The 51,044-nt window shown below is 67.8% G+C and carries 55 protein-coding genes; 34 read left to right on the top strand and 21 right to left on the bottom strand.

What is annotated here, in order from left to right; genetic code table 11:
* Positions 1-16: 16 nt before the first annotated feature.
* The 4 genes from FFS23_RS13135 (at position 17) to FFS23_RS13115 (ending at position 8,556) form a co-directional block, all read left to right on the top strand.
* Positions 17-2,563, top strand: coding sequence for a glycoside hydrolase family 3 C-terminal domain-containing protein (locus tag FFS23_RS13135; protein WP_137898951.1), 2,547 nt, complete (start codon positions 17-19; stop codon positions 2,561-2,563).
* A gap of 149 nt (positions 2,564-2,712) precedes the next feature.
* A complete protein-coding gene (locus FFS23_RS13125; RefSeq protein ID WP_137898950.1) occupies positions 2,713-4,146 on the top strand; it encodes a glycoside hydrolase family 125 protein in 1,434 nt (477 codons plus the stop codon).
* On the top strand, positions 4,143-6,464 hold the full coding sequence (locus tag FFS23_RS13120; RefSeq protein WP_137898949.1) for a GH92 family glycosyl hydrolase: 2,322 nt from the start codon (positions 4,143-4,145) through the stop codon (positions 6,462-6,464). Before FFS23_RS13125 ends, FFS23_RS13120 begins: the two co-directional genes overlap by 4 nt.
* Before the next feature lie 175 nt (positions 6,465-6,639).
* Positions 6,640-8,556, top strand: a complete 1,917-nt coding sequence (locus FFS23_RS13115; protein ID WP_137898948.1) for an alpha-L-fucosidase — start codon at positions 6,640-6,642, stop codon at positions 8,554-8,556.
* 128 nt (positions 8,557-8,684) lie between these two features.
* On the opposite strand, the gene FFS23_RS13110 is transcribed toward FFS23_RS13115, so the two are convergent.
* Complete coding sequence (locus FFS23_RS13110; protein WP_137898947.1) at positions 8,685-9,443, bottom strand: competence/damage-inducible protein A; 759 nt, start codon at positions 9,441-9,443, stop codon at positions 8,685-8,687.
* A gap of 50 nt (positions 9,444-9,493) precedes the next feature.
* Here FFS23_RS13110 and map point away from each other — a divergent pair, with 50 nt between their 5' ends.
* From map to FFS23_RS13090, 4 genes are all read left to right on the top strand, one after another.
* Entirely contained in the window at positions 9,494-10,321 is an 828-nt protein-coding gene (gene map / locus FFS23_RS13105) for a type I methionyl aminopeptidase (RefSeq protein WP_137898946.1), read from the top strand.
* Positions 10,318-10,995: a GNAT family N-acetyltransferase gene (locus tag FFS23_RS13100; RefSeq protein WP_137898945.1), complete on the top strand. Its 678-nt coding sequence runs from the start codon at positions 10,318-10,320 to the stop codon at positions 10,993-10,995. Before map ends, FFS23_RS13100 begins: the two co-directional genes overlap by 4 nt.
* 66 nt (positions 10,996-11,061) lie before the next feature.
* Positions 11,062-12,129, top strand: coding sequence for an SDR family oxidoreductase (locus tag FFS23_RS13095; RefSeq protein WP_137898944.1), 1,068 nt, complete (start codon positions 11,062-11,064; stop codon positions 12,127-12,129).
* On the top strand, positions 12,126-13,445 hold the full coding sequence (locus tag FFS23_RS13090; protein ID WP_137898943.1) for an ABC1 kinase family protein: 1,320 nt from the start codon (positions 12,126-12,128) through the stop codon (positions 13,443-13,445). The genes FFS23_RS13095 and FFS23_RS13090 overlap by 4 nt, the downstream gene beginning before the upstream one ends.
* 166 nt (positions 13,446-13,611) lie before the next feature.
* Here FFS23_RS13090 and FFS23_RS13085 read toward each other — a convergent pair whose 3' ends face one another.
* Positions 13,612-15,183 (bottom strand): alpha-N-arabinofuranosidase, encoded by a 1,572-nt coding sequence (locus FFS23_RS13085; RefSeq protein ID WP_137898942.1) that lies wholly within the window; start codon positions 15,181-15,183, stop codon positions 13,612-13,614.
* 234 nt (positions 15,184-15,417) lie between these two features.
* Between FFS23_RS13085 and FFS23_RS13080 the strand changes: the two genes are divergently transcribed.
* Complete coding sequence (locus tag FFS23_RS13080; protein WP_137898941.1) at positions 15,418-15,798, top strand: response regulator; 381 nt, start codon at positions 15,418-15,420, stop codon at positions 15,796-15,798.
* Positions 15,799-16,046: 248 nt separating this feature from the next.
* On the opposite strand, the gene FFS23_RS13075 is transcribed toward FFS23_RS13080, so the two are convergent.
* Positions 16,047-16,484, bottom strand: coding sequence for a hypothetical protein (locus FFS23_RS13075; protein WP_038660845.1), 438 nt, complete (start codon positions 16,482-16,484; stop codon positions 16,047-16,049).
* A 280-nt stretch (positions 16,485-16,764) separates the two neighbouring features.
* Between FFS23_RS13075 and FFS23_RS13070 the strand changes: the two genes are divergently transcribed.
* Positions 16,765-17,157: a hypothetical protein gene (locus FFS23_RS13070; protein WP_038660848.1), complete on the top strand. Its 393-nt coding sequence runs from the start codon at positions 16,765-16,767 to the stop codon at positions 17,155-17,157.
* A gap of 222 nt (positions 17,158-17,379) precedes the next feature.
* Here FFS23_RS13070 and FFS23_RS13065 read toward each other — a convergent pair whose 3' ends face one another.
* Both FFS23_RS13065 and eno read right to left on the bottom strand, forming a co-directional pair.
* Entirely contained in the window at positions 17,380-17,661 is a 282-nt protein-coding gene (locus FFS23_RS13065) for an FtsB family cell division protein (protein WP_038660851.1), read from the bottom strand.
* Between the two features lie 74 nt (positions 17,662-17,735).
* Positions 17,736-19,013 (bottom strand): phosphopyruvate hydratase, encoded by a 1,278-nt coding sequence (gene eno, locus FFS23_RS13060; protein WP_137898940.1) that lies wholly within the window; start codon positions 19,011-19,013, stop codon positions 17,736-17,738.
* Positions 19,014-19,149: 136 nt separating this feature from the next.
* Between eno and FFS23_RS13055 the strand changes: the two genes are divergently transcribed.
* The 5 genes from FFS23_RS13055 (at position 19,150) to FFS23_RS13035 (ending at position 21,058) form a co-directional block, all read left to right on the top strand.
* Positions 19,150-19,605, top strand: coding sequence for a hypothetical protein (locus FFS23_RS13055; RefSeq protein WP_137898939.1), 456 nt, complete (start codon positions 19,150-19,152; stop codon positions 19,603-19,605).
* Positions 19,606-19,631: 26 nt separating this feature from the next.
* Positions 19,632-19,955, top strand: a complete 324-nt coding sequence (locus tag FFS23_RS13050) for a phage holin family protein (RefSeq protein ID WP_245640857.1) — start codon at positions 19,632-19,634, stop codon at positions 19,953-19,955.
* Positions 19,952-20,287: a DUF3618 domain-containing protein gene (locus FFS23_RS13045; protein ID WP_137898938.1), complete on the top strand. Its 336-nt coding sequence runs from the start codon at positions 19,952-19,954 to the stop codon at positions 20,285-20,287. The genes FFS23_RS13050 and FFS23_RS13045 overlap by 4 nt, the downstream gene beginning before the upstream one ends.
* A gap of 44 nt (positions 20,288-20,331) precedes the next feature.
* Entirely contained in the window at positions 20,332-20,715 is a 384-nt protein-coding gene (locus tag FFS23_RS13040) for a hypothetical protein (RefSeq protein ID WP_137898937.1), read from the top strand.
* Positions 20,716-20,827: 112 nt separating this feature from the next.
* Entirely contained in the window at positions 20,828-21,058 is a 231-nt protein-coding gene (locus FFS23_RS13035; protein WP_038660862.1) for a DUF4170 domain-containing protein, read from the top strand.
* A 412-nt stretch (positions 21,059-21,470) separates the two neighbouring features.
* On the opposite strand, the gene greA is transcribed toward FFS23_RS13035, so the two are convergent.
* From greA to carA, 4 genes are all read right to left on the bottom strand, one after another.
* Positions 21,471-21,947 (bottom strand): transcription elongation factor GreA, encoded by a 477-nt coding sequence (greA, locus tag FFS23_RS13030; protein ID WP_038660865.1) that lies wholly within the window; start codon positions 21,945-21,947, stop codon positions 21,471-21,473.
* Positions 21,948-22,024: 77 nt separating this feature from the next.
* Positions 22,025-25,348: a carbamoyl-phosphate synthase large subunit gene (carB, locus tag FFS23_RS13025; protein WP_137898936.1), complete on the bottom strand. Its 3,324-nt coding sequence runs from the start codon at positions 25,346-25,348 to the stop codon at positions 22,025-22,027.
* A gap of 1 nt (position 25,349) precedes the next feature.
* Positions 25,350-25,553: a DUF4177 domain-containing protein gene (locus tag FFS23_RS13020; RefSeq protein ID WP_038660871.1), complete on the bottom strand. Its 204-nt coding sequence runs from the start codon at positions 25,551-25,553 to the stop codon at positions 25,350-25,352.
* Positions 25,550-26,731 (bottom strand): glutamine-hydrolyzing carbamoyl-phosphate synthase small subunit, encoded by a 1,182-nt coding sequence (gene carA, locus FFS23_RS13015; protein ID WP_137898935.1) that lies wholly within the window; start codon positions 26,729-26,731, stop codon positions 25,550-25,552. The genes FFS23_RS13020 and carA overlap by 4 nt, the downstream gene beginning before the upstream one ends.
* Positions 26,732-26,875: 144 nt before the next feature.
* On the opposite strand from carA, the gene FFS23_RS13010 reads away from it, so the two are divergent.
* The 3 genes from FFS23_RS13010 (at position 26,876) to rpoD (ending at position 31,654) form a co-directional block, all read left to right on the top strand.
* On the top strand, positions 26,876-27,328 hold the full coding sequence (locus tag FFS23_RS13010) for a GatB/YqeY domain-containing protein (RefSeq protein ID WP_038660877.1): 453 nt from the start codon (positions 26,876-26,878) through the stop codon (positions 27,326-27,328).
* Positions 27,329-27,737: 409 nt separating this feature from the next.
* The gene (gene dnaG / locus FFS23_RS13005; protein ID WP_137898934.1) at positions 27,738-29,618 is read left to right on the top strand and encodes a DNA primase; all 1,881 of its coding nucleotides are present in this window, start codon (positions 27,738-27,740) and stop codon (positions 29,616-29,618) included.
* Positions 29,618-31,654, top strand: coding sequence for an RNA polymerase sigma factor RpoD (gene rpoD, locus FFS23_RS13000; protein WP_137898933.1), 2,037 nt, complete (start codon positions 29,618-29,620; stop codon positions 31,652-31,654). Before dnaG ends, rpoD begins: the two co-directional genes overlap by 1 nt.
* Positions 31,655-31,771: 117 nt before the next feature.
* Here rpoD and FFS23_RS12995 read toward each other — a convergent pair whose 3' ends face one another.
* Positions 31,772-32,362, bottom strand: a complete 591-nt coding sequence (locus tag FFS23_RS12995) for a TetR/AcrR family transcriptional regulator (protein WP_137898932.1) — start codon at positions 32,360-32,362, stop codon at positions 31,772-31,774.
* 112 nt (positions 32,363-32,474) lie between these two features.
* Here FFS23_RS12995 and FFS23_RS12990 point away from each other — a divergent pair, with 112 nt between their 5' ends.
* From FFS23_RS12990 to FFS23_RS12975, 4 genes are all read left to right on the top strand, one after another.
* Positions 32,475-33,665, top strand: a complete 1,191-nt coding sequence (locus FFS23_RS12990; RefSeq protein ID WP_171009482.1) for an MFS transporter — start codon at positions 32,475-32,477, stop codon at positions 33,663-33,665.
* A gap of 348 nt (positions 33,666-34,013) precedes the next feature.
* Positions 34,014-34,331: an iron transporter gene (locus FFS23_RS12985; protein WP_137898930.1), complete on the top strand. Its 318-nt coding sequence runs from the start codon at positions 34,014-34,016 to the stop codon at positions 34,329-34,331.
* The gene (locus FFS23_RS12980) at positions 34,328-35,875 is read left to right on the top strand and encodes a PepSY-associated TM helix domain-containing protein (RefSeq protein ID WP_171009481.1); all 1,548 of its coding nucleotides are present in this window, start codon (positions 34,328-34,330) and stop codon (positions 35,873-35,875) included. The genes FFS23_RS12985 and FFS23_RS12980 overlap by 4 nt, the downstream gene beginning before the upstream one ends.
* Positions 35,868-36,218, top strand: coding sequence for a hypothetical protein (locus tag FFS23_RS12975; protein WP_137898928.1), 351 nt, complete (start codon positions 35,868-35,870; stop codon positions 36,216-36,218). The genes FFS23_RS12980 and FFS23_RS12975 overlap by 8 nt, the downstream gene beginning before the upstream one ends.
* A 58-nt stretch (positions 36,219-36,276) precedes the next feature.
* On the opposite strand, the gene rplS is transcribed toward FFS23_RS12975, so the two are convergent.
* Genes rplS through FFS23_RS20505 form a run of 4 tightly spaced genes read right to left on the bottom strand, consistent with a single transcriptional unit; the run spans position 36,277 to position 38,105 of the window.
* Entirely contained in the window at positions 36,277-36,669 is a 393-nt protein-coding gene (rplS, locus tag FFS23_RS12970) for a 50S ribosomal protein L19 (RefSeq protein WP_038660889.1), read from the bottom strand.
* A 4-nt stretch (positions 36,670-36,673) separates the two neighbouring features.
* A complete protein-coding gene (trmD, locus tag FFS23_RS12965; protein ID WP_137898927.1) occupies positions 36,674-37,399 on the bottom strand; it encodes a tRNA (guanosine(37)-N1)-methyltransferase TrmD in 726 nt (241 codons plus the stop codon).
* The gene (locus FFS23_RS12960; RefSeq protein ID WP_137898926.1) at positions 37,396-37,770 is read right to left on the bottom strand and encodes a type II toxin-antitoxin system VapC family toxin; all 375 of its coding nucleotides are present in this window, start codon (positions 37,768-37,770) and stop codon (positions 37,396-37,398) included. The genes trmD and FFS23_RS12960 overlap by 4 nt, the downstream gene beginning before the upstream one ends.
* Positions 37,770-38,105 (bottom strand): AbrB/MazE/SpoVT family DNA-binding domain-containing protein, encoded by a 336-nt coding sequence (locus tag FFS23_RS20505; RefSeq protein WP_249340673.1) that lies wholly within the window; start codon positions 38,103-38,105, stop codon positions 37,770-37,772. The genes FFS23_RS12960 and FFS23_RS20505 overlap by 1 nt, the downstream gene beginning before the upstream one ends.
* A 91-nt stretch (positions 38,106-38,196) precedes the next feature.
* Between FFS23_RS20505 and FFS23_RS12950 the strand changes: the two genes are divergently transcribed.
* Positions 38,197-39,102, top strand: a complete 906-nt coding sequence (locus FFS23_RS12950) for an NAD(P)/FAD-dependent oxidoreductase (RefSeq protein WP_137898925.1) — start codon at positions 38,197-38,199, stop codon at positions 39,100-39,102.
* 375 nt (positions 39,103-39,477) lie between these two features.
* Here the strand turns inward: FFS23_RS12950 and rimM are convergent, their stop codons facing one another.
* The 5 genes from rimM to FFS23_RS12930 all read right to left on the bottom strand — a co-directional run bounded on the left by rimM (position 39,478) and on the right by FFS23_RS12930 (position 43,079).
* Positions 39,478-39,978 (bottom strand): ribosome maturation factor RimM, encoded by a 501-nt coding sequence (gene rimM, locus FFS23_RS12945; RefSeq protein ID WP_137898924.1) that lies wholly within the window; start codon positions 39,976-39,978, stop codon positions 39,478-39,480.
* Positions 39,944-40,090 (bottom strand): hypothetical protein, encoded by a 147-nt coding sequence (locus tag FFS23_RS20130; RefSeq protein WP_171009480.1) that lies wholly within the window; start codon positions 40,088-40,090, stop codon positions 39,944-39,946. The genes rimM and FFS23_RS20130 overlap by 35 nt, the downstream gene beginning before the upstream one ends.
* 57 nt (positions 40,091-40,147) lie before the next feature.
* A complete protein-coding gene (rpsP, locus tag FFS23_RS12940) occupies positions 40,148-40,570 on the bottom strand; it encodes a 30S ribosomal protein S16 (RefSeq protein ID WP_137898923.1) in 423 nt (140 codons plus the stop codon).
* 40 nt (positions 40,571-40,610) lie between these two features.
* Positions 40,611-42,119, bottom strand: a complete 1,509-nt coding sequence (gene ffh, locus FFS23_RS12935) for a signal recognition particle protein (RefSeq protein WP_137898922.1) — start codon at positions 42,117-42,119, stop codon at positions 40,611-40,613.
* 384 nt (positions 42,120-42,503) lie between these two features.
* Positions 42,504-43,079 (bottom strand): DUF924 family protein, encoded by a 576-nt coding sequence (locus tag FFS23_RS12930; RefSeq protein ID WP_502702128.1) that lies wholly within the window; start codon positions 43,077-43,079, stop codon positions 42,504-42,506.
* Between FFS23_RS12930 and mtaB the strand changes: the two genes are divergently transcribed.
* From mtaB to FFS23_RS12915, 3 genes are read left to right on the top strand one after another with little or no spacing between them, the layout of a single operon-like run.
* A complete protein-coding gene (gene mtaB, locus FFS23_RS12925) occupies positions 43,078-44,340 on the top strand; it encodes a tRNA (N(6)-L-threonylcarbamoyladenosine(37)-C(2))-methylthiotransferase MtaB (RefSeq protein ID WP_137898921.1) in 1,263 nt (420 codons plus the stop codon). The two genes, FFS23_RS12930 and mtaB, sit on opposite strands and share 2 nt — an antisense overlap.
* Positions 44,337-45,275, top strand: a complete 939-nt coding sequence (gene ftsY / locus FFS23_RS12920) for a signal recognition particle-docking protein FtsY (RefSeq protein ID WP_038660910.1) — start codon at positions 44,337-44,339, stop codon at positions 45,273-45,275. The genes mtaB and ftsY overlap by 4 nt, the downstream gene beginning before the upstream one ends.
* Positions 45,276-45,313: 38 nt before the next feature.
* A complete protein-coding gene (locus FFS23_RS12915) occupies positions 45,314-45,952 on the top strand; it encodes an inner membrane-spanning protein YciB (RefSeq protein WP_137898952.1) in 639 nt (212 codons plus the stop codon).
* Positions 45,953-46,094: 142 nt separating this feature from the next.
* On the opposite strand, the gene FFS23_RS12910 is transcribed toward FFS23_RS12915, so the two are convergent.
* Both FFS23_RS12910 and pspF read right to left on the bottom strand, forming a co-directional pair.
* Positions 46,095-46,700: a superoxide dismutase gene (locus FFS23_RS12910; RefSeq protein WP_137898920.1), complete on the bottom strand. Its 606-nt coding sequence runs from the start codon at positions 46,698-46,700 to the stop codon at positions 46,095-46,097.
* 86 nt (positions 46,701-46,786) lie between these two features.
* Positions 46,787-47,839 carry a phage shock protein operon transcriptional activator gene (gene pspF / locus FFS23_RS12905; RefSeq protein WP_137898919.1) on the bottom strand — a complete coding sequence of 351 codons (1,053 nt, stop codon included), beginning with the start codon at positions 47,837-47,839 and terminating at the stop codon, positions 46,787-46,789.
* A gap of 174 nt (positions 47,840-48,013) precedes the next feature.
* Here pspF and FFS23_RS20125 point away from each other — a divergent pair, with 174 nt between their 5' ends.
* The 8 genes from FFS23_RS20125 (at position 48,014) to FFS23_RS12870 (ending at position 50,837) form a co-directional block, all read left to right on the top strand.
* Positions 48,014-48,151, top strand: coding sequence for a hypothetical protein (locus FFS23_RS20125; RefSeq protein ID WP_169742524.1), 138 nt, complete (start codon positions 48,014-48,016; stop codon positions 48,149-48,151).
* Positions 48,152-48,214: 63 nt separating this feature from the next.
* The gene (gene pspA / locus FFS23_RS12900) at positions 48,215-48,880 is read left to right on the top strand and encodes a phage shock protein PspA (protein WP_038660919.1); all 666 of its coding nucleotides are present in this window, start codon (positions 48,215-48,217) and stop codon (positions 48,878-48,880) included.
* On the top strand, positions 48,876-49,148 hold the full coding sequence (gene pspB / locus FFS23_RS12895) for an envelope stress response membrane protein PspB (protein ID WP_038660922.1): 273 nt from the start codon (positions 48,876-48,878) through the stop codon (positions 49,146-49,148). The genes pspA and pspB overlap by 5 nt, the downstream gene beginning before the upstream one ends.
* Position 49,149: 1 nt before the next feature.
* Positions 49,150-49,524 (top strand): envelope stress response membrane protein PspC, encoded by a 375-nt coding sequence (pspC, locus tag FFS23_RS12890; RefSeq protein ID WP_038660925.1) that lies wholly within the window; start codon positions 49,150-49,152, stop codon positions 49,522-49,524.
* A 44-nt stretch (positions 49,525-49,568) separates the two neighbouring features.
* Positions 49,569-49,877: a hypothetical protein gene (locus tag FFS23_RS12885; RefSeq protein ID WP_249340674.1), complete on the top strand. Its 309-nt coding sequence runs from the start codon at positions 49,569-49,571 to the stop codon at positions 49,875-49,877.
* Positions 49,878-49,891: 14 nt separating this feature from the next.
* The gene (locus tag FFS23_RS12880; RefSeq protein WP_137898918.1) at positions 49,892-50,155 is read left to right on the top strand and encodes a hypothetical protein; all 264 of its coding nucleotides are present in this window, start codon (positions 49,892-49,894) and stop codon (positions 50,153-50,155) included.
* Positions 50,156-50,167: 12 nt separating this feature from the next.
* Entirely contained in the window at positions 50,168-50,446 is a 279-nt protein-coding gene (locus tag FFS23_RS12875) for a hypothetical protein (RefSeq protein WP_137898917.1), read from the top strand.
* A gap of 157 nt (positions 50,447-50,603) precedes the next feature.
* A complete protein-coding gene (locus tag FFS23_RS12870; protein ID WP_038660937.1) occupies positions 50,604-50,837 on the top strand; it encodes a hypothetical protein in 234 nt (77 codons plus the stop codon).
* The last annotated feature ends 207 nt before the right edge of the window (positions 50,838-51,044 follow it).

The following is a 51,044-nucleotide window of genomic DNA, read 5'->3' as shown; positions in this document are numbered from 1 at the left end:
CCCCAGGAGCGTCCGTATGATCCCCGCCCTCCTCCTGCTCGCGCAGGCCGCCGACCCGATCGCCGCGACGGTCGCCACCATGTCCCCCGAGCGCAAGGCGGCGCAGCTCCAGAGCACCGCCCCCGCCGATCCCGCCGCCGGCCTGCCCGCCTACGACTGGTGGAGCGAGGGGCTGCACGGCCTCGCCCGCGACGGCTATGCCACCGTCTTCCCGCAGGCGATCGGCCTCGCCGCGACCTGGGACGTCGACGTGATGAACCGCGTCGGCACGATCGTCAGCACCGAGGCGCGCGCCAAGTTCAACGCCAGACCCGTCGCTGCCGATCGCCGCATCTACGAAGGGCTGACGATCTGGTCGCCCAACATCAACATCTTCCGCGATCCGCGCTGGGGCCGCGGGCAGGAGACCTATGGCGAGGACCCGTATCTCACCGGCTCGCTCGGCGTCGCCTTCATCCACGGCCTGCAGGGCCCCGATCCCAGCCACCCCCGCGTCGTCGCCACGCCCAAGCATTTCGCCGTCCACAGCGGTCCCGAAGCCGGCCGCGACAGCTTCGACGTCGATCCCAGCCCGCAGGATCTCGAGGCGACCTATCTCCCCGCCTTCCGCCGCGCGATCATCGAGGGCAAGGCGACCTCGCTGATGTGCGCCTACAACAGCATCCACGGCGTGCCGGCCTGTGCCGCCTCGTGGCTGATGAACGACCGGCTGCGCCACGATTGGGGCTTCACCGGCTTCACCGTCTCCGACTGCGACGCGGTCGGCAACATCAGCGTCTATCACCATTACCGCAAGGACAGCGCCGGCGCGGCGGCGGCGGCGATCCGCGGCGGCACCGACGTCAATTGCGGCAGCGCCTATGGCGCGCTGCCGCAGGCGCTCGCCGCGGGGCTGGTCAGCCAGGCGGAGGTCGATACCGCACTGACCCGCGCGCTGCGCGCCCGCCGCGCGCTCGGCATCGCCTTCGGCGGCACCAGCCCGTACAGCACGATCCCCGCCAGCGAGGTCGCCACCCCCGCGCACCGCGCCGCCGCGCTCGACGCGGCGCGCAAGTCGATCGTGCTGCTCCAGAACAACGCCGACCGCCTGCCGCTCAAGGCGGGGGCGAAGATCGCGGTGATCGGCGCCAATGCCGACGACCTCGGCGTGTTGCAGGGCAATTACCACGGCACCGCGGTCGCCCCGGTCACCCCGCTCGACGGCCTGCGCACCCGATTCGGCGCCGCCAACGTCAGCTATGCGCAGGGCTCGCTGCTCGCCGAGACCGCGGCGATCGTCGTTCCCGAAACCGCCCTGCGCGCCGACGGCAAGCCCGGCCTGCGCGCCACCTATACGGGCGGCAGCGGCGCGCCGACCGTCCGCCAGGACCGCCGCATCGATCTCGACGTCAATCGTGCGCCGCCCGCGCCCGGCCTGCCCGCGACCGGCTATACCGCGCGCTGGACCGGCGAGTTCGTCCCCCCCGCCCCCGGCCGCTACCATCTGATCCTCGATCAGACGCAATGCTGGAAGGATTGCACGGTCCACGATCGCGCCAGGCTGACGCTCGGTGGCAAGACGCTCCACGACGGCGACCTGCCCAAGGGCCGCGTCGATCTCGTCATCGACAGCGACGGCACGCCGCAGCCGATCGACATCCTCCTCGATCACCGGTCGGAGGACGACAGCTTTCGCCTGCTGTGGCTGCCCCCCGCCGAACCGTTGCTGGCGCAGGCGGTCGCCGCGGCGAACCAGGCGGATGTCGCCGTCGTCGTCGCCGGCCTGTCGCCCGATCTGGAGGGCGAGGCGCTGTCCGTCTCCGTCCCCGGCTTCGTCGGCGGCGACCGCACCGACATCGCGCTGCCCGCACCGCAGCTTCGCCTGCTCGCCGCGCTCAAGGCGACCGGCAAGCCGATCGTCCTCGTCCTGACCAGCGGCAGCGCGGTGTCGGTCGATCCCGCCGCCGCCGATGCGATCCTCGCCAATTGGTATGCGGGCGAGGCGGGCGGCACCGCGCTCGCCGACGTGCTGTCCGGCACCGTCAATCCCGCCGGCCGCCTGCCGGTGACGCTCTACCATGCAACCACCGATCTGCCCGCCTTCACCGATTACGGCATGAAGGAGCGCACCTATCGCTATTTCACCGGCAAGCCGCTGTGGGGCTTCGGCCATGGCATGAGCTACACCAGCTTCCGCTACGCCGCGCCGCGCGGCCCCGCCTCGGTGGCGGCGGGCGGCGACCTGCGCGTCGAGGCGAGCGTCACCAACACCGGCGCACGCGACGGCGAGGAGGTCGTCCAGGCCTATCTCGTCCCCCCGGCGGCCAAAGCGGTGGGCGGCAACGTGCCGGTCCTCCAGCGTCAGCTCGTCGGCTTCCGGCGTATCGCCGTCGCCCGCGGCAAGAGCGCCAAGGTCGCCTTCACGCTGGATCCGCGCGCGATGAGCATCGTCGATCCCGACGGTCGCCGCCACGTCGTCCCCGGCGCCTACCGCCTCTACGTCGGCGGCGGCCAGCCGGGCGACGGCGCCGGCCAGTGGTTCGCCTTCACCGTCACCGGTGCCGACACGGAGCTGCCCAAGTGATGCGCCGCCTCTCCACACCCACTCCGTCACCCCGGACTTGTTCCGGGGTCCACCCGTCCGCAGGCGTCTGGCCTGAAACTCATGCCGCGCTCCCCGCCGCAGAGTGGACCCCGGAACGAGTCCGGGGTGACGGAGGTGACTTGGCTGAGGTGTCGCGAAATCTGAACCGCCGCCACTTCCTCGCCGCGACCGCCGCGTCGGCGGCGACGCTCGCCACCCCCGCCTTCGCCGCGCCGCAACTGCCCTCGAAGCGCCCCGCTCTGGCCGACCGCCGTTTCACCAGCCCGGCGGTCGAGCGCGAGCTCGCCCGCGTCTCGGCGCAGATCGGTGACGCCAAGCTGCGCTGGATGTTCGGCAATTGCTATCCGAACACGCTCGACACCACCGTCCGCATGGGCGGCACCGCGGCGGCGCCCGACGCCTTCGTCATCACCGGCGACATACCCTGCCTGTGGCTGCGCGATTCCTCGGCGCAGGTGAAACCCTATCTCCACCTCGCCAGACAGGCGCCCGAACTGCGCCGGCTGATCCGCGGCCTGATCGCGCGCCAATCGCGCTGCATCCTGCTCGATCCTTATGCCAATGCCTTCATGGAGGACCCGACCGCCAAATCGAACCTCGAATGGTCGCAGAAGGACGAGACCGAGATGAAGCCCGGCGTCGCCGAGCGGAAATGGGAGATCGACTCGCTCTGCTATCCGATGCGCCTCGCGCACGGCTATTGGCGCGCGACCGGCGACGCGGCCCCGTTCGACGCGACCTGGGCGGCGGCGGCCCGCGCCAGCATCCGCACCTTCCGCGAACAGCAGCGCAAGGACGGCCCCGGCCCCTACAGCTTCCGCCGCTCCGCGCCGCAGCCGACCGAGACGTTGCTCTGGGGCCACGGCAACCCGACGCGGCCGGTCGGCCTGATCCATTCGGGCTTCCGCCCCTCCGACGACGCCTGCCTCTACCCCTTCCTCATCCCCAGCAACCTGTTCGCCGTGACGGCGCTGCGCGAACTCGCCACCGTCGCCAAAGAAGCAAGCAATGACAATGACTTAGCACAATCCGCCATGGCTTTGGCGGCGGAGGTCGCGGCGGCGCTCAAGGCGCACGGCACGATGCGTCTGCGTGACGATAGTGAAGTTTGGGCCTATGAGGTCGACGGCTACGGCAACGCCGTCTTCATGGACGACGCCAACGTCCCCAGCCTCTCCGGCCTCGCCTATCTCGGCTGTGTCGACGCCGCCGACCCGCTGTGGCAGCGCACCCAGGCAGCCTGCTGGAGCGACGCCAACCCCTGGTTCTTCCGCGGCAAGGCCGGCGAGGGCATCGGCGGCCCGCACGTCGGCGCCGGCCAGATCTGGCCGATGTCGCTGACGATCCGCGCCCTCTCCGCGACCGACGACACCGCGATCCGCGGCGCCCTGCGCACCCTGCGCGACACTGACGGCGGCACCGGCTTCATCCACGAAAGCTTCGACCGGGACGATCCCGCCAAATTCACCCGCAGCTGGTTCGCCTGGGCGAACGGCCTGTTCGGCGAGCTGATCCTCCACCTCGCCGCCACCCGACCCGCATTGCTGAAGGCGCCCCTATGACCGAAGGCACGATCTCCCGCCGCACCCTCCTCGCCGGCACCGCCGCCGCCGGCCTGCCGCTGCCCGCGCTCGCCGCTGCGCCGACGCCCGCCGCCGCCAACCTCTTCATCGGCACCGGCGGCCACGGCCACACCTATCCGGGCGCGGCCCTGCCCTTCGGCATGGTCCAGCTCAGCCCCGACACCGACGTCGAGCGCTGGGACGCCTGCTCGGGCTATCACCGCACCGACACGTCGATCATGGGCTTCAGCCACACGCATCTGTCGGGCACCGGCATCGGCGACATGCTCGACGTACTGGTCGTGCCGACCCGCGGCCCGGTGCAGCTCGTCCCCGGCCCGCTCGACAACCCCGACGCCGGCTACCGCCAGCGCTTCACCGCCGAACATGCCGAGCCCGGCTATTATCGTGTCGCGCTGGAAAGCGGCGTCCGCGCCGAGCTGACCGTCACCGAACGCACCGGCTACCACCGCTACACCTTCCCCGCCGGCCCCGCCCACATCCTCGTCGACCTGTCGCACCTCGTGCTCGACAAGAGCGACCAGCCGCCGCTCGTCACCGACGCCAACCTGACGCTCGATCCCGATGGCACGCTCACCGGCAGCCGCACCGTCCACCGCTGGGCGAAGGGCCGCCACATCCATTTCGCGCTCCAGACCTCGCGCGCGCCGAACCGCGTCACCCTCTACGGCGACGGCGATGCGCAGCAGCCAGCGGGTGCCCGCGCGGTCAAGGGCATGCGTCTGAAGGCCGTGCTCCATTATGACGACGCCGGCGCCGCGCCGATCCTGATCCGCTGCGGCATCTCCGGCGTCGATGTCGCGGGTGCCCGTGCCAACCTCGCCGCCGAGGGCAGAAGCTGGGACTTCGACGCCGTCCGCCGCGCCGCGCAAACCGCCTGGACACGCGAGTTCGACGCGATGCGCGTCGAGGGCGGCACCGCCGACCAGCGCACCATCTTCGCCTCCGCGCTCTACCACACGCTGATCGCGCCGACGCTCTTCTCCGACGTCGACGGCCGCTACATCGGCCTCGACCGCAAGCCGCACGCGCTCGCCAGGGGCGAGGCCGCGTACAGCAGCTATTCGCTGTGGGACACCTATCGCGCGCTCCACCCGCTGCTCACCATCGTCGCCCCCGACAAGGCGCAGAGCCTCGTCGCCGACCTGATCCGCCAGACGCAGCAGAGCCCCTATGGCCCACCGGTCTGGCCGCTACAGGGCGTCGAGACCGGCACGATGATCGGCTGGCACGCCGTCTCGGTCATCGCCGAAGCGCAGGCGAAGGGCATCGAGGCGGATTACGCCGCTGCCTGGCCGGCGATCGCCAAGCGCAGCTTCGACTTCACCGCGCCCGATCGCGACAACAGCAAGGGTCGCGACGTCTACGACGCCAAGGGCTATGTCCCCGCCGACGTCTGGTTCGAGAGCGTCAGCCGGACGCAGGAATATGCCTATGACGACTGGGCCTCGGCGCATCTTGCCCGCGCCGCCGGCCGGACGGCGGAGGCGGACCGGCTGCTCAAGCGCTCGGGCAACTGGCGCAACGTCATCGACGGCAAGGCCGGCTTTGCCAAGCCGCGCTTCGCCGACGGCCGCTGGTGGTCACCCTACGACCCCATCCAGCTCGGCCATATGCCCAAGCCGTGGTGGCGCGACTATACCGAGGCGAACGGCTGGCAGGCGACCTTCCTCAACCAGCACGATGTCTATGGCCTGATCGCGCATATGGGCGGCGATGCCGCATTCGAGGCCCGGCTCGACGCGCTGTTCACCGCGCCCTCGACGCTGCCGGCCAACGCCCCGCCCGACATCAGCGGCCTCGTCGGCCAGTATGCGCACGGCAACGAGCCCAACCACCACGTCGCCTATCTCTACGCCTACACCGGCGCGGCGTGGAAGACGCAGGCGATGGTCCGCCGGCTGTGCGTCGAGATGTACAAGAACGACCCCGACGGCATCATCGGCAACGACGATTGCGGCCAGATGAGCGCCTGGTTCGTGCTGTCGTCGCTCGGTTTCTACCCGGTCGATCCGGTCGAGGCGGTGTACGTCTTCGGCTCGCCGCTGTTCGAGCGCGCCGAGATCCGCCTGCCCGGCGGCAAGCGGCTGACGATCGAGGCGCCCGGCAACCGCGCCGACACGCCCTATGTCCGCGCGGTCAGCCGCAACGGCAAGTCTTGGACGAAGAACTGGATCAGCCACGCCGAGCTGATGCAGGGCGGCCGCCTCACCTTCACGATGAGCGCCACGCCGGTGAAGAGCTTCGGACAGGCCAAGGCGGATCGCCCGCCGTCGAACGGCCGCGGCGCGGCGTGATGGTCCCTGTGTTGCTGCCAAGGCGAAACCTCTGCGCAGGTGACGCCCTCTCCCGTGTTCCCGCGAACGCAGGAACCCAGAGCCGGGCAGAGCGACGAGCGTTGCGCGCCTGACCCCGGGGCTCCTGTCTGCGCAGGAGCACACGATTTCATCGCCATCTATACGGAGCCACCCCGTGACCGACCTCAGCCGCCGCACCCTCATCGCCTCCGGCCTCGCCGCGACGGCGACCGCCACCCCCGCCTTCGCCGCCACGACCACTTCGGCGAATGCCCCCGTCCCCTATGGTGCCACCCCGTCGCCGCGCCAGCTCGCCTGGCACCGGCGCGAGCGCTACGCCTTCGTGCATTTCTCGATCAACACCTTCACCAATCGCGAATGGGGCTATGGCGACGAGAGCCCGGCGCTGTTCAACCCGACCGACTTCGCGCCGGACCAGATCGTCGCGGCGGCCAAGGCGGGCGGCATGCGCGGCATCATCCTCACCGCCAAGCATCACGACGGCTTCTGCCTGTGGCCGACGCAGCTCACCGACCATTGCATCCGCAACAGTCCGTACAAGAACGGCAAGGGCGACATCGTCCGCGAGATGGAACAGGCGACGCGCCGCGCCGGCCTCGCCTTCGGCCTCTATCTCTCGCCGTGGGACCGCAACCACCCCGAATACGGCCGCCCGGCCTATGTCGATTATTACCGCAAGCAGGTGGTGGAGCTCTGCACCCGCTATGGCGAATTGTTCGAATTCTGGTTCGACGGCGCCAATGGCGGCGACGGCTATTACGGCGGCGCCAGGGAAACCCGCAAGATCGATGCGCCGAAATACTATAATTGGCCGTCGATCATCGCGCTCGTCCACCAGCATCAGCCGATGGCCTGCACCTTCGATCCGCTCGGCGCCGACATCCGCTGGGTCGGCAACGAGGACGGCGTCGCCGGCGATCCCTGCTGGCCGACGATGCCCGACCACCCCTATGTCCAGTCCGAGGGCAATAGTGGCGTCCGCAACGGGGCGCTGTGGTGGCCGGCGGAGACCGACGTATCGATCCGCCCCGGCTGGTTCTACCACCCCGACGAGGACGCCAAGGTCAAGGACCCGCAGCGGCTGATCCGCCTGCACGACGAATCGATCGGCCGCGGCACCAACCTCAATCTCAACCTGCCGCCCGATCGCCGCGGCCGCATCCCCGATCACGACGTCGCCGTCCTCAAGAGCTTCGGCGCGGCGCTCGAGGCGAGCTTCGCCACCGATCTCGCGCAGGGCGCCATCGCTTCGGCGAGCGCCACCCGCGGTGCGGCGTTCGCACCGGCCAAAGTGCTCGACGGCAACCGCGACACCTATTGGTCGACCCCTGACCGCGTCACCACGCCGACGCTGACGCTCGACCTGCCGCCCAATCGCAGCTTCGACCTGATCCGCATCCGCGAACATCTGCCGCTCGGCGTCCGCGTCACCCGCTTCGCGATCGAGGCGGAGGTCGCCGGTCGCTGGCAGCGCCTCGCCGAGAAGACCGCGATCGGTGCGCAGCGCATCATCCGCCTCGACGCGCCGATCACCGCGCGCCGCATCCGGCTGGTGATCCTCGACGCCCCTGCCTGCCCGGCAATCAGCGAGGTCGCATTGTTCCGCAGCGTCGCACCGGCTCCGGTCGCCGCCCCGCGCAGCAGCGACGCGACGCTGATCTCGCCGCGCGACTGGAAGGTCGTCACCGCAACCGCGCCCGGCGCGGAGGCGCTGCTCGACGGCGACGGCGCGACGATCTGGTCGCAACCCGCGCCGACCACGACGCCGGCCAGCGTGACGCTCGACCTCGGCACCACGCAGACGGTCGCCGGCTTCAGCCTCACGCCCTGGCGCCACCCCGACAAGGTCAGCGCCCCGCCGCGCAACTATCGCGCCGAGACCAGCACCGACGGCAGGACGTGGACCGCGGCGGCGGATGGCGAGTTCCAGAACATCGCCTATGCGCTGGCGACGCAACGCATCCCCTTCACCACGCCGCGCCCGCTACGCTACCTGCGCCTGACCTTCGCCGCGACCGCGGTGCCGGCCGAAAAACTGGCGATCGCGGACATCGGCGCCTTCACGCGCTGATCGTGCGTGGGCGCATGCCCCCACGCCCCATCGTGCTCCTGCGAAAGCAGGAGCCCAGGGTCACGGGCGACGGACCTCTTGGCTCTGGGCTCCTGCGTTCGCAGGAGCACTCGGCCAAACAGCGACCGTCAGATCCCGCCCGCGAAGACCTCGCGCCCGCCGGCCTGCAACTCGCGCGTCAGATCCGCCAGGCATTGCGTCACCAGCGCCTCGTCCGCGCTGCGCACGACGAAGTTCGCCCCCGTCCGCCCGTCGCGGAAGAACGGATAGGAGCCGATCGACACACCCTCATGCCCCTTCTCGGCATCGCGCAGCAGGTCGGCGACCTCGCTTTCCGCCACCCAGCAGCCGATCGTCCCCGACACCACCGGCCGCCCGCCTTCCAGCGTGCCGGTCAGCGCATCGAGCATCCCGGCGGTGATATGCGGCACCCCCGCCATGATGAAGATATTGCCGATATGGATGCCCGGCGCGCCCGAGACGCGATTGGGGATCAGCCCCGCCCCCGCCGGCACCCGCGCCATCCGCGCGCGTATCTCGGTCAGCCCGCCACGCGTCGCGTAATAGTTCTCCAGCACCGCCATCGCTTCGGGATGATGCTCCACCCCGACGCCGAGCGCCTCCGCGATCGCGTCGACGGTGATGTCGTCGTGGGTCGGCCCGATGCCGCCGGTGGTGAACAGGTAATCGTTGCGCGCGCGCAGGGTGTTGACCGCCTCTACGATCGCCGCGGTCCGATCGGGCACCACGCGCACCTCGGCGAGGCGGATGCCCTGCACGTTGAGCCAGCTCGCAAGCTGCGCGATGTTCTTGTCCTGCGTCCGGCCGGAGAGGATCTCATCCCCGATCACGACCAGCGCAGCGGTCCAGATACGTTCCTGCTCCATCGCCCGGTCATAGCCTCGCAAAATCGCCGCGACCACGCTATATCGCCGCGATGACCGAATACGTGACCGTCACCTCCGACGCGCCGGAAGGGCGCACCGGCGCCATCAAGCTCCATGGCCCCGCCGCCTTCGCCGGCATGCACAAGGCAGGCAAACTCGCCGCCGAGACGCTCGACATGCTGACGCCGCATATGGTGCCGGGCGTATCGACCGCCGAACTCGACAAGCTGATCTACGACTTCATCGTCGCGCGCGACGGCGTACCGGCGACGCTCGGCTATCGCGGTTATACGCATTCGACCTGCATCTCGATCAATCATGTCGTCTGCCACGGCATTCCGTCGGAGAAGACGCTGAAGTCGGGCGACATCGTCAATGTCGACGTCACCCCGATCGTCGACGGCTGGCACGGCGATTCGAGCCGCATGTATCTGATCGGCGACGTGCCGCTGAAGGCGAAGCGCCTCGTCGAGGTCACCTATGAATGTCTGATGCTCGGCATCGAACAGGCCAGGCCCGGCAACCATATGGGCGACGTCGCCAACGCCATCCAGCGCCATGCCGAAAAGCATCGCTACGGCGTCGTCCGCGACTTCTGCGGCCACGGCCTCGGCCGGCTGTTCCACGACGCGCCCGAAGTCGTCCACGTCGGCAAGCCCGGCACGGGTCCGGAACTCAAGCCCGGCATGATCTTCACGATCGAACCGATGATCAACATCGGCCGTCCCGACGTGAAGCTGCTCGACGACGGCTGGACCGCGGTGACGCGCGATCGTTCGCTGTCGGCGCAGTTCGAGCATTCGATCGGCATCACCGAGGACGGGTGCGAGATCTTCACCACCTCCCCCGCCGGATACCACCAGCCGCCCTATCAGTGAGCCCCGCGCATCCGCTCGACGCACCGGTCTGGCAGGCGCTGACCACGCGGCAGGCGCCGCTGGCGCTGGGCAATGACGACGCGCGGCGGATCGACCCCGATTACGGCCTGTTCGCGGCGGTGGCGGCGCATGACGTTCGTCATCACACCGCGCTCGCCGATCTCGTCGCGCCGGGCGAGACGATCGGGCTGTTCGAGCCGGCGCCGCCGGCTACCCTGCCCGGCTTTCGCAGCATCACGACGGCGCACTGCGTGCAGATGGTCGCCGCCGATCCTCCGTCCCCCACGACCGACGCGGTCCCGCTCGGCGACACCGATGCGGCGGAGATGGTCGCGCTCGCCGAACTGACGCGCCCCGGTCCCTTCTTCCGCCATACGCATCGCTTCGGCGGCTTCCTCGGCATCCGGATCGACGGCCGGCTCGCCGCGATGGCCGGAACGCGGCTTGGGCTCCCCGGCTATCGCGAAGTCAGCGGCGTCTGCACCCACCCCGATTTCCGCGGCCGCGGCCTCGCCGCCGGCCTGATCGCCGCGGTCGCCGCCGCGATCCACGCGGCCGGCGATAGGCCCTTCCTCACTAGCTACGCCGACAATGCGGGTGCGATCGCGCTCTACCGCCGCCTCGGCTTCGCGCCCCGCCGCGACCTCGTCTTCAGCCTGTTCGAACGACGGTAATCCAATAAAGTCGGACCCTTGCGGCAGGGCCTGCGTTGGCAGCGTCTTACCGGAAAAGGCAGATACATGACCAAACACGCATTGATCGTCGGTGCGAGCGGCATCGTCGGCAGCGCCACCGCCGCGCTGCTCGTCGAACAGGGCTGGACCGTCCACGGTCTCGCCCGCCGCCCCGGCGACCAGCCGGGCGTCCAGCCGGTCGCCGCCGACCTGCTCGACGCCGCCGGCACCGCCGCCGCGCTCGCCGGCATCCGCCCCGACGCGGTGTTCATCACCACTTGGCTACGGCAGGACAGCGAAGCAGAGAATATCCGCGTCAATTCGGCGATGGTCCGCAACCTGCTCGACGGCCTGCGCGCCAACGATGCCGCCGTGGGGCATGTCGCGCTCGTCACCGGCCTGAAACATTATCTCGGGCCGTTCGAGGCCTATGGCAAAGGCACGCTGCCGCAGACGCCGTTCCGCGAGGAACAGGGCCGGCTCGACGTCGAGAATTTCTATTACGCGCAAGAGGATGAGGTGTTCGCCGCAGCGGAGCGCGACGGTTTCACCTGGAGCGTCCACCGCCCGCATACCGTGATCGGCAAGGCGTTAGGCAATGCGATGAATATGGGTACGACGCTTGCCGTCTATGCGACCCTGTGCCGCGAGACCGGCCGGCCGTTCCGCTTTCCCGGCTCGGCGGCGCAATGGGACGGGCTCACCGACATGACCGACGCGGGCCAGCTCGCGCGGCATCTGCTCTGGGCGGCGACCACCCCCGCCGCGGCGAACGAGGCGTTCAACGTCGTCAACGGCGACGTCTTCCGCTGGAGCTGGATGTGGAGCCGCATCGCGGACTGGTTCGGCGTCGAGGCCGCCCCGTTCGACGGCAGCGTCCAGCCGCTGGAAACGCAGATGGCCGGCGACGCCGACCTCTGGCGCCGCATCGCCCAGCGCGAAGGGCTTGCCGAGCCCGATCTCGCCCGCCTCGCCTCGCCCTGGCATACCGACGCCGATCTCGGCCGCCCGATCGAGGTCGTCACCGACATGTCGAAGAGCCGCCGCCTCGGCTTCACCGCCTATCAGCCGACCGACGATGCCTTCTTCGCATTGTTCGAGCGGCTGCGTGCCGATCGCCTGATCCCGGCATGAGCGACGAGCGCCCCGACAAGGGCCGCGCCGTTCCCAGCGGCCGGCTGTCGCGGCTCGGCGCCTTCGGGCGTCTCGCCGCGGGGGTCGGTGGCGGCGTCGTCGCCGAGGGTGCGCGTCGGCTGGCGGCGGGAGAGCGGCCGCGGATGGGCGACCTGCTGCTCACTCCCGCCAATGCGACGCGCGTCGCCGACCAGCTCGCCCATCTGCGCGGCGCGGCGATGAAGCTCGGCCAGATGATCTCGATGGACGCGGGCGACATGCTCCCGCCGGAACTGGCGACGATCCTCGCCCGGCTGCGCAATGACGCGCACCATATGCCGCCCGCGCAGCTCAACACCGTGCTCGCGCAGGAATGGGGCCGCGACTGGCGTGGCCGCTTCGCCCATTTCCAGGCGCATCCGATCGCGGCCGCCTCGATCGGGCAGGTGCATCGTGCGCGCCTGCCCGACGGGCGCGAACTGGCGATCAAGGTGCAATATCCCGGCGTGATGCAGAGCATCGACGCCGACGTCGACAATGTCGCCACCTTGCTGCGCGTCTCCGGCCTTCTCCCCAAGGACCTCGACATCGCGCCGCTGCTCGGCGAGGCGAAGCGCCAGCTCCACGAGGAGGCGGATTATCTGCGCGAAGGCGCGATGATGCGCCGCTATCGCGACTTGCTCGCCGACGATCCCGCCTTCGTCATCCCCGAGTTGCACCCCGAGCTGACCACCCCCAACGTGCTGGCGATGACCTATGTCGCCGGCGTGCCGATCGAGACGCTCGAGGCCGCGGAACAGCCGGTGCGCGACGCCGCGATGCACAGCCTCATCGCCTTGGCGCTGCGCGAGCTGCTCGACTGGGGGCTGATGCAGACCGATCCCAATTTCGCCAATTACCGCTGGCAGCCCGAGACCGGGCGGATCGTCCTGCTCGACTTCGGCGCCGCCCGCGCGGTGCCGCCGGCGACCGCGGACGGCTATCGCCGCCTGCTCGCCGCCGGCCTGTCGGGAAACCGCGATGCGGTACGCGAAGCGGCGGTCGCGGCGGGCTTCCTCGGCGAGGCAGCGGCGGCGCGGCACCGCCCGCTGGTCGATGCGATGATCGACGTGATCCTCGGCGAGCTCAACCGCCCCGGCCCGTTCGACTTCGGCGATCGCGCCTTCGTCGGCGTCGTCCGCGAACAGGGGATGGAGATGGCACAGGACCGCGCTACCTGGCACGTCCCGCCCGCGGACACGCTGTTCGTTCAGCGCAAGGTCAGCGGCACGGCTCTGTTGGCGGCGCGACTGAAGGCGCGCGTCGACATCCGCGCGATGGTGGACGGGCGGGTGTAACACGCAGACGATTGCGTAGCTTCATCGGTTGCCGTCACCCCGGCCTCGAGCCGGAGTCCCGCTACTCCGGACGAAGCGTGATGCCGGACTGAGCCCGGCATCACGGGGAATATAAGCGCCTTCGCAGCCTTCGACATCGGGGGCGACACCGCCGCCCCCTGCCCGTTCATCGAATGTCGAGCATCACCACCGATTTCGCCGGCAGCGTCACCGACAGCGTTCCACCGGACAGCGTCGCCCCGGTGAACGCCACCGGCTTGACCACGTCGGGCGCATCGAAGGTGTTGTGGGCGTCCATCGTCGTGCCCGTCAGGATACGCCCGGTCACGGTCCCCCCGGCGATCCCGGCGAGCTGCACGGTCACGCTCGCCGGCTGGTTGGGATCGACGTTGGTGAGCGCGACGTGCACCACGCCGTCGGAGCCGCGCACCGCGCTCGAACTGACCGCGCGCAACTCGTGCCCGCCGTTCTTATACCAATGCGAGCTGACCTCGGCGGGCAGGACGGTGCCGTCCTGATAGCCCTTGTACAGGTCGAACACCCAATAGGTCGGCGTCTTCACCATGCGGTTGCCGTCGGTCAGCAGCATCGCCTGCAGCACGTTGACCATCTGCGCGATATTGGCGCCGCGGACACGATCGGCATGACGCGCGAAGATATCGAGGTTGAGGCTCGCCACCACCGCGTCGCGCAGGCTGTTCTGTTGGTAGAGGAAGCCCGGATGCGACCCCGGCTCCTGATCGTACCAGGTGCCCCATTCGTCGACGAGCAGCGCCACCCGCTTCTTGGGATCGTATTTGTCCATGATCCGCGAATGGCCCTGGAGCAATTCCTCCATCTTCATCGTCTTGGCGAGCGTCCGCGCCCAGGCTTCCTCGTCGAAGCCGGTCGCCGCGCCCTTCTTCTCCCAGCTGCCGGGGACGGTGTAATAATGGACGCCGATCCCCGAGAAGGCGTTGCCCGCCTTCTGCATCATGACTTCGGTCCAATTGTAATCCTCGGCATTGGCGCCGCTCGCCACCTTCATGATCGGCACGCCGTCGGGCGCCTTGACGAAGGTCGCGTAGCGGCGCGTCTCGTCGGCGGCATATTCGGGCGCCATATTGCCGCCGCAGCCCCACAATTCGTTGCCGATGCCGAACATCGGCACCTTCCACGGTTCCTTGCGGCCGTTGGCGGCGCGCTCCTTGGCGAGCGTCGAGCCGGTCGGCGAGGTCATATATTCCACCCACTCCGCCATCTCGCGCGGCGGCGCCGAGCCGACGTTGCCCGAGACATAGGCCTCGGCACCGAGCAGCTCGGAATAATCCATGAATTCGTGCGTGCCGACCGCATTGTCCTCGGTCACGCCGCCCCAATTGGTGTTGACCTTGACCGGGCGCTTGCCGCGCGGGCCGATGCCTTCGCGCCAATGATATTCGTCGGCGAAACAGCCGCCGGGCCAGCGCACCACCGGCACCTTGATCGCCTTCAGCGCCTCGATCACGTCGCTGCGATAGCCGCGGACGTTGGGGATCTTGCTGTTCGGGCCGACCCAGATGCCGCCATAGATGCCGGTGCCGAGATGTTCGGCGAACTGGCCGAACAGCCGCTTGTCGAATTTCGGACCGGGACGATCGCCACGCACCGACACGATATCGGACGGCGCGGCCGCCGGCGTGGCCTGCTGCGCCGCTGCGCCGCCGGAGACCAGAACCGCCAGCGCGGAACAGAACAACAGCCTCGACATCACCTTCATCACTCTCCCCTGACGCGTCCCAGCGCGTGCCCGCCGATGCTATCCCGCGTTTCGGTATTCGTCAATTTGCCGGACAAATGGGTGGCGTCGCGCGACGAACCGCGGCAGGACGCGGCGAATGTTGCGTCGCACTACCAAGTCCATGCTAGGCCTGCCGGATATGCCGGTCTGCTCCGCCCCTTGCCGAACGCCGCCTGCGGCCATGTCTCGACCGGCGGCGGAGCGGGCGCGCGCATGACCGATCTTCGCGGCCGGCGCATCCTGATCGTCGAGGACGAATATCTCGTCGCGGACGACCTCGCGCGCGACCTGCGCGGCCTCGGCGCGGAGATCGTCGGCCCGATCGGCACGCTCGCCGCCGCGGTGAAACTGCTCGCGACCGCTCCGCCGCTCGACGGTGCGGTGCTCGACATCAATCTGCACGGCGAGATGAGCTACCCCGTCGCGGCGCTGCTGGCAGCCGCCGGGACGAATTTCCTGTTCGTCACCGGCTATGACGCCTGGACGATCGATGACCGGTTTCGCACCGTCCCGCGCCACGAAAAGCCGGTCCATTCCGCCGACGTGGTCGCGGCGCTGTTCGGGGACGAGAGACGGACGTCAGGCGAGGCATAGAGCCGATACCCGCTGGACACTCCGACAAATACAAGGTCAGCGGATGCTGCGAACCGTTCGCGGTCGTTGTCCGTCATCCCATCTGGAGGCAGAGGGCGAGACCTCCGAACAACCTTGCCAGTACTCCCGCGCAGGCGGGAGCCCAGGAGTCACTTACGCTATAAGACGTTGTTTTGCTTGATCCTGGGTTCCCGCTTTCGCGGGAACACTGAGAACACTAAGGATACGCCGTTAGCTTCCCCCGAACCTCACGCCCGCCCGCGCCGCGCTTCCGCCTGCCGGGCCGAGGCGATCGTATCGACCACCAGTTCGTAGAAGGCCGGCGAATAGCCCGATGCCAGGAACGCCTTCACCTCGGCCGACGCGATCGCATAGCCGCGCTTCCAGCTCAGCACCGCGATCCGGCGCAACGCCTCGAGCTTGGGGTCGGCGAGCTGCGGGCTGATCCGCACGCCGAACACGAGGCCGAGCCAACGGGTCAGCCGGCCCGGCTGGCGCAGCGTCGACAGGCCGTCCTGCCGCGCGATCCCGATCACCGAACGCTCAAGCTCCGTCAGCACCGGCCGTTCCTCCTCTGCAGCCTGCGCCAGCGGCGCTGTCTCCGACACCACGACCGGCCGCGCGACGGGCGCGCTCACCCGCGCATAACCGGCGTTGCCCGGTTCGGCAAAAGCAAGAAAAGCCATGGCGTCACTCCCTTCTCGACATCGCACGCCACCCTTCCGCATCCATGGCGATGCAGACCGATACGTGCGAATTGTTGCACCCCTTTTGCCGCCGCACTGCGAAGGGCATCCGGGTGTTTCCGTCCGATGCCCGCGATCCCTCGCCGCCATCTTCTATACTGTTCGGTATAGAAGCGGCTGCGGCGGTCGTCAACGGCTTTTATACCGTTCGGTAGAAAAGCTGCCCGCGGATACCGGTGGAGCGCGGGGCGTTGCCGTTTCGAGAGATCAGGAGGTCCCCATGTCCGACACGTCCCGCGATACCAAGGCCGATCCCGAGCGCGATCCCGCCGGCAATCCGTTCGACCGCGCCGACGGCCATTCCGGGCAGGAGTATAACAAGGACCGCGAGGCGGCGCTTGGCGCGCAACGCCCCGGTGGCACCGTCTCCGCCCGCCCCGGCGACCCGGCACCGCCGCACGATCCGGCGATCCCGCCCGACAACGGCCGCCGCGCCTCGTTCGACCCGCAGACCGGCGAGGTTCACGGCAGCGGCAGCGGCGCCGGCGGTGGCAACCCCGGCGAGGATTTCGACTCCGACGCCGCGACCGGCGACGGCTATCCGGTCACCGGCGGCGAAGGCCGACCGAAAGGCGGCGATGGCGATCTCGGACCCGGCCACGTCAGCGAGTGAAGCGCAATCCTCCCCGTGGCGGAAGGGACTGTTTCTTACGACCCATTAGGCGTCACGATGGCAATTCCCTTTCCCCGTCATGCCGGACTTGATCCGGCATCCCGCTTCTTCTTCGCAACGTCCGAAGAAGAAGCGGGACCCCGGCACAAGGCCGGGGTGACGGCGTGGGTGTAACAGACGCGCATATGCGGCTGCCCCTCGCCGCCGACGAAGAATAGACGATCACTTCAGCGGGACGATCACCTCGTCGGGATGCGCGACGTTCAGTTCCTTGCGTACCATCTCGTCGACCATATCCGGATTGGCGTGATCCGGATCGAGCAGCGCCACGCGATTCTTGAGCACCGCGCGCTTCTGGTCGAGTGCGGCGAACTGTTTCTCCCGCCGCACCAGCTGCTTCTTGTAATCGCCGTAAGCGAGGATGCCGTTGGGCCCGAGCACCGCATAGGCGCCGAAGAACGCCATGATCGTCAGCCCCAGCGCCGGCAGCGCGGCCCGGCGCATCGTCCGGGCGAAAGCCGATGGTCTTTGTCCGCGTGCCGCCATGCCCTGCATCCTCGCTTGCCGTTCGTGCCGGATCAAGCCTTCAGAACGTCGCGGCCGGCATAACGTGCCGAATCGCCCAGCTCTTCCTCGATACGGATCAGCTGGTTGTACTTGGCGAGCCGGTCCGAGCGCGCCAGCGAGCCCGTCTTGATCTGCCCGCAATTGGTCGCGACCGCGAGGTCGGCGATCGTCGCATCCTCGGTCTCGCCCGAACGGTGGCTCATCACCGCGGTGTAGCGCGCGCGCTGCGCCATCGTCACCGCTTCCAGCGTCTCGGTCAGCGTGCCGATCTGGTTGACCTTGACCAGCAGCGAATTGGCATAGCCGCCCTCGATGCCGCGCTTCAGGCGCTTCGGATTGGTGACGAACAGATCGTCGCCGACGAGCTGCACCTTGTCGCCGATCAGGTCGGTGAGCGCCTTCCAGCCCTCCCAATCGTCCTCGCTCATGCCGTCCTCGATCGAGAAGATCGGATAGCGGCGGGTGAGGTCGGCGAGATATTCGGCCATCGCGCCGCTCTCGAGCACCTTGCCCTCGCCCGAGATATCGTAGCGGCCATCCTTGTAGAATTCGGTCGCGGCGCAATCGAGCGCCAGCATCACGTCGTCGCCCGGCGTATAGCCCGCCTTCTCGATGCTCTGCATGATGAAGCCGAGCGCTTCCTCGGTGCTGGCGATGTTCGGCGCGAAGCCGCCCTCGTCGCCGACGCCGGTCGCCAGACCCTTGTCGTGCAGCGCCTTCTTCAGCGTGTGGAAGATCTCCGAGCCGCAGCGCACCGCCTCGACGATGTTCGCCGCGCCGACCGGCACGATCATGAATTCCTGGAAGTCGATCGGATTGTCGGCATGTTCGCCGCCGTTGATGATGTTCATCATCGGCACCGGCAGCACGTGCGCCGAGACGCCGCCGACGTATTTGTAGAGTGGCATGCCGCGCGCCTCTGCTGCGGCCTTGGCGGCGGCGAGACTGATGCCGAGGATCGCATTCGCGCCCAGCCGGCCCTTGTTCTCGGTGCCGTCGAGCTCGATCATCGCCGCGTCGAGATCCGCCTGATCCTCCGCGTCGAGGCCCAGCAGCGCCTCGACCAGCTCGCCGTTGACCGCATCGATCGCCTCGTCGACGCCCTTGCCGCCCCAGCGGCTCTTGTCGCCGTCGCGCTTCTCGACCGCTTCGTGCGCGCCGGTCGAGGCCCCCGACGGCACCGCCGCGCGGCCGAAGCTGCCGTCCTCCAGCAGCACGTCGACTTCCACCGTCGGGTTGCCCCGGCTGTCGAGGATCTGGCGGCCATGGATGTCGATGATTGCGGTCACGTAACGATGCTCCTACCTCTGGGGCGTGATGCGCGCGCTCTACCGCGCCGGCCGGGTCGCGGCAATCTCCGCGACGACGAGGGAACCGGGCCGGTCGGGCCGGGGTTGAGCGTGTCGAACATAGGAAGGGTGAGCCATGGCCGATACCGATTTCACGACCGTCACCGACGGCGACAGCACCGCTGCCGGCACCACCGACGCCGCCGCGAGCAAGACCGACCAGGCCAAGCAGACGGTGAAGGACTATTCGTCCAAATACGGCGCGCAGGCGACCGACCGCATCCGCACCCTCGCTGACACCGGCAAGGAGCGTGCCGTGGGCGGTCTCGACCAGCTCTCGCAGCTGATCAACGACGCCGCGCAGCAGGTCGATGAGAAGCTCGGCGCGCAATATGGCGATTACGCCCGCACCGCCGCCGGCACGGTGTCCAACTTCGCCGAGCAGCTCAAGGGCAAGGACACCGAGGAGCTGATCGAAGAAGCGCGCGAGTTCGTCCGCAAGAGCCCCGGCGTCGCGGTCGGCGTGGCCGCCGCGCTGGGCTTCGCGGTCGCCCGCCTCGTCCAGTCGGGTATCGACGGCAACAAGGCCTGATCGACCCCATGGCGACGATCCAGCCGATGACCGAAGACGACAGCATCGCCACGCTCGTCACGCAACTCGTCGATGACGCGCGCGGCCTCGCCAGTGCCGAGGTGGCATTGGTCAAGGCACGCGTCGGCGAGCGCACCAGCGCCTATAAGAACGCGGCGATCTTCTTCGTCGCCGCGGCGGTGCTCGCGCTCGCCGGGCTGGTGGCGTTGCTCGTCGGGCTGATCCTCAGCCTCGCGACGCTGATCGGCCCCGGTCTCGCCACCGCCGCGGTGGTGATCGGCGTGTTCGCGATCGCGGCGGTGCTGGCGATCGTCGGCAAGGGCCGGCTCGCGCCGGGGACGCCGCGATGAGCGCGCCGCTCCCGACGTTGCGCCTCGCCGAGGCGGAAGCCGAAGCGCTCGCCGCGCGCGAGCGCCTCAACGCGACGCTCGGCAAGCTTCAGGTGCGGCTCAACCCGCGTACTTTGGCCTTGCAGGCGGCGCGCGAGCTCACCGACAAGGGCGGCGCAGCGGCGCAGGCGAGCCTTAACACCGCGGTGCGCAACCCCGGTGCGGTCGCCGGTGCCACCGCGGTCGCCGGCCTGTTCCTCGCCCGCCATCGCATCGTCGCGCTGTTCCGGCGCAAACCCAAGCACAAGCCTGGCCATCGCGACCACGAACCCGGTCTCGGCCCGCAGGACTGACCCCGTACATCTGACCATAGCGCCCCCGCACGAAGGATAGACGCATGACCGACAATCACGACATCCACGCCCGTATCGACGACGCCAAGCATGTCGCGACCGACGCCGCCCGCCGCACCGCCGACGCGGTCGAGCACAATCCGCTCGCCATCGTCGCGGGCGGACTTGCGATCGGCGCGCTCGCCGGCGCGCTGATCCCGCGGTCCGAGAAGGAGAAGGAGCTGCTCGCGCCGCTCGGCCGCACGCTCGGCGAACGCGCCCGCGGCGCGATCCAGGCCGCCCGCGACGCCGGTGCCGGCGAGCTGCAGAATGCCGGCCTATCGAAGGACGCGGCCAAGGATCAGGTCAAGTCGCTGTTCCAGGGCATCGCCAAGGCGGCGACCACCGCTGGCTCGGCCGCGGTCAAGACCGCCGCCAACAAGGGCTGACGCCGCATGCCGCTGCCGGAGGTTCCGGCGGCGGCGGATGGCGTCGGGGGTTCAATATCGCAGCGCAACACGCTAGGGCGCTGGGCTTGACCCTCACACCCGGGATACGCGCATGAGCAAGCTCCACCTCGTCTTCGGCGGCCGCGTCAAGGACCCCCGCACCCTCGAATTCGCCGATCCGTCGAAGCTCGAGGTCGTCGGCATCTTCGCCGACTATGCCAGCGCCGAAAAGGCCTGGCGCGCCAACGCGCAACGCACCGTCGACGACGCCGAGATGAAGTTCGTCGTGGTCCACCTCCACCGCCTGCTCGAGCCGGAACTGCTGACCCCGCCGGCGGCGTGAGGCACGGGACGGCGGCGTAGACCGCCGCTCCAGCCCCCACCATCGTCATCCCCGCGCAGGCGGGGATCCAGACGCGCGGACCTTGCGACCCCATCGCTACGTCAGCGTTTATTGATCCCCGCCTGCGCGGGGATGACGTCATTTGGGAGGAGAGGGTCTTTTACTCGTCATCCCGGCGCAAGCCGGGACCCATGGCCACGATGCTATCTGCGTGGGCGCGCCTCACGCCCGTTCCGCCCCCATGGGTCCGGCTTTCGCCGGGATGACGAAGAGGGCTTTGGCGACCGAACAAAAATCCTCCCCCGCCAGGGGGAGGTGGCAGGCCGCAGGCCTGACGGAGGGGGAGGATACGGCGCCAGCGGTCGTATACGACAACGCCCCCACCGCCCGGCTCAGATAATCGCAAACCGGATCAGATAAACTCGACCTTCGACACGACATAATAGCGATCGCCAGCCGGCACCGACACCTCGACCTCGTCATCCACCCGGCGCCCGATCAGCGCACGGCCGAGCGGCGAATTGTACGAAATCCGGCCGGTCTTGGCATTCGCCTCGGTCTGGCCGACGATCTGATACTTCACCGGCTTGTCGTCGTCGTCGAGCAGCGTCACCGTCGCGCCGAACACCACCTTGTCGCCCGACAGTTCCAGCGGATCGATGATCTGCGCGCGGGACAATTTGTCCTCGATATCGCTGATCGTCGCCTCGTTCTGGCCCTGCTGTTCCTTCGCCGCATGATATTCGGCGTTTTCGGACAGATCGCCGTGCGCACGCGCTTCCTCGATCGCATCCACGATCTGGGGACGCTCGGCTTTCAGACGCTTCAGGTCCGCGACGAGCGTGTCATAGCCCTCCTGGAGCATCGGCATCTTTTCGACGGTCGCCATATCTACGTCCCCAATTCACTCATTCCCCGCGGCGGACCTTGTCGGCCCGCCCCGCACATCACGTCATTATGTCGGGATCAGTTGTGCGACTGCGAATAGTAGGATTGCAACGGCCGTACTTCAAGGGAGGTGACCCCGATTGCCGCCGCCGCCTGCACGCTGGCCGGCGCGGTGGTAAAATACGGAATCTTCTGCGCCAGCGCCGCCTGACGGATCGGCTTCGAATCCTTCAGGCTTTGCCACCCCTCGGTGGTGTTGAAGATCAGCGTCACCTCGCCGTCCATGATCCGGTCGAGGATATGCGGCCGCCCCTGCGCAACCTTGTTCACCTTCTCCACCGTCAGCCCAACGGTTTCGAGGTAATCGGCGGTGCCGCCGGTCGCGAGCACCTTGAAGCCATGCGCGAGCAACGACTTCACCGCCGGCACGATATGCGGCTTGTCGCCGCTCTTGACGCTGACGAACGCGGTGCCGCCGGTCGGCAGCACCGTGCCCGCGCCGAGCTGCGACTTGGCGAAGGCGGTGGTGAAATCGGGGTCGATCCCCATCACCTCGCCGGTGCTCTTCATCTCGGGCGACAGCACCGGGTCAATGCCGGGGAAGCGGTTGAACGGGAACACCGCTTCCTTGACCGCATAATAATCGATGTGGCGGTCGATCGGCGGCAAGTCCCTGAGCATCTCGCCCGCCATCACCCGGCTGGCGATCTTGGCGATCGGCACGCCGATCGCCTTGGCGACGAACGGCACGGTGCGCGACGCGCGCGGGTTGACCTCGATCAGATAGACCTCGCCGTCCTTCACCGCGAACTGGATGTTCATCAGCCCCTTGACCGACAGCGCATGCGCCAGCGCCACCGTCTGCCGCTCGATCTCGGCGATCGTCTCGGGGGTCAGCGAATAAGGAGGGATCGAACAGGCGCTGTCGCCCGAATGGACGCCCGCCTCCTCGATATGCTGCAACAGGCCGGCGACGACGACATCCTCGCCGTCGCAGATCGCGTCGACGTCGACCTCGATCGCGTCGCGCAGATACTGGTCGATCAGCACCGGGCTCTCGCCCGACACCTGCACCGCGGTCTGGATGTAATCGTCGAGCTGCTGGAGCGAATCGACGATCTCCATCGCGCGCCCGCCGAGCACGTAGCTCGGCCGCATCAGCACCGGGTAACCGATCCGCTCCGCCGCCGCGACCGCCTCGTCGCGGCTGCGCGCGAGGCCATTCGCCGGCTGCTTGAGGCGCAGCTTGTTGACCAGCGCCGCGAACCGCTCGCGGTCCTCGGCGAGGTCGATCGCATCCGGGCTGGTGCCGAGGATCGGGATCCCCGCCTTCTCCAGCGCGCGCGCGAGGTTGAGCGGCGTCTGCCCGCCGAACTGGACGATCACGCCGACCAATTCGCCGCGGCTCTGCTCGACGTGCAGGATCTCCAGCACGTCCTCGGCGGTCAGCGGTTCGAAATACAAGCGGTCGGACGTGTCGTAATCGGTGCTCACCGTCTCCGGATTGCAGTTGATCATGATCGTCTCATAGCCCGCATCGGCGAGCGCGAAGCAGGCGTGGCAGCAGCAATAGTCGAACTCGATGCCCTGCCCGATCCGGTTCGGCCCGCCGCCGAGAATCACCACCTTGCGGCGATCCGACGGCATGCTCTCGTCCTCGGGCTCGCCGAAGCTCGGCGCTTCATAGGTCGAATACATATAGGGCGTCTTGGCGTCGAACTCCGCCGCGCAAGTGTCGATCCGCTTGAACACCGGACGCACGCCGAGCCGGTGGCGCAGGCTGCGCACCTCGTCCTCGGTGACGCCGCCGGTCATCGCCACCACCGCATCGTGGATCAGCCCCGAGCCGCGCGCGATGCCGCGCGCATTGCCACGCAGATTGGCCGATTGCAGCGCCAGATAGGCGAGCCGTTTGTCGCTGAACCCCATCGCCTTGAGCCGGCGCATGCCGGCGGCCTCGATCGGCAGGCCGTTGGTGCTGACCTCCTCCTCGGCGGCGACGATCTCGGCGAGCCGTTCGAGGAACCATGGATCGAACTTGGCGATCGCATGGATTTCGGCGACCGTGAAGCCCTCGCGCAGCGCCTGCGCGGCGACCAGCAGCCGGTCCGGCGTCGCCACCGCGAGTGCCGCCTCGATCTCCGCGCGCGGCGCGCCGACCAGCCGCTCGACCGCGTTGAAGCCCGACAGGCCGGTTTCCAGCCCGCGCAGTGCCTTCTGCATCGATTCGTGGATGTTGCGGCCGATCGCCATGACCTCGCCGACCGACTTCATCGCGGTGCCGAGCACCGATTCGGCACCCTTGAACTTCTCGAAGGCGAAGCGCGGGATCTTGGTGACGACATAGTCGATCGTCGGCTCGAACGATGCCGGCGTCGCGCCGGTGATGTCGTTCTCGATCTCGTCGAGCGTATAGCCGACCGCCAGCTTGGCGGCGACCTTGGCGATCGGAAAACCGGTCGCCTTGGACGCGAGCGCCGAAGACCGCGACACGCGCGGGTTCATCTCGATGACGACGAGGCGGCCATCCTTGGGGTTGACCGCGAACTGGACGTTGGAGCCGCCGGTCTCGACGCCGATCTCCCGGAGTACCGCGATCGATGCATTGCGCATGATCTGATATTCCTTGTCGGTCAGCGTCAGCGCCGGCGCGACGGTGATCGAATCGCCGGTGTGGACGCCCATCGGATCGACATTCTCGATCGAGCAGATGATGATGGCGTTGTCGTTGCGATCGCGCACCACCTCCATCTCATATTCCTTCCAGCCGAGCAGCGATTCCTCGATCAGCACCTCGGTGGTCGGCGACGCGTCGAGGCCCTTGCGGACCATGTCGACGAACTCCGAGCGGTTGTAGACGATGCCGCCGCCCGACCCGCCCATCGTGAAGCTCGGCCGGATGATCGCCGGCAGGCCGGTGATCTCGAGGCCGGCGAGTGCCTCCTCGACGGTATGCGCGATCGCCGAGCGGGCGCTTTCCAGCCCGATCTTGGTCATCGCGTCCTTGAACTTGAGCCGGTCCTCGGCCTTGTCGATCGCCTCGGCGTCGGCACCGATCATCTGCACGCCGAACTTCTCGAGCGTGCCGTCGTGGAACAGCGCCAGCGCGGTGTTGAGCGCGGTCTGCCCGCCCATCGTCGGCAGGACCGCGTCGGGCCGCTCCTTCTCGATGATCTTGGCGACCACCGCGGGGGTGATCGGCTCGACATAGGTGGCGTCGGCCAGTTCGGGATCGGTCATGATCGTCGCCGGGTTCGAATTGACCAGGACGATGCGATAGCCCTCTTCCTTGAGCGCCTTGATCGCCTGCGTGCCCGAATAATCGAACTCGCACGCCTGCCCGATGACGATCGGCCCCGCGCCGATCACGAGGATGGAGGAGATGTCGGTGCGTTTGGGCATATTATGCGGGCTTCTTAAAGATGAACATGATCTCGCTGGTCGTACCCCCGGCTTCGTAGCTCGGGGTGCTCACCAGTTCCCAACCGTCCATGCCAAAATTTAGGAGAGCTTGATCCACCGTGATCTCGGCGGATTCACCCTTCCACGTGTAGCGCAGCAAGCCGGCTTGCAGTGTCGCGGTCTTGTAAAGCCAGCGACTGCTCACCGCAGCGACCCCACGAACCGCTCGAAGAGGTACAGGCTGTCCTGCGGCCCCGGCGACGCCTCCGGGTGATATTGCACCGAGAATGCCGGTCGATCGGTCAGCTCCAGCCCTGCGTTCGAGCCGTCGAATAGCGACACGTGCGTCTCGCGGACGTTGGCGGGCAGCGAGTCCCGTTCGACCGCGAAGCCGTGGTTCATGCTGGTGATCTCGACCGCGCCGTCGGACAGGCGCTTGACCGGATGGTTGGCGCCGCGATGGCCCTGGAACATCTTGGTCGTCGTCGCGCCGACAGCGAGGCCGAGCAACTGATGCCCCAGACAGATGCCGAACAGCGGCTTGCCGGTGTCGAGCAACTGCCGGATCACCGGCACCGCATAGTCCCCGGTCGCCGCGGGATCGCCGGGACCGTTGGACAGGAAGATGCCGTCGGGGCCGAGCGCCATCACCTCGTCGAACGTCGCCGCGGCGGGCAGCACCGTGACCTTCGCGCCGGCATGGACCAGATTGCGGAAGATATTGTGCTTGCTGCCGTAATCGATCGCAACGACATGCGGGCGCTCGCCCTCGTCGGCACCGGCGTAACCGAAGCCGAGCCGCCACGGCCCGCCCTCGCGGCCCTCGCCCCACGCATAATGCGTCGCGGTGGAGACGTCCTTGGCGAGGTCCATCCCCTCCAGCCCGGGCCAGCCCTGTGCCATCGCCAGCAGCGCGTCGAGGTCGAACTCGCCGCTCGCCGAATGCGCGACGACGCCGTTGGGCGCGCCACCCGCGCGGATGCGGCGGGTCAGCGCGCGCGTGTCGATCCCGGCGAGGCCGATCCGTGCATGGCGCTGCATCCAGCCGTCGAGCCGCTCGACGCTGCGGAAGTTCGACGGCGCGGTCACGTCCTCGCGGACGATCATGCCGAGCGCGTGCGGCGCGTCCGCCTCGATATCGTCGGGGTTGGCGCCGACGTTGCCGATGTGCGGGAAGGTGAAGGTGATGATCTGCCCGGCGAAGCTAGGGTCGGTCATGATCTCCTGATAGCCGGTCATCGCGGTGTGGAAGCACACCTCGCCGACCGCGGCGCCTTCCGCCCCGAAACCGCGACCCCAGGCCACATCACCGTTGGCGAGGACCAGAACACCCGTCGCGCCGTCAGGCTTCGCAGGCATGGCAATGGGCTTGGCGTCGGCCATGGCTTGGCGGGCACTCCTACAGATTTCGTCTATGTCGCTAAGTGGCGCCCGCTAGACCCCTGCCCCCCTCAGGTCAACCGGTTCACGGGCGGCCGTTCCTCCGCTAGGCTCGGCCGCTTCCAGTGTTTCTTCGAGAGCTTCCCCATGATTCGCGACGACATCAAGGCCGCCCAGGTCACCGCCATGAAGGCCGGCGACAAGGAATCGCGCAATGCGATCAGCCTGATACAGGCCGCCATCAAGAACCGCGACATCGAGCTGCGGACCAGCGGCAACACGCCCGACGACGATGCGGTGGTGGTCGAGGTGTTGCAGAAGATGGTCAAGCAGCGCCGCGAATCGATCGCGATGTACGAGACCGGCGGCCGCCAGGAACTCGCCGATGCGGAAAAGGCCGAGGTCGCGGTGATCGAACGCTTCCTCCCGGCACAGATGAGCGAGGCGGACACCACTGCCGCGATCCTCGCGATCAAGGAGGAGCTCGGCGCTACGGGCATGAAGGACATGGGCCGGGTGATGGCCGAACTGAAGGCGCGCCATGCCGCCAGCCTCGACATGAGCAAGGCGAGCGGCTTGGTGAAGGCGGCGCTGTCCTAAGCATCACGCGAAGCCGCGGCGAAGATCGGGTCACGCGGAGGCGCGGAGGGAAGAAGGGTTGGTTCGCGCAGAGGCGCAGAGGCGCAGAGGTGTCGCGCCTGTAGTACGCGACACCTCCCACTCATTCGTTACCCCGGCGAACGCCGGGGCCCACGGTTGCGGTGAGGCCCGAGGTTGCGCGCCACCGTTCCACCAGCGCGTCAATGGGTCCCGACGTTCGTCGGGATGACGAACCGGGCAGCGGCAGCTTTCTCTCGTGAGGCGATCACGCCTCCTCCCCATAAGCGACACCTCCACGCCTCTGCGCGAACCAACCTTCTTCTTCTCTTCGCGCCTTCGCGTCTTCGCGCGAAACACCCCCAAACCGACTTGCCGAAAGCCGCCGCAGCGCGCATGGTAAAATCACGGCATGAGTCTCTCCCCTGCCTTTCTGGACGAACTGCGTGCCCGCACGTCGTTGTCCGCTTTGGTCGGCAAGACGACCAAGCTGCAAAAGGCCGGCCGCGAGATGCGCGGCTGCTGCCCCTTCCATAACGAGAAGACCCCGTCCTTCTACGTCAACGACGACAAGGGCTTCTATCACTGCTTCGGCTGTTCCGCGCACGGCGACGCGATCAAGTGGATGACCGACCAGCGCGGCCTGCCGTTCATCGACGCGGTCAAGGAGCTCGCGCAGGCCGCCGGGATGGAGATGCCCGCGCAGGACCGCGCGTCCGCCGCCAAGGCCGAGCGCGCCAAGGGCCTGCACGAGGCGATGACCGACGCCGCCACGTGGTTCACCGAGCAGCTCAACGGCATCGGCGGCGCCGAGGCGCGCGCCGTGCTCGCCAAACGCGGCATCACACCCGAAACCGCCCGCGCCTTCGGCATGGGCTTCTCCCCCGACAGCCGCGGCAAGCTCAAGACCGCGCTCAAGGACTATGGCGACCCCGCGCTGGTCGAATGCGGCCTGCTGATCCAGGTCGACGGCAAGGAGCCCTATGACCGGTTCCGCGGCCGGCTGATGATCCCGATCCGCGACGCGCGCGGGCGGACGATCGCCTTCGGCGGCCGCGTCATCGGCGAGGGCGAACCCAAGTACCTCAATTCCCCTGATACGCCGCTCTTCGACAAGGGCCGCACGCTCTACAATCTCGACCGCGCCGCCCCCGCCGCGCGCAAGTCGGCGCGCATCCTCGTCGTCGAGGGCTATATGGACGTGATCGCGCTGGCGCAGGCGGGGATAAGCGACGCCGTCGCCCCGCTCGGCACCGCGCTCACCGAGGCGCAACTCGAACGGCTCTGGCGGATCAGCGACGTGCCGATCCTTTGCCTCGACGGCGACAGCGCCGGGCAGAAAGCGGCCTTGCGCGCCGCGCATCGCGCGATGCCGATGCTCGGCAACGGCCGCAGCCTCGCCTTCGTCACTTTGCCCGAGGGCCAAGACCCCGACGACCTCGTCCGCGCCGGCGGCCGTCAGGCGATGGAGGCGCTGCTCCAGCAGCCGCAGCCCTTGGTGGAGCGCTTATGGCAGAGCGAGGTCGCCGCCGGCCCGCTCGACACGCCCGAACAGCGCGCCGGGCTCAAGCAGCGGCTGCACGAGCTCGCCGCGACGATCGCCGACCCGTCGGTGCGCAAGGAATATGAGAACGAGTTCAAGAACCGCTTCTACGAGCATTTCGCGCCCAAGCGCCGCGCCTTCACCCCCGCCGCCCCGCGCGCGCAGGGCAAGCGCGGCCCCGACGGCCAGTGGAAACAGCCGATCGCGCCGCCGACCGACGACGTGAAGGCGTTCCACGCCGCCGGCATCGATCCGGTCATCGCCAAGGCGATCCTCGCCGGGCTGATCCGCCACCCGGTCGAGATCGCTCGGCACATGGAGGTGCTCGGCAGCCTCAAGCTGATCGGCGGCGCGCTCGGCCGGCTGTTCGAGGCGGTGGTCGACGTCGCGCTGGAGGACCAGGCGCTTGATAGCGCGCGCCTGCGCACCATATTGGCGAAATCCGGTTTTGATGCGATCGCAAGCGATTTGTTGAGAGCCGATACGATGCCCTATTCGTTCACGCAAAGCGGCGGCGATCCCGCCCGCGCCCGTGCCGACCTCGACGAAGCGATCGCCATCATGGTGGCGCGCCCGGAAGTCGACATGGCACTCGGTGAAGCGACCGCCTCGATGCAGGCGCACTTCACCGCCGAGGCGTTCGAACGACAAGTGGCGTTGGTGAAAGAGAAACAGGGCTTGGAGCTTCGACTTGCAAATCTGGTGCAGTCGAACGAAGACGCCCGATCGTTTGGATCCGAGGGTAATTGATGGCGAAGGTTAACGGTAACGGTGGCGATGAGGGTGCGGACGTGACCGACGCGCCGCTGATCGACCTCAATGACGCCGATATCAAGAAGCTGGTCGCCCGCGCCAAGAAGCGCGGATACATCACCTACGACCAGCTCAACGAGGCGCTGCCCCAGGATCAGATGTCGTCCGACCAGCTCGAGGACATCATGTCCGCGCTGAACGAGATGGGCGTCAACATCGTCGAGAACGAGGAAGCCGGCGAGGACGGCGACGAGAAGGAGCAGGCCGAGGACGACGAGGCCGAGCCCGTCGAGGCCGACGGCGACGGCTCCGCCGCGCCCGCGCTCGAGACCAAGAAGAAGGAGACCGTCGATCGTACCGACGATCCGGTCCGCATGTACCTGCGCGAGATGGGCGCGGTCGAGCTGCTCAGCCGCGAGGGCGAGATTGCCATCGCCAAGCGGATCGAGGCGGGTCGCGACACGATGATCCTCGGCCTGTGTGAATCGCCGATCACCTTCAACGCGATCATCGACTGGTCGACCGCGCTCAACGAGGGCACGATGCAGCTGCGCGAGATCCTCGATCTCGACGCGATGCTGTCCAAGGGTCCGTCGGCCGAGCAGGTCGAGGGCGCCGAGGACGACGAGTCGGGCGAGATCAGCGAGAAGACCGCCGGCGCCAGCTTCAAGGAAGAGGAAGAGCCCGAGGAGCCGTCGGCCGACGAGGACGACGAATCCGGCGAGGGCCGCGTGCCCCGTCCGTCGGACGACGAGGACGAGGACAATACGCTCAGCCTCGCGCAGATGGAGGAGACGCTCAAGCCGCAGGCGCTCGAGCGGTTCGCCAACATCACCGCGCTCTACAAGAAGTTCAGCAAGATCCAGCAGGCGCGCCTCGACGCGATGCAGGCCGGTGGCGAGCTGTCCGCCGCGGACGAGCGCAAATATCAGAAGCTGCGCGAGGACCTCACCGCCGAGGTCGAGAGCGTCCAGTTCCATAATGCCAAGATCGAATATCTCGTCGATCAGCTCTATGCCTTCAACCGGCGCCTGACCGCGCTGGGCGGCCAGATGCTGCGCCTCGCCGAGCGCCACAAGGTCAGCCGCAAGGACTTCCTCGACCGCTATGTCGGCCACGAGATGGACGACACGTGGCTGCAATCGGTCGGCAAGCTCGACAAGAAGTGGACCGCCTTCGCCACCAACGAGGCCGATGCGGTCGACCGCATCCGCGGCGAGATCAGCGAGATCTCGCAGCAGACCGGCATGGCGCTCACCGAATTCCGCCGCATCGTCAACATGGTGCAGAAGGCGGAGCGCGAGGCGCGCATCGCCAAGAAGGAAATGGTCGAGGCCAATCTGCGCCTCGTCATCTCGATCGCCAAGAAATACACCAACCGCGGGCTGCAATTCCTGGATCTCATCCAGGAGGGCAATATCGGCCTGATGAAGGCGGTCGATAAGTTCGAATATCGCCGCGGTTACAAGTTCAGCACCTATGCGACCTGGTGGATCCGGCAGGCGATCACCCGTTCGATCGCCGACCAGGCGCGGACGATCCGCATCCCGGTGCATATGATCGAGACGATCAACAAGCTGGTCCGCACCAGCCGCCAGTTCCTCCACGAGCAGGGCCGCGAGCCGACGCCGGAGGAGATGGCCGAACGGCTGTCGATGCCGCTCGAGAAGGTGCGCAAGGTGATGAAGATCGCCAAGGAGCCGATCAGCCTCGAAACGCCGATCGGCGACGAGGAGGATTCGCACCTCGGCGATTTCATCGAGGACAAGAATGCGGTGATCCCGGTCGATGCGGCGATCCAGGCGAATCTCAAGGAGACGGTCACCCGCGTCCTCGCCAGCCTGACGCCGCGCGAGGAGCGCGTGCTGCGCATGCGCTTCGGCATCGGCATGAACACCGACCATACGCTCGAGGAAGTCGGCCAGCAGTTCAGCGTGACGCGCGAACGCATCCGCCAGATCGAGGCGAAGGCGCTGCGCAAGCTCAAGCACCCGAGCCGCAGCCGCAAGATGCGCAGCTTCCTAGACCAGTAACGCCGCCGACGATTGCGATTGCGAAGGGGCCGCCGGAGACGATCCGGCGGCCCCTTCCATTTGGATCGACTGACGCGGCCGAGGCCGGGACCGCGCCACCATCCGACACAACCGACGCTAGGCCGGCCGGAGCGCCGCCAGCGCGGGCGCCACCAGCCCCTCCAGTTCGCCGCGCGATGCACCGTCCCGCGCCTGGAACGAGATCGCCTGCATGATCCCATGATAGAAAGCGGCGAGTTGCGCCGGATCGCTATCCGGCGCGAGTTCGCCCTCATCGATCCCGCGCATCAACCGCGCCTGCAGCAACGCCACCGTCCGCCGCCGGGCGACCCGCAGATAGTCGCAGGCGCCGGATACGCCGGGCTGGCCATGAACCACGCCGAGGATCAGCAGGCACCCCGCCGCCCCGTTGGACAACGCGACATCGATGCTTTCGGCGAGCACGCCGGCAATCGCGGCATGCACGGTAGGCGCCGCGAGCGCGATCATCGGCCCCGACCCGATCGTGGCGATATACAGATCGACCGCTTCGCGGAATGCCGCCTCCTTCGATCCGAATGCGGCGTAGAAGCTCGGCGGCGTCACCCCGATCGCGGCGGTCAGGTCGTTCAGCTGCGCACCGTCATATCCCTTCGCCCAGAACACCTCCATCACGCGGCGTAGCGCGATGTCCCGGTCGAAACTGCGCGGGCGTCCCCTCGTCGCCATACAAATCCTTTCTGTAGTGCAATTTATATAATCTCTTGACGCCTTGCGGCAAGCGCCATAGCTTTTCTATAAATTTCGATACAGAAATAGGTGTCTTGTCATGACCGGGACCATGTCGACCATCGCTGTCGCCGCCCCCTCGCCCGCCTCATCGCGCGCGATTCCACCTGCGGTGTGGCTGCTGGCGATGACGACCTTTGCGATCACCAGCTCGGAATTCATGGTCGCGGGGATGCTGCCGATGCTCGCGCGGGCGTTCGACGTTTCGATCGGATCGATCGGTTATCTCATCTCGCTCTACGCGCTCGGCATGGCGGTCGGCGGACCGTTGGTCACCGCACTGCTCCTCCACCTCAAGGTACCGCACCGACGCGGGCTGATATGGCTGCTGGCCTTGTTTCTCGGCGGCAGCCTGATCGCGGCGACCGCGCTGGGCTATCCGGCGATGGCGATCGGCCGGGTCATCCAGGGTGTGGCGAGCGCCGGATATTTCGGGGTCGCCCTGACGATCTGCGCCGAACTGGTCGCCCCCGATCTGCGCGGCCGCGCAGCGTCCTATGTGCTGGCGGGGCTGATGCTCTCTCCGGTGGCGGGCGTGCCGACGCTTGCGCTGATCGCAGGGGCGGCGGGGTGGCAGGCCGCGTTCTGGACGATCGTGGCGGTCACGCTCGTCTGCATTGCGTTGATCGCCACCGGCCTGCCCGCCTCGCCCCCCGACGCGGATATCGATCTGGGACGAAGCGCCGCCGCATTGCTGTCCGTGCGACTGTGGGCGGTCTATGCGACGAGCGGGCTCGTCATCGGCGCGACCTTCGCGGCATTCAGTTATGTCGCGCCGATCTTCACCACCGTGACCGGACTGTCGTCCCGCTCGATCCCGTTGCTGCTTGCCGGCTATGGCGTGGCCAACATCCTCGGCAATATCGTCATCGGACGGTTCGCCGATCGCTTCACCATCCTCATACTGGCGTCCGGGCTCGCCACGCTGGCCGCGGCGCTGGCGGTGTTGGCGCTGTGCGCCACGGTGCCGGCGGCGGCGATCGCGGCGTTCCTCGTCATCGGCCTCGTCGGCGTGGCGCTAAATCCGGCGATGGTCGCGCGGGTGATGCGCGCCGCGCATCCGGGGCCGCTGGTCAACAGCCTGCACACGTCGGTCATCACCGCGGGGCTGGCGCTCGGCACCTGGGCGGGCGGCGCGGCGATCGATCGGGGTTATGGCCTCACCGCGCCGCTCTGGGTCGGAGTCGCGCTGGCGATACTGGGTCTGCTCAGTCTCGCCCCGCCCTCGCTCCGCCGCGCATGACGGTCACCGATCCACATCTTGGAACGGTATCTTTTCATCGGGATGTCTGACGCGGCGGCTGCGGTATCCGGAGAAGGAAATGCGCTGTCCTACAGGACGCCGCCTTGCTACCATTAACCCGCTCTTTCCCATCGCCGCAGCATCGTGTTCCCGAATAAGGGCGATCCAGCCGTTGCCCGACTTACACTTCAAAACGAAAACGATAGGAGTGCATCGTTTCCATTAAGGTGTCCATCTTGTCCACGTTGCCGCAATTCGGCCACAATCTCGGATGCCGCAACTTCGCTATTGATAGGCGTTCGCAAGACCGTCTATAGAAGCCGCCATGGCCGCTCCGACGACCCCCCGATGCTGATGCAGGCGAGCCCGCCCTGCCCGACCCCGACGCCGGCCGCGACGGCCCGCTGGTCGATGGTCGCGCGCTGCTTCACCGCATTGGTCGGCGGTTACGGCGCCGCCGCGGCGCTCGCCACGCTCCTCGCCCGGCTGCTGCCGATCGACCGGGCCGAGGCGACCGCGCTCGGCATGATCCTCTCCGTCCTGCTCTACGCGCTCATCGGCCTGTGGTGCTTCCACGAACCCCGACTCGGCCGGGTCGCCGCCTGGACATGGGGTCTGGCGATCGGCGGCGGCGCGCTGGTCTGGCTGCTGGGGTTGCGGCCGTGAACGGCAATCTGCGACAGAATATGGCGTGGATCCACGGCTGGCTCGGGCTCGTCGCCGGCTGGATCCTGTTCGCGATGTTCCTGACCGGCACCGCGAGCTATTTCCGCCCGGAGATCACCCGCTGGATGCAGCCCGAGATCGCGGCGGCCCCGGTCCCGGCCGCCACCGCCGCACGCAGCGCGGTCGCCTATCTGCAAACCGTCGGCGCCGACGATGCGGCTTGGTACATCCTGCTGCCCAACGAGCGCGACGTCGTCACCCGCGTCTACGCCCAGCCCAACGCCAAAGCGGTCGCCAAGCCGCGTCGCCGCGAGGAACTGGTGCTCGACGGCGCCACCGGCCGGCCCGTTGAGGGGCGCGACACCCGCGGCGGCGAGCATTTCTACCGCTTCCACTTCCAGCTGCAATTGCCTTACCCCTGGGGGCGCTTCCTCGCCGGCCTGTGCGGGCTGTTCATGCTCGGCGCGATCATCTCGGGCGTGGTGACGCACAAGCGCATCTTCGCGGACTTCTTCACCCTGCGCTGGAACAAGGGGCAGCGCAGCTGGCTCGACGCGCACAACGTCTCCGCCGTGCTGGCCCTGCCCTATCATGCGGTCATCACCTATACCGGCATCATCACGCTGATCGCGATGTACATGCCATGGCCGGTCACCGCCAATTATGCCAAGCCCGAAGACTTCTACAACGCCGCTTACGGCATACCGGCGGAACAGCCCGCCACCAGGCGCGCCGCGCCGCTGGTCGCCGTCGCGCCGCTCGTCGCCGATGCCGAGCGCCGCTGGGGCGCGCCGGCAGCACGGATCGTCGTCAGCAACCCCAATGATGCCGCCGCCACCGTCACCGTCTATCGAACGCCCCGCGCCTCGCTCAACGCCCGCGGCCCCTCGCTGACCTATGCGGGCAGCACGGGCGAGTTGATCGCACAGGCCGGCGATCCCGGGCCGGCGCTCGCCACCGCCGGGGTGATGCTCGGGTTGCACGTCGCGCAATTCGCTGGACCCGCGCTGCGCTGGACGCTGTTCGGGCTCGGCCTGACCGGCGCGGCAATGGTCGGCACCGGGCTGTTGCTGTGGACCGCGGCGCGGCGCCGACCGAACGCCAGGCCGTTCTTCGGCCTGAAGCTGGTCGAGCGGCTCAACATCGCCACGATCGTCGGTCTCCCGATCGGCATGGCCGCGTTCCTGCTCGCCAACCGCTTGATTCCAGCCGATATGGCCGCGCGCGCCGATTGGGAGGTCAAGGCGATGTTCTGGACCTGGGCCGCGGTGGCGGTCGGCCAGTTCGCCCGCCCCGCCCGCCGCGCCTGGCCCGAGGGCTTCGCTCTTGGGGCACTGGTCTTCCTCGCGATCCCAATTGCCGACGCGATCACCACCGGCCGCGGCCTGCCCGGCTCGCTGCTCGCCGGCGACTCGCTGTTCGCCGCCTTCGACCTCGCGATGCTCGCCATTGCGCTGCTGCTCGGCGTCGCGAGCTGGCGCGCCGGCAAGCCGCCGCGTCAGGTCCCCCGCCGCACCCGCCAAGCCGAGACGATCCATGCCTGAGACCATCCTGCTCTCCGCCACCGCCTGGCTGCTGTTCGCCGGCGCCTCGTTCCGCTTCCGGCGGGAGGCCGGGACGAACGGGCGCGGCGACGTCCGCCTGCTCCGTATCGTCGCATCGGCGTTGCTCGCGATCGCGCTGCTCCATTGCGGCGCGCCGCTGACCGGCGAACGCTGGGTCCACCTGCTGACCGGCGCGTCGATCGGCGCGGTGCTGGTGGTGCTGGCGCTGTCTGCGCAGCCGGTCCATGCGATGGCGCCGGTGCGCTGGCTGCTGCTTGCCAAGCGCCGTGCGATCGCCCCGATCAAGGCGATGCTGCGGCCGCAGACCACCGCCAACGGCTGACGCAAAAAGGGCGCAGGAGGAAGCCTCCCGCGCCCTATCTGTCACCGGTAGCGGCGGATTACTCCGCGGCGACGCTGCCCTTGGCGGGACGCGTGTCACGACGCTCGGCGATACGCGCCGACTTGCCGGTGCGGCCACGCAGATAATAGAGCTTCGCACGACGCACGGCGCCCTTGCGGACGACGTCGATCGAATCGATGTTCGGCGAATACAGCGGGAAGACGCGCTCGACGCCCTCGCCGAAGCTGATCTTGCGCACGGTGAACGACGAGCCCATGCCCTTGTTCGACCGCGCGATGCACACGCCTTCGTAATTCTGGACGCGGGTGCGCTCGCCTTCGACCACCTTCACGCCGACCTTCAGCGTATCGCCGGGACGGAATTCGGGGATCGCGCGCTTCGCGGTCAGCTTTTCGATCTGCTCGGCTTCGAGCTGCTGAATGAGGTTCATGTCTTCAGTCCTTCGTTCGCCGCGCGCCAGAGGGAGGCTGGACCCGAGCACCCTCATGGCGCTCCCACAGGTCCGGCCTCCGTAGCCGTGTATCGGTCTCGGCCTTCGACTTGCGCCAGGCCGCGATCCTCGCATGATCCCCCGATCGCAGCACTTCGGGGATCGTGCGCCCTTCCCAATCGAATGGTCGGGTATATTGCGGATATTCGAGCAGCCCCGTTTCGAAGCTCTCGTCCACACCGCTTGAAGCCGCGCCCATTACGCCGGGGAGCAGGCGAATGCAAGCATCGAGCAGCACCAGCGCCCCCATTTCGCCGCCCGACAGGATATAGTCGCCGATCGACACCTCCTCGATCTCGCGGCCCTCGAAGATGCGCTCGTCGAACCCCTCGAACCGGCCGCAAAGCACGACGACGCCCGGGCCGGCGGCAATCTCACGCACGCGCGCCTGCGACAGCGGCCGGCCGCGCGGCGTCATCGCGAGGATCGGGCGATCGTCGGCGACGCTGTCGACCGCGGCGGCGAGCACGTCGGCGCGCAGCACCATCCCCGCGCCGCCACCCGCGGGCGTATCATCGACCGAGCGATGTTTGTCGGTGGCGAAGTCGCGGATCTGGACCGGCTCGCAGCGCCACCCCCCTTCCCGCAACGCTCGGCCCGCGAGCGACACGCCGAGCGGACCGGGGAACATCTCCGGGTACAGCGTCAGGATCGTCGCGGTGAAGGTCATCGGGTCCAGTTTTCCACGCGCAGGCCGGGGATATCGGCGAAGTGACGGGTGTTGCCGGTCACAACGGTAAGCCGATGCGACAGCGCGTGCGCTGCGATGAGGCGATCGAAGCCTCCGCGCCGGAATGGCAGGCCGGCGTAGGCCAAGGCCGCTTTATAGTCGAAGTCCAATACGCGAACCTCGGACACGAACGCTTGCAACTGCTCCAGCGGCGGCGCTTTGCCGTTTTGCGTACCTAAGAGAATTTCGGCCAAGGTGATCGCGGATGTCACAACATCCCCTTCGTCGCAGGCCGCCAGCCGGCGCAACAGTGGCTCGCTGGCACCCGACAGCGCGAGGATGATGACGTTCGAGTCGAGCAAATATCTCATCAGACGTCATTGTCGCGTTCGTCGAACAGGCGATCCTCGTCGGAAATCGGCATCAGGTCGGGAGCCGTACCCCAGAATTTGGCGACGTCGATCTTACGCTTTGGCCGATCGGGCAGGTCGAACGATACGTGGGCGTCATCCTCTATTTCCAGTTCAATCTCCGTGCCGGCCTGCAACCCGAGGATCGCTGGCAGCCGCAGCGCCATCGAATTACCAGATTTGAAGATCTTGACCGATATCCGCTTGCGTTCGCGCACTTTGAGCCAAGGCACCGCACCATAAGCGCGATCGATCGCCTGGGCCCGATCGTCAGCTTCGGTATGTGGTTCCGCCATGATACGTTCCTGTGTATACCTCCCTGTATATACAGGAATGGCGTCGTAACGACAAGGGAACCGCGCCATTGGTCGCGCGTCCGGGGTGGCTATGGACGATTGCATCATCATCGGCGCCGGCCCGGCCGGCCTGACCGCCGCCATCTATCTGGCACGCTTCCATCTTTCGATCCGGCTGTTCGACAGCGGATCGAGCCGGGCGGCGATGATCCCGTGTACGCACAATCATGCCGGCTATCCCGAGGGTATCGCCGGCAAGGATCTGCTCGGCCTGATGCTCGCGCAGGCGGAGAAATATGGCGCGCGGCGTGAGGAGAAGAAGGTCACCGCGATCGAGCCCGACGGCGAGACGTTCGCCGTGGTCACCGATCACGGGCGCTATCACGCGCGGACGGTGCTGCTGGCGACGGGAGTGGTCAACCATCGCCCGAACATCCCGCCGGCGGTGCACGATCCGGCGCTGGAACGCGGCCTGTTCCGCTATTGCCCGATTTGCGACGGCTATGAGGTCACCGACAGGCGTGTCGGCGTGATCGGCACCGGCGACCACGGCATGCGCGAGGCGCTGTTCCTGCGCGGCTATACGCGCGACGTCACGCTGATCTCGCCCGAGGCGGAGCATCTGCTCGACGACGCCTGCGCGGCGAAGCTGGACGAGGCCGGCATCGCCCGCGTCCAGGGGCCGTGCGGCGGCTGGGCGATCGAGGGCGAACAATTGGCGGTCGACACCGCGCGTGGGCGGATGGCGTTCGACAGCGTCTATCCGGCGCTGGGATCGCGCATCCGGTCGCGGCTCGCGGTCGCGGCCGGTGCCCGTGCCACCGACGAGGGCTGTCTGGAGGTCGACGATCACCAGCGCACCACCATTCCCGGCCTGTTCGCCGCCGGCGACGTCGTGAAAGGGCTCGATCAGATCAGCCATGCGATGGGCGAGGCCGGGGTCGCGGCGACGACGATCCGCAATCTGCTCAGCGAGCGCCAGCCGATCCGGCGCTGATGTTGGACGACATGGACAAGATGGACACCTTAATGGAAACGATCCACTCCGATCGTTTCCATTTCTGTGGTGATCGCGATCGTTCGATGAGAAAGAGCATTGGGGGTATAGCAGAATAGGGAAGTGTAGGACAGCGTGGGGGGCGGCGCCGCCCCACCGAGGGGGCGATATCGCATGAGCTGCGGTGAGACGCACACTCGGCCGTCACGGGAGATTCGTCACCCCGGACTGGTTCCGGGGTCCACGCTGCGGCGAGGAGCAAGACCTGAGATCCAGCCGTTCTCTTGCGGCCCGGTGGACCCCGGAACAAGTCCGGGGTGACGGCTATCGTGAGGAACCCGGGCCAGCCTCACCGCCGTAGGAGGGGGTTGCGCGTCACTCGACGAAGTCGGCGTTCACCACCAGCCGGTCGGCGTCCCATTCGGGCACCGCGTCCGCGTTCATCGGGACCATGAAGCGTTTGCCGTCGGGCCGTTCGATCTCGAGCACGTCGCCCGCGCCGAAATTCTCGATCAGCACGACCTGACCCAGCGCGCTGCCGTCGGTGGAGACGGCGGGCAGGTTCAGCAGATCGGCGTGATAATATTCTCCCTCGGCCAGCGGCGGCAGCGCCGAGCGCGGCACGGTGAGTTCGGTGCCCCGCAACGCTTCGGCGGCGTTGCGGTCGACGACCTCGGCGAAGCGCACGATCAGGCCGTTGTTGCCGGCCTGCGCCGACTTGAGCGTCAGCGCGCCATGGTTGAAGCTCTTGTAGCTGCCGAAATCCTCGGCGAAGACCTTGAGGCGCACCTGGCCGTTCACGCCATGTGCGCCGATCACCACCGCGAGCGTGACGCTGGGCTCAGCCCGGCGATCCGCCGTCTCCTGCTGGGGCATCGTCGTCTCCCTCTGCGGGCTCGGTCGCCGACACGCCCTGGTTGGTGGCGTCGTCGGTGGCAGCGTCGTCGAAGTCGTCGGCGGCGGTGCGGGGATCGGGTGGAACGGCCATGATGCGTCAACTCCTTCGCTGGGAAGAGGTCAACGCATCACCGCCGGCTTTCGATGCTTACGCCTCGGTGGTCTCGGCGTCGGCGGCCGGAGCCTCCTCGGCGGCCGGGGCGGCGGCGGCGGCCGCTGCGGCCTGTTCCTGCGCCTTCAGCTTCTCGGCACGCTCCTCGGCGCGCTCGGTCGCCTTCTCGCCCGGCTTGCCCTTGTTCGGGTTCGAGCGGGCGGCGCGCTCACGCACGCCGGCGACGTCGAGGAAGCGGGCGACGCGGTCGGTCGGCTGCGCGCCGTTCGACAGCCAGTACTTTGCGCGCTCGGTGTCGAGCACGATGCGGTTCTCGGCGTCCTTGGCGAGGAGCGGATTGTAGTTGCCGATCTTCTCGATGAACTTGCCGTCGCGGGGCGAGCGCGCATCGGCGACGACGATGCGGTAGTAGGGACGCTTCTTGGAGCCACCGCGCGACAGGCGAATGCTAAGTGCCATTGTAGATATTCCTTCGTTCTAAGTCGGTTACGTTGCTCTGTTATTTCTTCTTGAGAAGATTTTCGAAGCCGGGGGGCAATTTGGGCATGCCGTCCTGGCCGCCGCCGAGGCCGGGGAGCCCCTTGGGCAGGCCGCCGCCCGCCCCACCCCCGGCTTTCTCCATCATGTCGCCGAGGCCGGCGCCGCCGAGGGCATTGCCGAGGCCACCCATGCCGCCCTTGCCGAGCATCGCCATCATGCCCTTGAGGCCGCCCATCTTCTTGATCTTCTTCATGGCGGTCGACATTTCCTGATGCATCTTCAGGACCTTGTTGACCTCCTGCACCGTCGTGCCGGAGCCCTTGGCGATGCGGATCTTGCGCTTGGCGTTGATGAGTTCGGGCTTGGCGCGCTCCTTCAGCGTCATCGAGCCGATCATCGCTTCCATATGGATGAGCATCTTGTCGCCGCCCGCGGTGGCGAGCGCGCCTTGCGCCTTCTTCATCCCCGGCATCATGCCGGCGAGCGCGCCGAGGCCACCCATGCGGCGCATCTGCTGGAGCTGGCCGCGCAGGTCGTTCATGTCGAACTGACCCTTGGCGAGCCGCGCGGTCATCCGCTCGGCGTCTTCCTGCTGGATCGATTCGGCGGCACGCTCGACGAGGCTGACGACGTCGCCCATGCCGAGGATGCGGCCGGCGACGCGGCTGGGGTGGAAGGCTTCGAGCGCATCGAGCTTTTCACCGGTGCCGGCGAATTTGATCGGCTTGCCGGTGACGGCGCGCATCGACAATGCGGCACCGCCGCGCGCGTCGCCGTCCATCCGGGTCAGCACGACGCCGGTCAGCGGCACCTGTTCGGAGAAGTTTTGCGCGACATTGACCGCGTCCTGACCGGTCAGCGAGTCGACGACGAGCAGGATTTCCTGCGGCGTGGCGATCTCCGCCACCGCCTTCATCTCGTCCATCAGCGCCTGATCGACGTGCAGGCGCCCCGCGGTGTCGAGCATCAGCACGTCGAAGCCCTGGAGCTTCGCGGCCTGGAGCGCGCGGCGGGCGATATCGACCGGCTGCTGGCCGGCGATGATCGGCAGCGTCGCCACCTCGATCTGCGTACCCAGCGTCGCGAGCTGTTCCTGCGCATTGGGGCGATTGACGTCGAGCGACGCCATCAGCACCTTCTTGCGCTCGCGGGCGACGAGGCGCTTGGCGATCTTGGCGGTGGTCGTCGTCTTGCCCGAGCCCTGCAGGCCGACCATCATCACCACCGCGGGCGGGGTGACCGACAGTTCGAGCTCCGACGCGTCGGCGCCGAGCATCTCGACCAGCGCGTCGTTGACGATTTTGACGACCTGCTGCCCCGGCGTGACCGAGCGGAGCACGTTCTGGCCGACCGCCTGTTCGGTGACCTTGTCGACGAAGCTGCGCGCCACCGGCAGCGCGACGTCGGCCTCGAGCAGCGCGACGCGCACTTCGCGCATCGCGGTCCGCACATCGGCCTCGGTCAGCGCGCCACGGCCACGCAGACGGTCGAATACTCCGCCTAGCCGGTCGCTCAGACTGTCGAACATCGCCTCGAAACCCTCATCAAGCCACGCAACGCAAAAGACGCCGGCGGGCGAAACCTCGCCGGCCAGCGTGCACCCGTGGGCGCTTCATCGATCGCATTCCGTGGAGGAACGTGCGGGTGCCTTAGGGGAAATCGCGGCGGGGCGCAAGGTTGGTGGATTTTGAGGCGGGTGGCGACGCGAGGATGTGGGCTTGCCTCTCGACCCCTGCCTCTTTTCGTCTGCCCCTTTTCGTCATCCCGGCGGACGCCGGGACCCATGGATGCGGTGAACTAGGACGTTGCGCGCGACCATAGCCGCATCGTGTCCATGGGTCCCGGCTTTCGCCGGGATGACGAGGAGGGAGCGGATGACGAGAGGGGAGCGGGACGACGAACGCGGGGCTCGTTACCAGCCGGCGTCGGGCTGCGCGAGATACGTCTCTTCCTCCTTCGTCGACTCGCGTCCCAGCGCGGCGTTGCGACTGGGGAAGCGCCCGTACTTCACGATGACGTCGCGATGGTCGCGGGCGAAGGCGAGGTTCTCCGCAATCCCCAGCGCCTCGAACTTCGCCACCGACAGGTCCTGCATCGCGAGGTCTTCGGCGTGCATCAGCGGCATGTAGAGGAACACCCGCCGCTCGGGGGGATAGCGATCCTCCCAGCCGTTGCCGATCGCGAGCCGGGTCAGTTCGAGCGCGAGACCGTCGGCGGCGAACGCCTCGGCCGACCCGCGATGCAGGTTGCGCGAGAATTGGTCGAGCAGGATGATCGCCGCGAGCAAAGCGTCGGGATCGTCGCGCCACCCCTCCGCCCGCGCACGCAGCACGCCGTCGCGCATCGCGCTGAACCGGTCGGCGATCGTCCGGTCGAGGTCGTCGTCCTTCGCGAATTGCTGTTCGCCGGTCAGCCCGAACCAGAAGTCGAGCACCGCCGCCGCCATGTCATGGACTTGACCGCCTTCGTTGACTAAATCGCCCGCCATGTCTGCTCCTGCGCCAGAGGTGATCTCCCTCGGCTGCCGCCTCAACATCGCCGAGAGCGAAACGATCCGGACGCTCATTGCCGGGCGGGATACCGTGGTCGTCAACTCGTGCGCGGTGACCAACGCCGCGGTCAAGGCGACGCGGGTCGCGATCCGCCGCGCCCGCCGCGCGCGGCCCGGCGCCGAGCTTGTCGTCACCGGCTGCGCCGCGCAGCTCGATCCCGCGGGCTTCGCGGCGATGCCCGAGGTCGACCGGGTGATCGGCAATGGCGAGAAGCTGCTGCCCGCCGTCTGGAACAGCCTCGCCCCCGTCGTCGTCGGCGATATCATGCAGCTGCGCGAAACCGCGCCACATCTCGCCGCGAGCTTCACCGGCCATGCCCGCGCCTTCGTCGAGGTGCAGAACGGCTGCGACCATCGCTGCACCTTCTGCGCGATCCCGTTCGGGCGCGGCCCGAGCCGGTCGGTGCCGGCGGGCGCGGTGGTCGAGCGGATCGCCGGGCTGGTCGACGCCGGCCATGCGGAAGTGGTGCTGACCGGGGTCGATTTGACCAGTTACGGCCACGATTTGCCCGGCGCGCCGACGCTCGGGATGCTGGTCGAGCGGATCCTGCGCCATGTGCCGAAGCTGGCGCGGCTGCGGCTGTCGTCGCTCGATTCGATCGAGATCGACGAACGCCTGTTCGAGCTGGTCACCGACGAGGCGCGGGTGATGCCGCATCTCCATCTCTCCTTCCAGGCGGGCAACGACCTGATCCTCAAGCGGATGAAGCGGCGGCACAGCCGCGCGCAGGCGGTGGCGACGGTGGCGCGCCTGAAGGCGGCGCGGCCGGATATCGCGATCGGTGCCGACCTGATCGCCGGCTTCCCGACCGAGGACGAGGCGATGTTCGCCGATACGCTGGCGCTGATCGACGATGCCGATATCGTCCACGGCCATATCTTCCCCTATTCGCCGCGCGCCGGCACGCCGGCGGCGCGGATGCCGCAGGTCGCGGCGGCGGCGATCAGGGCGCGCGCCGAGCGGTTGCGCGACGCGGCGGCGCGGCGCAAGGCGGCGTGGCTGGCGGCGCAGGTCGGATCGGTGCAGCAGGTGCTGCTCGAACGCCCCGGCGACCGCGGCCATGCCGGCAATTTCGCGGAAGTACGGCTCTCCCCCTCCCCCGTTCGGGCTGAGCCTGTCGCGGGGCCGACGGGAACCGTGATACCCGTCCGCATCACCGCCGCCACCGACTTCCACCTTCTAGGTACGATGATATGAGCACCACCCCCACCTGGCACGAGCGGCTGCTCGGCGGCTTCAAGAAGACCTCGGACCGGCTCGTCGGCAATCTGGCCGGCCTCGGCGGCGCGCGGCTTGACGACGATACGCTCGACGAGGTCGAGGAGGCGCTGATCGCCTCCGACCTCGGTCCCGATACCGCGGGCAAGATCCGCACCCGGCTCGCCGAGGGGACGTTCGAGCGCAACATGGAGGAGCTCGGCATCCGCCTCGTCGTCGCCGAGGAGGTCGAGAAGACGCTGGCGCGCGTCGCCACCCCGATCGAGGTGACCGCCTTCCCGCGGCCGCAGGTGATCCTCGTCATCGGCGTCAACGGCTCGGGCAAGACGACGACGATCGCCAAGCTCGCGCATCTGCTGATGGAGCAGGATTACGGCGTGATGCTGGCGGCGGGCGACACCTTCCGCGCCGCGGCGATCGGCCAGTTGCGCACCTGGGCGGAGCGGGTCGGCGTGCCGATCGTCACCGGGCCGGAGGGCGGCGATGCCGCCGGCGTCGTCTGGGACGCGGTGAAGAAGGCGACCGAGACCGGCATCGACGTGCTGATCGTCGACACCGCGGGGCGCCTGCAGAACAAGCGCGAGCTGATGGACGAGCTCGCCAAGATCCGCCGCGTGCTGGGGCGGATCAACCCGGCGAGCCCGCACGACGTCGTGCTCGTCCTCGATGCGACGACGGGCCAGAATGCGCTCAGCCAGATCGAGGTGTTCAAGGAGGTCGCCGGGGTCACCGGCCTCGTGATGACCAAGCTCGACGGCACCGCGCGCGGCGGCGTGCTGGTCGCGGCGGCGGAGAAATACGGGCTGCCGATCCACGCGATCGGCGTCGGCGAAGGGATGACCGACCTCAGGCCGTTCGACGCCAACGAGGTGGCGCGGATCATCGCCGGCGTCGATCAGGGGGTGCGCAAGTGAGCGGCGGCACGACCCAGCAATCCTCCCCCGGCCTGCGGATGGGGGTGGAATACGGGCCGCTGCTCGTCTTCTTCGCGGTCAATTTCCTGTTCCCCGCGAGCCTCGCGATGCAGATCGTCGCGTCGGGGACGGGCTTCCTCTCCGATCTCGACCGCGCCGGCGCGCTGGTGATCGCCAAGGTGATCGTCGCGACCACCGCCTTCGTCATCGCCACCGTGATCGCGATGGTCGTGTCCAAGTCGAAGCTCGGCACGATCTCGCCGATGCTGTGGATCTCGGGCGGGTTCGTCGTCGTGTTCGGCGGGCTCACCGTCTGGTTCCACGACCCCAAGTTCATCCAGATGAAGCCGAGCTTCGTCTACGGCATGTTCGCCGCCGTCCTCGCGTTCGGGCTCATCACCGGGCGGCCGCTGTTGCAGGGCCTGCTCGGCACCGCCTATCCGGGGCTGGATGCGCAAGGGTGGCGCAAGCTGACGCGCAACTGGGCGCTGTTCTTCGTCGCCATGGCCGCGCTCAACGAGGCGGTGTGGCGGAATACCAACTGGGACTTCTGGGTCGGGTTCAAACTGTGGGGGGCGATCCCGCTCACCCTGCTGTTCGCCTTCGCGAATATCCCGATGCTGCTGCGGCACGGGTTGAAGACGGACGACCCGCAGGCGGGCATCCCGCCGGAGTGAAAATCCTCCCCGTCACGGGGAGAGGGACCGCCGGCGAAGCCGGTGGTGGAGGGGGATCGCCACGCAGCACACCGTTTGCGGAAACCCCCCTCACCAGCCTGCGGCTGGTCCCCCTCCCCGCCAAGCGGGGAGGAGCTGATGGTTACGCCGCGTCGAAGCGCTTGCCGGCCTCGTCCCAGTTCACCACGTCCCACCACGCCTTGAGATAGCCCGGCCGGTCGTTCTTGTAGGTGAGGTAATAAGCGTGTTCCCACACGTCGTTGCCGAGGATGGGCGTACCCTTGTCCTTGGCGTCGTCCATCAGCGGATTGTCCTGATTGGGCGTCGAGGTGACCTTGAGCGCGCCGCTCGAATCCTTGATGACCCAGGCCCAGCCGGAGCCGAACTGGCCCGCACCCTTGGTGTTGAAGTCTTCCTTCAGCTTGTCGAGCCCGCCATAGGCGTCGATCGCGTCCTTGAGTGCGCCCGACGGCTGCGTCGAGCCCTTGGGGCCCATGATCTTCCAGAAGAAATCGTGGTTCCAATAGCCGCCGCCATTGTTGCGGACGAGCGGCGGCAGCGACGAGATGCGGCCGAGGATGTCCTCGATCGACAGACCTTCGAGGCTGGAGTCGGCGGCGACGCCCTCGTTGAGCTTCGCGGTATAGGCTGCGTGATGCTTGTCGTGGTGGAAGGTCATCGTTTCCTTGGAGATGACCGGTTCCAGCGCGTCATAGTCGTACGGCAGCGGCGGCAGTTCGAATGCCATGGGAAAGGCTCCTCTTGGATAGGGACGATGTCGTCCCCGCGTTAACGCAAAAGCCGGCCTAACGCTCCCGCCCCGTTACGCAAGCGTCACGAACCCGTCGCGTTGATCAGTTCGTGTCGCCGCAGCGCGTGGCGGAGCTGGTCGTAGCTGAGGCCGAGCGCCTCGGCGGTGGCGCGCTGGTTGAAGCGATGCTCGGCGAGCGCGCGGGCGAGCAATTCGCGTTCGAAGCTGGCGACGCGCGACTTGAAGTCGGACGGGCCGGCGTCGCAGGCGGCGACCGGACTGTCCTCGGGCTCCTGCCGGTTGGGTGCGGGCGCGTCGGCGGCGGGCGCCTTGCTTGGGCCGCCACCGGGGCCGCCTTGTGGCCGGAACGGCGAAGCGAAGGGGTCGATCTCGATTCCGTCGACCGGACCGTCGCTCTCCCAGCGATAGACCGCGCGCTCGACGACGTTGCGCAACTCGCGGACGTTGCCGGGCCAGCGGTAATTGTGGAGCTGGTCGAGCGCGCGCGGACCGAAGCCGGGCCAGCGGTCCCAGCCGATCTCCGACGCCATCCGCCGGCCGAAATGGTCGGCGAGCACCGCGATATCGCCCGAACGCGCGCGCAGCGGCGGCAGCGTCACCACTTCGAACGAGAGCCGGTCGAGCAGATCGGCGCGAAACTCGTGGCGATCGACCTTGTCGGGCAGATGCTCGTTGGTCGCGGCGACGATGCGAACGTCGACCCGCAGCGGCCGCGACGACCCGATGCGCGTCACCTCGCCATATTCGACCGCGCGCAACAACCGGTCCTGCGCCGCCATCGACAGCGTCCCCAGTTCGTCGAGGAACAAGGTGCCGCGATGCGCCTCCTCGAAACGGCCGGTGCGCGCCTTGGTCGCGCCGGTGAAGGCGCCCGCCTCATGGCCGAACAATTCCGCCTCGATCAGCGACTCGGGAAGCGCCGCGCAGTTCATCACCACCAGCGGCTGGTCCCAGCGCGGCGACAGGCGATGGAGACGCTCGGCGACCAGCTCCTTGCCGGTGCCGCGCTCGCCGATCACCAGCACCGGCCGGTCGAGCGCCGCCGCGCGGCTGGCACGTTCCAGCGCGTCCAGAAAGGCGCCCGATTGGCCGATGACCTGCGACGTTCGTTCCATCGCCAACATCTGGCGGAAAACGCCAACGTTACGCAAGCGTTCATCCGTGTTTTACAAACATAAGACACGATCAAAGCACGCAAATCCGCCATTTCTTGAATTGGCACGCTCCCTGCAATGATCCTGGCATACCGCCACAAGGTGGTGACAAGGTTCAGAATTCAGGAGGTTTCCATGTTCAAGTCCGAGATCGCTCGCAAGCTCGCCGCCATCGCCTGCACCGTCCTGTTCAGCGCCACCTGCGTCGCTGGCGCGGTCGGCCCGGCGACGGGAGGGAGCCAGAGCGTGACGACCGCCCGCCAGACGGCGTAAAGCGGTTCCAAACCGGGGCGCACGCCAAACCGCCCCGGCCCGTATTCAGGAGCACCGATACCGATGGGCATTTTCTCCCGCACCCGTGACATCGTCGCCGCCAACTTCGCCGACCTGCTGGAAAAGGCCGAAGATCCGGCGAAGATGATCCGGATGATCATCCTCGAAATGGAGGAAACCCTGGTCGAGGTTCGCGCCTCCGCGGCGCGCACGATCGCCGACCAGAAGGAGATGCGGCGCCATATCAGCAAGCTGGAACAGCTGCAGGACAGCTGGACCGAAAAGGCAGAACTGGCGCTGAGCAAGGACCGCGAGGACCTCGCCAAAGCGGCGCTGGTCGAGAAGCAGAAGGCCGCCGACATGGCCGAGCAGCTCAAGATCGAGGTCAAGGTGCTCGACGATGCACTGCGCGCGTCGGAAGAGGATATCGCCAAGCTGCAGAAGAAGCTGACCGAGGCGCGCACGAAGCAGTCGAACGTCCAGACCCGGCTGGAGAGCGCCAACAACCGCTACCGCCTGCGCGAGATGTATTCGGGGCCGAAGACGCACGAGGCGTTCAGCCGCTTCGACATCCTCGAACGCCGCGTCGACGACGCGGAGGGCCGTGCAGAAGCGCTGGGCCTGGGCGCGCCGAAGAGCCTCGAGGACGAGATCGCCGAGCTGCGCGCCAGCGACAAGGTCGACGCCGAGCTCGCTGCGCTCAAGGCGCGCATGAAGAAGGAGGATTGAGATGGACTTCGAAGGAGTTCTGGCGATCTTCCTAGCGCTGATCGGCCTGCCGTGGCTGATCTTCCACTACATCACCAAGTGGAAGCAGGCGCCGAAGATCACCGACGAGGACGAGAAGCTGCTCGACGAGATGTTCAATCTCGCCCGCCGCCTCGAAGACCGCCTCAACACCGTCGAGCGGATCGTCGCCGCCGACAATCCGGACTTCAAGCCGGGCCTCAATGCCCCGCACCAGTCCACCCCTTACCAGATCGACCGGAGGAACTGAGATGTCCGCCCGCACCAAATTCTACGTCGACAAGCAAGAAGGCAAGTGGCTCGGCGTCTGTGCCGGGATCGCGGACTACACCGGCTTCGACATCACGCTCGTCCGGGTCGCGATGATCGTGCTGACGCTGGCGACCTCGGGCTGGGTGTTCGTCGCTTATGTCGCGGCGGGCTGGCTGGCGCCAAAGAAGCCGCTGGGCCTCTACGAGACACAGGAAGACGCCAAATTCTGGCAGGGTGTCCGGACCAATCCCAAACGCTCCACTGCCGAGGTGCGCAGCAAGTTCCGCGACATCGACCGCCGGCTCGCCGACATCGAGCTGCATTATACCAGCCGCAACAGCCGGCTGGCCGAGGAAATCGACAGCCTGCGCTGAGCAACGACTCGGCCCGGCAGGGCTCAGGGAGAATCACGATGGACATGGGTTGGATGGTGCCGGTCGGCGTCGTCGGTGCGATCAGTGCGCGCCACGCCTTCACCACCTGGGTCAAGGCCAAGCATGGCTACCCGATCGAAGACGACAACCGGCGCAGCCGCCGTCGCTGGCGCGGCGCCACCGGGGCCGAGGATATCGAGGCGGAGCGCAAGATCATGCTGCTCAGCAACGAGAACGACAAGCTGACCGGGCAGGTCAGCCGGCTGGAGGAACGGATCGCCGTCCTCGAACGCATCGCCACCGATCCCGCCGAGCGTACCGCCCGCGAGATCGAAGCGCTCCGCGACAAATAGAAGGAACCGGCATCATGGGTCCCGATCACGTCTTCTGCATGGTTCTCGGCGCGGCGATCACGCTCGCCATCCAGTGGTACGGCCGCCGCAAGGTGCGGCAGGCGACCGTCGCCCCCGATCTGGAAGCGCGCCAGAACATCGACCTGCTCGACGCCGAGAACGCCCGCCGCATCGGCCAGATCGACCGGCTGCAAGAACGGCTGGCGACGGTGGAGAGCATCGTCACCGACCGGGCGCACCGGCTCGGCCATGAAATCGAACAATTGCGCGCCGGCTGAAAGGACTGACCGATGAACCCCATGATGATCCCCATCCTCGGCATCTGCTGCGGCCTGCTCGCGATCTTCGGCGGCGTCTTCGTCAAGCCGTGGTTCGCGCTCCAGCACCGCCGGATGGAGATCGAGGCGGACAAGGTCGCCGAAAAGGCAGCGCAATATGCCGCGCAGACCGAGCGGCTCGAGGAGCGCGTCCGCGTGCTGGAACGCATCGTCACCGATCGCGGCGCCGATCTGGCGCAGGAGATCGAGGGGCTGCGCGATCCGCACGTCACGCGCCTGCCGATCAACTGACCGGCGCTGCCCGCAGACACGATACCGACCGCCTCGCCCGCGAGGCACCGACCGACCGACGCGCCCCATGTTGGCGCGCGTCATCACCCACATCCGCAGCACCGCCGATCCCCGCTTATGCGATCGAAGGCTGCGCGACCGCTAACGGAGGCCGATCATGACCGATCCCAACGTCTATCTCACCCTTTCGCTGGTGGCGCTGGCCGGGCTGGCGATGCTCGTCACCGCTTGCCTCTCGGGCTGGCGTGGTTGGCTGGCGCTCAAGCACCAGCAGCTCGACGCGCAGGCGCCGATCGCGGCCGGCCCCTCCGCGGGATCGCGGATCGAGATCGCCGATCTGAAGGAGCGCATCCGCAAGCTGGAGGCGATCGCGGCGGGGGTGGATCTGTAACGGGGAGCCCTCCCCCCACCCACCGTCGTCATCCCCGCGAAGGCGGGGATCCATATACGCTGACGCTGGTGGGTCTCATGCCCCTCAGCGTTTATGGATCCGCCGGATTCACGAGAGAAGTGCACCACTGATAAGGTGGGTGCGCGATGGGACAGAGATACAGGCAGCTCAGCCTTGACGAGCGGATCGAGATTGCGCGGCTACGGG

The organism is Sphingomonas sp. 2SG, from assembly GCF_005503285.1.
GTDB lineage: Bacteria > Pseudomonadota > Alphaproteobacteria > Sphingomonadales > Sphingomonadaceae > Sphingomonas > Sphingomonas taxi.
The sequence above is the reverse complement of the archived record's forward strand: the minus strand, read 5'-3'. Positions and strand labels throughout refer to the sequence as shown.

Coding starts and splice junctions, on each gene's coding strand:
- FFS23_RS13135 (WP_137898951.1), top strand. CDS start 17: ATGATCCCCGCCCTCCTCCTGCTCGCGCAGGCCGCCGACCCGATCGCC.
- FFS23_RS13120 (WP_137898949.1), top strand. CDS start 4,143: ATGACCGAAGGCACGATCTCCCGCCGCACCCTCCTCGCCGGCACCGCC.
- FFS23_RS13110 (WP_137898947.1), bottom strand. CDS start 9,443: ATGGAGCAGGAACGTATCTGGACCGCTGCGCTGGTCGTGATCGGGGAT.
- map (WP_137898946.1), top strand. CDS start 9,494: ATGACCGAATACGTGACCGTCACCTCCGACGCGCCGGAAGGGCGCACC.
- FFS23_RS13095 (WP_137898944.1), top strand. CDS start 11,062: ATGACCAAACACGCATTGATCGTCGGTGCGAGCGGCATCGTCGGCAGC.
- FFS23_RS13090 (WP_137898943.1), top strand. CDS start 12,126: ATGAGCGACGAGCGCCCCGACAAGGGCCGCGCCGTTCCCAGCGGCCGG.
- FFS23_RS13085 (WP_137898942.1), bottom strand. CDS start 15,183: ATGAAGGTGATGTCGAGGCTGTTGTTCTGTTCCGCGCTGGCGGTTCTG.
- FFS23_RS13080 (WP_137898941.1), top strand. CDS start 15,418: ATGACCGATCTTCGCGGCCGGCGCATCCTGATCGTCGAGGACGAATAT.
- FFS23_RS13075 (WP_038660845.1), bottom strand. CDS start 16,484: ATGGCTTTTCTTGCTTTTGCCGAACCGGGCAACGCCGGTTATGCGCGG.
- FFS23_RS13070 (WP_038660848.1), top strand. CDS start 16,765: ATGTCCGACACGTCCCGCGATACCAAGGCCGATCCCGAGCGCGATCCC.
- FFS23_RS13065 (WP_038660851.1), bottom strand. CDS start 17,661: ATGCGCCGGGCCGCGCTGCCGGCGCTGGGGCTGACGATCATGGCGTTC.
- FFS23_RS13055 (WP_137898939.1), top strand. CDS start 19,150: ATGGCCGATACCGATTTCACGACCGTCACCGACGGCGACAGCACCGCT.
- FFS23_RS13050 (WP_245640857.1), top strand. CDS start 19,632: ATGACCGAAGACGACAGCATCGCCACGCTCGTCACGCAACTCGTCGAT.
- FFS23_RS13045 (WP_137898938.1), top strand. CDS start 19,952: ATGAGCGCGCCGCTCCCGACGTTGCGCCTCGCCGAGGCGGAAGCCGAA.
- FFS23_RS13040 (WP_137898937.1), top strand. CDS start 20,332: ATGACCGACAATCACGACATCCACGCCCGTATCGACGACGCCAAGCAT.
- FFS23_RS13035 (WP_038660862.1), top strand. CDS start 20,828: ATGAGCAAGCTCCACCTCGTCTTCGGCGGCCGCGTCAAGGACCCCCGC.
- greA (WP_038660865.1), bottom strand. CDS start 21,947: ATGGCGACCGTCGAAAAGATGCCGATGCTCCAGGAGGGCTATGACACG.
- carB (WP_137898936.1), bottom strand. CDS start 25,348: ATGCCCAAACGCACCGACATCTCCTCCATCCTCGTGATCGGCGCGGGG.
- carA (WP_137898935.1), bottom strand. CDS start 26,731: ATGGCCGACGCCAAGCCCATTGCCATGCCTGCGAAGCCTGACGGCGCG.
- FFS23_RS13010 (WP_038660877.1), top strand. CDS start 26,876: ATGATTCGCGACGACATCAAGGCCGCCCAGGTCACCGCCATGAAGGCC.
- dnaG (WP_137898934.1), top strand. CDS start 27,738: ATGAGTCTCTCCCCTGCCTTTCTGGACGAACTGCGTGCCCGCACGTCG.
- rpoD (WP_137898933.1), top strand. CDS start 29,618: ATGGCGAAGGTTAACGGTAACGGTGGCGATGAGGGTGCGGACGTGACC.
- FFS23_RS12995 (WP_137898932.1), bottom strand. CDS start 32,362: ATGGCGACGAGGGGACGCCCGCGCAGTTTCGACCGGGACATCGCGCTA.
- FFS23_RS12990 (WP_171009482.1), top strand. CDS start 32,475: ATGTCGACCATCGCTGTCGCCGCCCCCTCGCCCGCCTCATCGCGCGCG.
- FFS23_RS12985 (WP_137898930.1), top strand. CDS start 34,014: ATGCTGATGCAGGCGAGCCCGCCCTGCCCGACCCCGACGCCGGCCGCG.
- FFS23_RS12975 (WP_137898928.1), top strand. CDS start 35,868: ATGCCTGAGACCATCCTGCTCTCCGCCACCGCCTGGCTGCTGTTCGCC.
- rplS (WP_038660889.1), bottom strand. CDS start 36,669: ATGAACCTCATTCAGCAGCTCGAAGCCGAGCAGATCGAAAAGCTGACC.
- trmD (WP_137898927.1), bottom strand. CDS start 37,399: ATGACCTTCACCGCGACGATCCTGACGCTGTACCCGGAGATGTTCCCC.
- FFS23_RS12960 (WP_137898926.1), bottom strand. CDS start 37,770: ATGAGATATTTGCTCGACTCGAACGTCATCATCCTCGCGCTGTCGGGT.
- FFS23_RS20505 (WP_249340673.1), bottom strand. CDS start 38,105: ATGGCGGAACCACATACCGAAGCTGACGATCGGGCCCAGGCGATCGAT.
- FFS23_RS12950 (WP_137898925.1), top strand. CDS start 38,197: ATGGACGATTGCATCATCATCGGCGCCGGCCCGGCCGGCCTGACCGCC.
- rimM (WP_137898924.1), bottom strand. CDS start 39,978: ATGCCCCAGCAGGAGACGGCGGATCGCCGGGCTGAGCCCAGCGTCACG.
- FFS23_RS20130 (WP_171009480.1), bottom strand. CDS start 40,090: ATGGCCGTTCCACCCGATCCCCGCACCGCCGCCGACGACTTCGACGAC.
- rpsP (WP_137898923.1), bottom strand. CDS start 40,570: ATGGCACTTAGCATTCGCCTGTCGCGCGGTGGCTCCAAGAAGCGTCCC.
- ffh (WP_137898922.1), bottom strand. CDS start 42,119: ATGTTCGACAGTCTGAGCGACCGGCTAGGCGGAGTATTCGACCGTCTG.
- mtaB (WP_137898921.1), top strand. CDS start 43,078: ATGTCTGCTCCTGCGCCAGAGGTGATCTCCCTCGGCTGCCGCCTCAAC.
- FFS23_RS12930 (WP_502702128.1), bottom strand. CDS start 43,079: ATGGCGGGCGATTTAGTCAACGAAGGCGGTCAAGTCCATGACATGGCG.
- ftsY (WP_038660910.1), top strand. CDS start 44,337: ATGAGCACCACCCCCACCTGGCACGAGCGGCTGCTCGGCGGCTTCAAG.
- FFS23_RS12915 (WP_137898952.1), top strand. CDS start 45,314: ATGGGGGTGGAATACGGGCCGCTGCTCGTCTTCTTCGCGGTCAATTTC.
- FFS23_RS12910 (WP_137898920.1), bottom strand. CDS start 46,700: ATGGCATTCGAACTGCCGCCGCTGCCGTACGACTATGACGCGCTGGAA.
- pspF (WP_137898919.1), bottom strand. CDS start 47,839: ATGGAACGAACGTCGCAGGTCATCGGCCAATCGGGCGCCTTTCTGGAC.
- FFS23_RS20125 (WP_169742524.1), top strand. CDS start 48,014: ATGTTCAAGTCCGAGATCGCTCGCAAGCTCGCCGCCATCGCCTGCACC.
- pspA (WP_038660919.1), top strand. CDS start 48,215: ATGGGCATTTTCTCCCGCACCCGTGACATCGTCGCCGCCAACTTCGCC.
- pspC (WP_038660925.1), top strand. CDS start 49,150: ATGTCCGCCCGCACCAAATTCTACGTCGACAAGCAAGAAGGCAAGTGG.
- FFS23_RS12885 (WP_249340674.1), top strand. CDS start 49,569: ATGGGTTGGATGGTGCCGGTCGGCGTCGTCGGTGCGATCAGTGCGCGC.
- FFS23_RS12880 (WP_137898918.1), top strand. CDS start 49,892: ATGGGTCCCGATCACGTCTTCTGCATGGTTCTCGGCGCGGCGATCACG.
- FFS23_RS12875 (WP_137898917.1), top strand. CDS start 50,168: ATGAACCCCATGATGATCCCCATCCTCGGCATCTGCTGCGGCCTGCTC.
- FFS23_RS12870 (WP_038660937.1), top strand. CDS start 50,604: ATGACCGATCCCAACGTCTATCTCACCCTTTCGCTGGTGGCGCTGGCC.